We start from the raw sequence: 56,397 nt of genomic DNA, 5'->3' as shown, positions 1-56,397 counted from the left end.
AAATGGGATGATTTTACTTCCTATGTATACCCCAGCCCTAAAATGGATTGGCAGTTGATTCTAGAGAAATTGGATGGTTCAGAGAAGCCCACCGCTCAAGCATTAAAATTGGAACCAGATTTAAAATATGGATATGTGCTTTCATTAGAACCAATTGGCGCGGATGAACTTGGCTACAAAATGCTAGAAGACTCAATACAATCTATAGCAAACAAATGTGGTGTAGCTATAATTGAAGGGCCAGCAGGTACGAATAAAGTTGACTCGAAATAGTAAACTAAAAAGCCAATTAAAAGGACGCAAAACGCTGGCTTGTATTCCTTTTTTTCGCTAATTTTAGCCAAGCATCATTGCGTCTATAAGTAAGGTGTTATGTATGCCGGGGGTATCGAGCGTGATTAAAAAAACAGTAATAACGATCATGTTACTCTCATTAATAGCTGTGTTTATATTAGCAATGCCATCATACACGTTGTGGAGCAACTCTTTACAAGCTCATAAAAACCTAAAAAGAGGTGAAGTTCATAAAGTTTTAGGTTTGCCTAATCAAGAGTGGGCTAAAGCTTCAAGTATGGATATTTGGATTAAAGAGTTCCTCTTTGGTGGTGTACGCATTGATGTTATGTACAGTGGTAAAGATTGCAATAGGGATAATCGTTCAAGATCTTCAAGCTCTTGCCGTGTGCGAAACGTATATAGAACTTATTATACCGTCTGGGGTAATAGCTGGTTTTTATCATTTCAAAGGCATTCACAACAAAGCAAATCAAACGGGGCGGACAAAAAGCAGTTGGCTTTGTTCGTGCCGCACAAATTTTAGCCAAGCATTTTTCGCCTTCGACGAGCGTTATGTGTAGGGAAACATGGGACCTAAAACTAAAGAATTGGTAGCCGTTCTAGATGAAATGATTTCTTATCTAAAAGATGATGGAAACGAGAATTGGTTAATTTGGATGCAGGAAGCTAGAAAAAGGATCATACAATCCGATTTCAGTGGTGTAGAAAAAGTATTGGGTGCCTATGGCGGTATGGGTTCATTTAATGATTACTACTTATCCCGTACAACTCGTAAAAATGAAAATTTCAGCTCATTACAATCTAAAGCTTGGTCGCTAGCGACTGAGATTAAACATGAATATCAAAGCAGAACATAACAAGTTGCTCAAATACATTCCGGCCACAAAAAACGTGGCCTCCATGGGAAAGCCTACACTGTGTTTTGGTTGCCCCTTAACAAAACGTTATAGCCTATGAAATATTTAGCAATTCTACTTTTCGTTGTTTCACTTAACGCATGTGCAAGCGATACAATTGAAGACGATAGTAAGTGGGCAAAAGAATATATGTTGCAGTTCCAGAAAGGGAAGATGCTGGCCGACGTATATAAGGTTTTAAGTCAAAAGAAAGGAACGGTGCAGTTTTATAACAACTGTACCGAAGAGTTTGAGTATCCGATGTCTTCGTGTGAAAAAGGTTATGGCTTGGTTACTACAATTAAGCTGCCAGGTCATGATACATCGTTAGGAAAAGGTGATTTACAAATGTATTTCACTTTCAATAATCAACAGCAATTAGTTTTTATCATGCATGAACTTTATTATCCTGCGCACCACTGATGCTGTCACAAGCGGCTCCACCAGGAAAATTTAGGTGTCAATTGAGGTGAGCGTGAAAATAAAAAACAATAGAAGTTTGTATTTCTTGAAAGGCGCTTTAATCCTACTTGTTTTATTTTGGGAAAAATCAATGATGGATTAGCGTGTTTAGCTTATTATGAACAATGTACTGCCGATAGGGTAAATGGATTCACAAGAGAGGAATGCTTGGAAAGAAACAATGCAGTGGCTTTTTTGTATGAAGGAAATGTTTGTCTTACTAGGCCTGTAAAATAAAACACCAAAAAAAATGTTTAACCAATGGACCCAAAATAGTAGGCTTTGTTCGTGCTTTACAAGTTTCTTAGCCAGCTATTTTTATCCGGTTAAAACGGCGTTATAAAACTATGGAACATAAATGATAAATTCAGATTTAGCGAGACATAACTCAAAGCTTGTTGAAAAGTCAGTTTGGATTACCGCGTTTGGCTTATCTGCATTGATTGCTCTTCTTGCTAATTATGATAGAGCCGATTTTGCAATCTTAACTGGTATTCTTATAGGGCTAATTATTGGCGTTGTTAGTCCTTATTTATGGCGAAAAGATTACAAGTTTCTGAATATAATTATCCCAAATTTTTTGTTGGTTTTTCCTGGGATTCATTTCATAAATTCAACAGACAGCGTTAATGTCGCATTCCAGTTCTATTCGAGTGTTATTTGCATTGCTGGTTGTTATTGGTTGGTTTTTAAAGAAAAACTAGTTAGGTATTTGAAGTAGGTTTATAACAAGTAATGCAATTCGGATGCAAAATCCTGTCGCTTTTTTCAAAAACATGCGCCAAAATTTTTTATCGCTTAGGCGGGCGCTGGGCATACATCACGGAAGTATATGTCAAATTTAAAAATAGCTAAAAAGCTTTGTAACTTTTTAATCGAAGATGCAAAAGAAGATCTATCTCTGGTCGGAAATCTGGCAGACCTGTCAGGCTTCGATTTTCACGAACTGGTAGTTGAATCAGTCCTGAGTCAGTTCAAGGAAGCATATGGTGGCCTTTGGGTTGGGGGAGCAGTCACCCTTACTCAAGATCATATTAATTTTACCCCAAACACCTTGAACGAAATATTCCATAAGGGCGACAATGCCCTTAGCATTCCTTTAGCGCATATCTTTAATATTGACCTTGAATTTGGCTTCTTGACGAAAATCATCGCTGTCACAACACCGTACGGGATCTTTAAATTTAGGTGCTTTGGCGCACAGAACTTCATGCAGAAGATTGAAAGCCAAATACAGCGCAGAAATACCTAACAAACGCATTAAAATCAGCCCGTTGCACGCTTGCTGGATCGGCACCAGGCCCCAAAATACCAGCAAGCGTGCATGGGGCCTTATGTGAGCGTTATATTTACAAATGACCCACCTTTACATAAATCAATGCGCCATCCTCTTTCGTAAAAGGCGTGTGCTGGCTCATGTGGGGATTACGAAGCCAGGTGCCTTTGGGATATTGGCCATGCTCATCGTAAAATGTGCCTTCTAATACAAAGATTTCTTCCCCTCCCCAATGGGTGTGCGATTGAAATTGAGTATGAGGTGACCATTTAACTAAGGCGACCTTCTCACCTTTAAACTCATGCAACGGCATCACCGTTAGCCCATCTACAAGCCCTTGGTGCCACGGGTGGTTCTGAGTGTCTATCATTTTTTGTTTTGTGTCGTCCTGAGCAAATTGATGTAGCTTTACCAATATAGTTGCTCCTTCTTTACCTATTTTTGGTGTGTGAGATGTACCTATTGGGTTGCGCACATAGCTCCCGTTTGCGTAGTTTTGATGCTCGTCCGAAAACACACCATCAAGTACTAAGAATTCTTCTCCACCACTATGAGTGTGTGATGAAAACGTTGAGTATGGTGCGTAACGAACGATAGAGGTCGCTCGTGCGACTTCATCTCCAACGCGGTCAAGCATCATGCGCTCAACGCCAGGCATCGGAGAGTCAACCCATTTATAGTCGGCGGGTTGAATGACGACACGTTGCTTGAAATCTGCATTGATTAAAGTAGTCATATTGACCTCCAATAAAGATTGTTGCCTAATTTCTGCCAGCAATAACACCGCCGTCAACATCCCAAATTGCGCCTGTTATCCAGCTTGCACTTTCGTTCAATAGAAACATGATAGCGTTGGCAACGTCATCTGGTGTGCCAATACGACCAATGGGGTGGAAACTGTCAAAACCTGCAAGGGCATCATCCACTTCTGCCGGATCGATAAAAGTTTCGTAAATTGGCGTTTTCACTACAGCAGGTGACACAGCATTTACCCTAATGTTATGGTCGGCCAGTTCCATTGCCATATGCTGCGTTAACGCGTGTAATCCTGCTTTTGCCATGGAATAAGCAGAAGAGGGGGTTGCTTTGATCGCCTGCTTAGCCCACATTGAACCAATATGAACAATGGAGCCGCCTCCATTGTTACGCATATTTTGGGATACAGCTTGGCTAATAAAGAAGGTAGCCCGATTCAGTAGAGCATAAGCATCATAATCTTCTATTCCGTGTTCCAAATATGGCTTAGGGTTGAAGTAACCTGCCGAATTAACAAGGTATTGGATATGCCTTTCGTCCGAGTTTATCGCTTGAATGACTCTGTCAACATCTTGTTGTTCATAGAGATTGGCTTGTAATGTCTCAATACTAATGTCATTGCTCGCGATTGCGGTTAACTGAGACCTGGCCGACTCCAGTTTGTCAGCATTGTTGCCTAAGATAATCACACTGCTCCCTTGAGCGACGAGTTGTTTTGCTGTTGCAAAGCCCATTCCGCTCGAACCACCGACGATTAATGCAATGTTTGAAGTTGTCATAGATATTCTCCGATATATGTTAAGGTACGGAGATAATTTATCGAATCACCTTAGCGTTAAAAAGTAAGTACAAATTGGTAAGGTAGGTACTTTTTGGTACATCTTTATGAAAGATAGAGAAAAAAAATATTTGAGAAAAACAGCACCGACTGAAAGTGCAAAGATGGTGGAGACTATTTATGGCTGCAAATGGTCTCTTACGGTTTATCAGCTCTTGGCTGATGGAATCAATCGGCCTGGTGAAATGGTGCGCAGCATTGAAGGCTTAACCACCAAAGTTCTGAACCAGTGTCTGCGTAAAAATACGGAGTTTGGGATCCTGGAGCGAGTTTCTTACAATGAGGTGCCACCTAGGGTGGAGTATAAAGTTACTGATTTCGGGGCCAAATTTATGAAAGTCCTTGATGAGCTTGAAAAACTACAAGATGAAATCGAAAATAAAATATAACAAGCGTGTCAATTAGGACGCTCGCGAGTCCGTGCCAATACGCGTGCGCTATCGCTATATAGACAAGGAGGCTTATGAGAAATCTGCTAATAGGGTTAACTACTATTCTGGCTTGGGTTCCATCAACGTTACTTACGATCCTTGCTCTTTTCGCTTTAATTGGCGCAGTTGGTAATATTTTTGACTTGCCTATTGTTTTTAGCCTTAAGTGGATTGTAACCTCAGTATTTGGAATATTTGGCTACATTGCTTTAACTTCAGTAAGTTGGGGGTTAAAGCTTAAACATGAAACTCGGTTGGTATTTCTCATTTTGGGCTTGTTGGCTCTGGTGTTTGCTTATTGGTCAGGTGTTAATTTTGACGGTGAAATGTTTGAAATTGGTAGTGGCTGGTTTGAGTTCTATTTGTTTATATGCCCAGCTATTTTCTTAATAATTCATATAGTTTTACATCTTTTTTGGGTGAGAAAGGCTATGTAACAAGCTAATAAATAAGGGAAAAGTTTTCTTTTTTTGTTCTTCAACAGCTAGTAAGCAACTTATTTCCCCTGTGGTGACGTTATATTTCATTATGAATATTAAACTTATCGAAATTGAAGACCCAATTGAGCGACATAAAAGCGGAGCTATTGAAGTAGCTATAACGACTACTTCTGGAGAAAAAAGGTGGTGTTTCTTTTTCACCCCTGAAGGTATGTCAGCATGTGGTGATTGGGTAGAAGGGACGAAAGTCCGATTCCATTATGGAGCTTCGCACATGATTTTGGTCTCAGAAATATCTGAATCAATAATTGAGGCTGCGTTACGGGATATAGATAAACAAGGTAAAATAGAACTTTGTACCATTCCATACGTGTAGGCGAAATATAACAAGCCACTTCACCAGGCAGCGTAAAGCTGTCATAATTTTGTGAACAAAAATTCCGCCAGGTAAGAGACGCGTTATACGCTTAAACAGTTATGAAGTTATTTCGAACTATTGATGAATTGGAAATTTCAGGCTCTATTAGAGAATTAGCTGAAATTCAGCGTTCTCTTGAAAACGCCAATGATGCCTATAATCGTACATTTACGTTTGATAACTCGGGTTCACCTGAACCTTATGAATTTCTAGAAGCACAGTTAAAAGTGTGTATTAGTTCTGGTGCCGCGTGTGCAACATTTAGTGATAATGAAGGAGTTAAGATTAGCGGTAATCTGGAAAGTCTTAGAGTGTTAGCGTCATTTTTTAATTTCGAATTAGACGCGGTGCCAGGTGAACACAATCACTGGGACGAAGCATGTGATTCTAGTTATTTTGCATCTGGAAGTTTGCCTTTGGTTGTATCGGTATCTTAACGGCATAAGAAAGCCATAAAGTAGCGGATAAGTAAAGTTGGCTCGGTTCTGCTTTGCTTCACACTTTAGTCAACAATTACTTAGCCGTTTAAGACGGCGTTAGGTGGTCGAATGCCTGATCCTATTCGTAGATATTACATATCATCTTTTTTCCTGCCACCGGTTGAAAAACTCATAAGATTGGTAGAGCGAGAGAGACATTTAGTACTGGCATTTCCCTCCTGGATGTCCTATTCAAAAAGGGAGAAATTGATAGTCAGATTAAGGCGTGAATTACCTGAGAATTACAGTGTTTTTGCTGCCGGAAGCCGAAAGTACTGGAGTTACGTAACAATAATGCAGGTCATCTCCAAATCGGAAATTTATCGAATAACTCCAGAGATTAAGCATGCAGCTAGCGAGTTTAGAAAGCAATCAGAGTGGTTAGCAAGACAAATCACCGAATTGAATGACATTCCGCTAACTGAATTGTGGGATAAGTCTGACGAAATACAGCTCTTTCCTGATGGCTGGCGGTGTTATCATCATGGTGCGCATTTTTATTGCGAAAATATCGATTCGGGTCAGGTTATTGAGGTACCAATCTGGTATGGCGAGGAGTTTGGTGTACTTGACCCATATTTCTTTGCCGAGTTTATTGATACAACACAGTCTTTAACTATGCCCGAGGGTATAATTGACTGGTACCATGATATGTCTCGGGTTATGGATGTTATGGTGGAAATGGGTTTGTTTAAAAAAATAACGGGCACTAAATTTGGTGCAATCGGTATTGTCGTCAACTAAGCATGCCATCAAATGCGACGCGCCTTATGGCAACGTTATACGTAATCGGAGGCTCTGCACTTGTGACAACTAAAAAGTTAATTATGCGTTTGCTTGGCGTTGTTGTTGGTATAGTATTTATTTTGATTGGGTTTTTGGCTTTAATTAACCCGATATACGGCGGCTTAACTGAAGTACTTAACCAAATATTTCAAATACTATTAGGTTTGATGTTTTTGTTATATGGAGTAACTGGTTATGATTCCATTTATAAATACATGAATCGCAAAAAACGTTAATTCCGTAAAACAAGCCAATTTAGTGCTAGGCTGCTAAAGCTGGGTTTGGTTCATGCCTAACCAATTGTAGCGGAGTTTTACTAGCCTTTTGTGCGGGCTTTCGCTTTCAGGAGTCAAGTTGCAAGAACAGTGGAAACCACAAATGGAAGAAATTCGAGCATGGGCTTTTGAATCGGACTCACCTTGGCCAGGTCAAGATTTTGATTTGTCTGTAGCTGAACTTCACTTTGCAGATTTAATTATTGAGTTATCCTGTGACGCAAGTTGTCCTAAAAAAGATTTCTTCTTAAGCTGTGCTTACATCATTGTTGGTGATGCTGTGATGACAGAGTATGAAACTCGCTCAAAAGCAGGAGTTGAACAGTTTTTGCAACAAATAAAAGCAACTAACAATGAACGGCTATTAACCTTATATAAACTTGGTACAAAGTTAGTTGCTACACCTTCTTCGTTTGATTATGATTTTTGGTGTGGTGAAGGTTGCTTAGCTCAATATAAAGTAAGCTAACAAGTTACTCAAAAGGGCGCAATATGCTTGGCTTGCGCTCCTTCGTCGTTAATTTTAGCCAGGCATGTATGCGCGTATTAGTAAGGCATTAGGATAAGGGTGGAAATGGAAACTAAGGATGAAATTGTTTTTCCAAACATGCAGTTGAGTCATATTGAATTATACGTTCAAGACTTAACAAAGATGGAAAATTTTTATACGAGTAAATTAGGGTTTGTTGTCACTGATAGGGGTGAAGGTCAAAATGGTATGGTTTTTTTAAGCCGCAGCCTAGAAGAGCACCATCAAATTGTTTTAAGTCCAGTGCAATCGCGCAGGAGTGTTGAAAGTCCAGTAGATCATATTTCTTTTAGAGTGAAAGGTATTGATGAGTTGAAGCGTTTCAATTCATCATTAAAGTCAATTTCAGGGATCAGTGTACAAACCGTATCTCACGGCACTACGTGGTCCATATATTTTCGTGATCCTGAAAACAATCGATTTGAGATTTTCACAGATACACCATGGCATGTTAATCAACCTTGTAAGTTTGCTGTAAATTTAGAATTATCTGAACAAGAGCTGATTAAATTCACAGAGAATGAGATCAGAAATATGCAAGGTTTTACCCAAAAAAGTGAATGGAAAATAGTGCATAAAAATAGTTTAGGTACGCTTGATTAGCTATATCGTAACAAGTCAATCAACTACGCACCTTCAACGCCAGACGCAAAGCTGAGCCCGTTATTGAAGTTTTAATGTGACCGGAGGTCAAAATGTCTTCTGTACCAAGAGATAAGGACGAACTGGAGCTAGCGATAAACTCGATATTTCAGAAGCTTATGGCCGACTATCGTTTAACTCCAGAAAGTAACGCTCGTAAATTAGGCATTGAAGGAAACATTAAAGGCACACTCATCAGCGTCAGTGATACGGTGGCTTATTTGATTGGTTGGGGAAAGCTCGTACTTAAATGGTATCGCTTGAAATCTCAAAATCAACACGTAGATTTTCCCGAAACAGGCTACAAATGGAATCAATTGGGCTTGCTCGCTGACAGCTTCCATGATGAGTATCGTAACTGGAAATACGATGATTTACTGATTGAGCTTGAGTCTACGGTTAATGAAATACTTTTACTTATTTCAAGCTTAAGTGACCATGAGTTGTATGGTGTTGCCTGGTATGAGCAATGGACTCTGGGGCGCATGATTCAGTTTAATACGTCGTCACCTATGAAAAATATGCGTACAAAAGTTAGACGCTTCAATCGATCATTCACATAACAAAGCTTTAATGCAGTTCCCCAACGCTCAACGTTTTTGGTTTGAGTCGACGTTTGTGAACACTGCACAATAATTTGGTTAAGGCGGTGGCGCTGCTCATGACTTAACGCAGCGATGGGGGAGCCCTTCATCATTGAGTTCTTTTTAGCTCTCGAAAGTTTTCTTCTATTTGCATGCGCAAAGCAGGCGGGTATTAAAGCGTTAAATAACAAGCCGATTGTAAGCATGGCGGTATTGCTAAGCGAGCGAACCACACGTTTTAATATGTTTTTGTCAGTGACAGGCCTATTAATATTCCGGCCAAATTCAATAAGTGAAAGTTGATTGCTATTGAGCAAATTTCGGTTGCCAGCATTAGTGAATCAAGACGCCGACCATGAATTTGAGGGCAGTTTTTTCTGAGCACATCGTGTAGGATAGTGATGTCACGCATGGTGATATTATCTTGTTAGCTTTGGGCGAAATAAATTTGTTCAAAGGGTGGCGTGAGCATCCATTGTATTGATTTTATTGCGAATGTCTGGGGGATCCTCAGAGCATGGCGTTATGTTTTCAGGAGAGTACGCACTTGTCGATCAATTGGAATGAAGCTGACTATTCAGGTTATGAATGGGTTTTGGATAAGCCAGAAGAGCAGTTTTATATTGAAGAAGGCTTTGATAATGACAAGCTTATTTTGTGCGGTCCTTCTAATAAGTTAGGCTTAAGTGCATACCAAGAAAAGAAAGTGCGGGATGGTTGGGTTAAAATATTGCCAACCTTAGAGCGTGTTGAAATGTTATGGGTAGCGCCAAAAGTTAATCAAAACCTTTTTGATGCCATTTGTGACATGCCTAATTTGAGAGGCCTTTCGATAAAACACTCTAGTATAAAGCACATCAATTTTAAAAAGTTATCTAACTTAGTGTACTTCAACTTGGGGAGCTCTACTCAGTTAGGTAATTTAAATGGAATTGAACAACTAACTAATATTAAGTGGCTGGCATTTGAAAATATAAAAAATATTTCAGATATCCGGGAGCTCGCTCATTTAATGAATCTAAAAGTTCTTAGCCTAAACGGAAGTACGTGGACAACTCAAAAGTTAGATACGCTATCTCCTATAAGGAGCTTAAAGAATTTAGAGCGTCTACGTCTTGTAAATACGAGAGTACTTGATAAAAGCCTTGAGCCATTGCATAACTTACCCAATCTGAAAAGTGTTGACTTAGCCCAGTGGTGGCCTGATGAACAAGTGAATGCGTTGCAGCAAGCTAATTCCAGGCTTCTTAAGAACTGGAAGGAGTGGCGAGATTGGTAGCTAAGAAAACATAACAAACACATCAAAAATGACGTCAAATGCTTGGCTGGCATTCATACTTCGCTAGTTTTGGCCAAGTATTCTCCGTATTTTAATCGGGCATAATACGCATATGAAAACTCAGATTTTTTTTACAGCTCTTGTGTTTTTTAACTTAGCGCATGCAGAATGCACTAAAGAACAGAATCAGCTAAAAATTCAAATAGATGTCATTGGAAGTATTTCTGATCGTTTATATAAAAACGATAACCACCCCCAGATGAATAGAGTCGTTGTGTCAGCTCCTGTAGAAGTTGAAGGCCTTAAAATTCAACGCATGGATTTAACAAAAGGAGAAGTTGCAGAGTTTTGGTTTCCAATCTCCTACGAAGTTAAGAACAATAACGCAGAAACAGTATTGCAGGGTTACCCATCAAATCTAGAAAACTTAGAAATGGCAATTACCTATTCAAACGAGGGTTGTACCAGAGTAATACAAAAACTACTGTAAGTGCGTATAGCAAGCTGTTCAAGCAGGACTGTTAGAGTTTGGTTCGGTTCCGCTTCATTTCACATCTTAGTCAATTGAGGCCTCCCAAGTTGATGTATCAAGCGCACGTATTCACGTATAGCCTGGCGCGGTTGCTTTCCTGTCATAACACAATCATTTCGTCGCCTAATCTCTTTGCCAAGACTGACAGTCGTTGCTAATTTGAGTGCTGAGCATATTGGCCGATCCACCAGAGGATAATCGTCGCTAGTAAAGAGAGCAACAACAGCATATCGAGCCGATGGTGCATCGGCTTATACTATGTCTCGAAGCCTATTTTCGATTTGCATGCGCTTGGCGTAAAGCGAGACAATACGTTTAATATTGTGCTTAGTGACGACAAAGATGTTCATACTTCGGCCCAGCTCAGTGAGTGAAAGTGGATTGCTATCGCGCAAAGTGTCGATGCCAGGATTAATGAACCTAGATGCTGAACATGAATCTGGGGCAGTTTTTTCTGAGCACATCGTGTAGGATGGTGGTATTACCTATGGTATTGCTACTTGATTGCTTTTTAGAGAAATAAAATAGGTAAAACAAAAGCTTGCGTTAAATGAAATAGGAGAGTTATGGAAAGCTGGCCAATCTATCTAGTATTGCTACTGGTTCATTTATTAGTGTTTGCCTCTGCCGCTTATGCGGTTTTGAGTTGTCCAATTAGAACTGCATTTGAAAAAATGAATTTAGTGTTATTGGCACTATTGGTTCCTATATTTGGCTCGATTATGGTGCATAATATTTTGCAGAAATACGTAAAACTTAAAGGTCAATGGGTGAATGTGAGTGGCGGTACGTATATAGAGCCCACAGGTTCGAAAGACGGTTCAGCAATTTCTGACACTGATGGCGATTCAGGAGGAGCAGCTGATTAAGCAGTTAAACTACTCACATAACAAAGTTGTAAAGGCGGACAAAGAAAGGTGGTTTTGTTTGTGTCTCACAAAACGATAGCCAACAGTTTTTTGGCCAGTTCTATCGGCGTCAACTATCTCCAGGGAAAGTATGAAGAATACCGAAAGAGTTTTTTCTAATAATTCTGAAAGTGCATGGCAGGGGCAGGTAGTTTGGAGTCCAGCTAAATCAATTTGGTTTTTATCAAATTTGTTCGTTTCGTTGTTTGCTGCACCATTGTTTTTTTCACTTTCCGGCTTTCTCGTTTTTATCGCCTTAACAGGCATCACGCTCTGTTTAGGCCATTCATTGGGTATGCACAGGTTGCTTATTCATCGGTCTTATGAGTGCCCCCTATGGATGGAATATCTTTTTGTCTATCTAGGTGTCTTAGTTGGTATGGCTGGCCCAATTGGTATGCTTAGACAGCATGACCTTCGCGATTGGGCGCAACGTCAATCAAAGTGTCACGACTACCTGCTCCACGGTTCAAATATGATTAAAGACGGTTGGTGGCAATTAAATTGCGATTTAAAGCTAAAGCACCCTCCGACGTTTAATCTAGAGCCGCGGGTTTCTAGAAGTCGCTTCTATCAATTTCTCGAATCAACCTGGTTGCTTCAGTCCTTTATCTTAGCCTTTGTCTTATATATGTTAGGTGGTGTGAGTTGGGCCATATGGGGTGTCTCAGTCCGTGTGGTTGTTTCAATTGGAGGGCATTGGCTAATAGGATATTTCGCCCATAATCAGGGAGAGCGCAACTGGTCTGTAGATGGTGCTGCTGTGCAAGGTCATAACGTAAGAATTGCAGGATTTCTTTCTATGGGTGAGGCTTGGCATAACAATCATCACGCATTTCCTGGCTCCGCGATGCTGGGGTTATACAAAGATGAGCCAGATCCTGGTTGGTGGGTTTTAAATGCTTTACATAACCTTGGTATAGTCACCAATATTAGACTACCCGAACACTTACCTAGTCGCTCAGAGTTGATAGTTGAAGCTAAAGATTTAAACAGCAGAGATAAGCGTGAACCTGAAAAGTGTGAAATCGCTAATTTTATCAGGAGATGAAGTTAGTAAGGCAATTTGGGGAATATTGTCAATACGACATAAAAGAGGCGTTTCAAGTATATGGAGCTTAACAAATTGCAGCTTGGGCAAAACCTATGCAGCGCTTCGGTTTGCCTCAGATCATGGCGTTATAAGCTTTGGGAGTATCCTTGAATAATGGGAGTTGTTTTTTATCTGCTATATTGCATATTCTGTTTCGGAGTTATGCCTTATCATGCTCGAGTGGTTTCTAAAAGTAAAAAACTCATGTGGTGGCAGCTTGCGGTATCAGCTATATGGATATGGTTAGTACTCTATGAGTACTTTACTGTAATTCCTGATGGTGAAAGTGGTTCAGTAATAGTAGGCATGTTTGTGTTCATTCCATTTATTTGTTTACTTTCACAGGTAGTTTTTTTATTTTGCATTACTTAAGCTGCGGGATAATTAAACGGCTTAAATAGGCGTGCATTAAGAGTGTCGAAACCCAAGGACGTGAACAACAGGCTGTGCCTGTTGACCCCTTCTCGCTAAGTTTAGCCTGCTATTTTGCGCCGGTTAGTTAAGCGCACGGGGATGACCTCATAATTGAGGTCATCCAAGCTGAAGTATCTGCATACGCTTGGCGTTCAGAGAGACGACAGGTTTGGTTTGAATAAGTCTGCAGGAAGAATAGTAGCTAACGCCATCAGTTAGATAACTTTTTTGCGCGGTATGATGTCTGTCAGCCTGTGATGATGAGCGTCTGTCCGTTTGGTCACTAGGACTAAAACACAGCGTTCCTTTGCATTATAGAGCCATGATTTTCCCGTTGGCTTAGCATTATGAGTAATATAAAACCATGAAGTACTACAAAGAAATGCTATTTAGTAAGCTAGTCCAAAGTGGCTGGGAAATAATACACGAAAGCGTAAATACTGAGTGGTGGTTAGAGTCCTCCTGGAAAATCCGTTCAATTAAGCAAAACTATGGTTTAGAGTGCTTTATTTTGTTTTTAGTTGACCCCCAGTATGAAGGAAATGATAAAAGTTCAGCTGTATGGGCTATTGAAGCTTTCAAAAATTTACCTAGTGCTCGTCCATTAAATACAGGTGTTGCAGCCATGAATATGATTAAAGGACAATTTGATGTGAAGTTATCAGTCTTTGTAAACGAATTAAATGAGTACCGTGCAAGCGTTTGTTCATAACAAACCAGTGATGCTATGAATACACTTTGGCCTAACAACTTGAACACGCCTAGCTGAACAGAGATTTATACAAAACCAACGGTATAGCTACTAGCGTTTGGTACAATGCGCCTTTTGGCCGGCCTTGGAAAAAGGTGGAACTTTAAAAGTACCTTTTTATTTTAATCGTAACGGCCGGTTATCTGATTAGTAAGCTCGTTTAAATAAAGGCGTTATTCAGTTCCACTTTAATGATTCAGCCAATCTATCAAAGGCATACTTTACATAACGTCGTAATCCGGTTTAATTTACGAATTGGGGCACAACAAATGCCTTAAGGTAATCGGGCACATAAAGGTTGGTTTGTGCTCGTGCCTCGAAAAGTATGACCAACCGTTGGGTGTATATGCGTAAGAGTCTTAAGGCTGTCGATTTGGTCGTGAGATATATGGCAATTGTTGGCTTAGCTTTGTTTGGAGGTATGGGGGGGATCTTTGCGTTCACGGCATTAGTTTCCCCAAGCGTCAGCGATACACCTCAACTTTTGATTGTGCTACAGATATTGGTCTGTGGTGTAGCGATATGGCTTGTGATGTCTATGGCTTATTCGCCGAAGTCGCTGGCTAAGTTTGCGCCGCTGTCGGAACCGCAGGCAGTTATAGTCGCTAGGGTTATCGTTTACCCTATTGGAGCTGCTCTTGGGTTATTACTGATCAGGCAAGTTCTGCTGGTAGCAATACCTGATTTATTTGGGGTGTTTCAGTGAAACAATGCCTAACATTTATTGGACCTGCTAACGTTTGGTTCGTTTCGTTTTGCTATACCTTTTATCTAAACATTATCAGTCCCTTAACAGGGCATTATAGGTGTTATGTTTAAATTCTATAACTTTTTCCTCTTTGCTATTTGTATGTCAGCCAATGCAATTGAAATACCTAAAAAATACTATGGTGAATATTGTATTAGCGAAGTCTTTAAGTACCGTGGCGGTCTAACAACCGAGGCAGAAGCTAAGTCCTGGTTAGGGAAAAATGTTTCTTTATCTAATACTCAATATGTTGGAATCTCAAAAACTATCGAATCTCCCACATATAAATATTCCAAGTCTCCAAACAAAGTTGTTGAGGGACAAGTACCTGGAAGGACTCGCCTGTTTTGGGGGGTATTTCCGGCAAGAACTCATTTGACTCAAATAGATGTATTTGAGCCGGAAGATCTCGTTTATCCATACACAACGTTTGAAATTGTGAATGACAATAAGTTTTTTGAACTATACGATGGTTACGTATACGTACTGTCGAAGTCGTGTCTATAGCAAGGTCTAAAAAAGGGCGTATCATGCTTGGCTTATGCTCCTTTTTCGCAAAGCTTAGCCAAGGTTTTTGTGCTAATTAGCAGTGGCGTTATGCATATTTGAGTAAGTTGATACAAGGAAATAATAACCACTATGAAATATTTGATTTTTGCTCTATTAACCTTTGGTTCTTTACCCTGTTTTTCACTGAGTGAAGCCGATCGTCTGGAAATTTCCAGAGCCAGTGAAGGGGCTCCATCCCATGTTACTAAAGATGCTACTTTTCTGAAATTTAAAGGTGGAAAATTCATTCCTATAAAACAAGGGAAAAACAAGTTTACATGTGCTGTAGTACACGATCCGAATGGAAGGTATGAACCGTCCTGCTTTAATGAGCCAGCTATGCGAACAATCCTGCCAGCATATGAATTACATATGAAATCACTGTATGAGGGTAAGTCTTACGATGAAACATACAAAATTGTGGATGAGGCTTTTCGAGCAGGTAAGTTGCCAACTGCCGAGACCGCTGCTTTGGTCTATATGATGTCACCAAATAATAAAATGTTTTACAATGGCAAGTTATATCCTACCCCTGTACACCATATGTACTTTTATCCAAAACTAAAAAGTGACGTTTTTTCTTTGGGAGAAGGGTCCGTTTCTCTTTGGCAGGGATTTCCACATTTATCAGCCGTGATAGTAACGATAGATAAGCCAGAATAGGATAACAAAGCAAACCATGGGGCGCATTAAGTGCGCCCCTGTTTGCGATGTGTCTGATGAAACGCAATTCCTTTGTGAGAACATCAATGTTGCCATTAGCGCCTAAAGCAGAGGAGTGTGATGGATCGAAGAGCGTTTATTAAAATGTGTGGGTTACTAGGGATATCTGTACCACTTACTTCGTGCAAAAGCGACAGTGGTTCGCTCTCCACACCGTCAGATTTTTCTGGTTCTGTGCTCATTGTTGGTGCGGGTGCGGCTGGGTTGACTGCTGGATATTTGCTTCATCAGAGCGGCGTAAGCGTCCAGATGTTGGAGGCATCCTCCACATATGGTGGCAGAATGAAACGCACGACCACATTTGCTGATTTTCCTATCCCGCTGGGGGCGGAATGGCTACATGCCTCAGAAAACGAATTAACGAAGGTATTAAAAGCATCGTCATGGGAAAACTCTATTGAGCTTCAAGGTTATGAAAGTCAGGATCGAGTTGGGTATTTTGAAAATGGCGCACTAAACCTTTCACCAATTTTTGACGCATTTGGCAGTGATTTTGAAGATAAAAAATTTATAAACTCCACCTGGTTTGATTTTTTTGAAGAGTATGTTGTCCCGGGCATCCAGTCACAAATAACTTTTAACACTCAGGTAGTGTCAATTGACTATACCGGAGATAAAGTTATTGTTACCGACCATAATGGATTGCTTTACGAAGCCGACAAAGTCATTGTCACGGTGCCGTTGAAAATACTACAAAATGAGGTTATTAGTTTCAGCCCGTCCCTGCCATATAGCAAACTGAATGCTATCCGGGAGGCTCCGGTTTGGGGTGGTATTAAAGTATTTATACGCTTCGCTGAAAGATTTTATCCGACTTACCTAACCTTTCCCGATAGTGAAACAAGTGCTGGTCAACGTGCCTATTTTGATGCGGCATACGGCCAGAATACATCACTTAATGTACTGGGGCTTTTCGCCGTGGGTCAGCAAGCCAGGCAGTATCAATTGGTTTCGCAAGAAGCGCAACTCGAGTACATTCTTAACGAGTTAAATCAAGTTTTCGATGGTAAAGCCTCCCAAAACTATATAAATCATGTGGTGCAGAATTGGGATGATGAGCCATATATTCAATCGGCATACCTGGCAGATCTAGCACCGTCGAGTATTTCGAGTATTCTTTCCAGTACTATCGACCATAAATTGTATTTTGCGGGAGACTCGTACACGCAAGAAGAGGATTGGGGTGCAGTACACAACGCGACTCAAAGTGCCAAGCGTATTATAGAGGAAATTTTGAATACTTAGGCTCTTAATGAAAAGGCAGCCTTTAGATCACGAAACACGTATCAATCACATGCACTCTGATAGCAAAAGGGGCCTCTTGTTTCTCTGGGGGATGTGACGCGTTATGCAGATAAATACGGTGTAATATTGGAGCGGGCTTTCGGAGTTACAACTTGGTGAAGTATAATTTGAACTGAGTTCGCCGGTAAGGGTCACGCTCTTCGTAAAGTAGAAGAGTATGAGGAAATAAGGCTTTCTTCCTGATACCACTCAGGTATGTCGGACTCAAAAGAAATATCTAAAGAAGAATTTGAAGTTGTGTGGCAAAAATCCGCATAACAAGTGTCTCAAAGGGGGGCAAAACACTTGGATTGCCCCTCTTTGCTAAAGTTTAGCCAGTATTTATGCGTCCACTAAAGGCATCGGGTGTACGGTCAGAGTTTCGAATGTTGCATTCATTATTTTTGTTTCTAGCATTAAAAGAACTGAAAAAGGGTGGAACACGTTCCTATTCGATTATTTCAGCTACTTCCATATTATCTTTTTTTGTTCTACTTAACATTTGGTCACTCCTGATGATTGGCGAGCTCTTAATAGGAGGGGCTTTTTCGCAGGTCAACGATGTTTTATTCGCTTAGGACAGCTTTCACCTTGTTGCGATTATTACATACTTATTGGTGGTGGCTGTTGTCTACTTTCGTTTTCGAAATATTAATTTGGCATCATATGAAAATGCGAAAAAACCAAACTTAGGTAAATTTTTGACTTATTCCATCACAAGCGGACTTTTTTATGTAGGTGTTCTATTTTTGAGTATTTAAGTACGCCTAACAAGTCGGTAAAGAATGGACAGTAAGCAATTGGTTTGTTGGCAACAAGTTGCTACGGAATAACCTATTAGTATTTGCACCTTATCAGGGGCAGGGGCTCCTTCTAATAATTCCAGCCTCCTGAGCTGATGTATCTGGCGCACATGTTCGTCTATAACCCTGCATAACTCGTTTAATATCGTGTTTGGTCCGGCCCTGCTCGGTAAACAAAAGTTGATTGTCATCGAGCAAAGTGTCACTTCCGGCATTCATGAATCAAGGCGCCAGGTATGAATATTGAGCTTTTTTCTCTGTATACATCGTGTAGGATGGAGCTATCAAGCATGGCACTGTTATCTAGCTAGTTTTTACCGAAAAGTTAGAACAAGCAATGTGGTGTGTGCTCGCTACATTGATTTTATATATGGATATCTGGGGGATACTCAGATCCGGGTGTTATATGCCTTTAGCAACACTAAATCATAAAGGGAAATTTACATTTTGAAAATTTGCATTGCAGTACTCCTATTTTTTATTTCGACTTTAGTTAATGCTTCGAATTTCACAGCAGTTAAACTACCGAATTCAAAATATTTAACCGAAACACCAAGTATTACCGTTGCGCTGCCTTCATCGTATGCGACAAATTCAACAAAAAGATATCCAGTGCTCTATGTGCTTGATGGTGAACTTAATGGTGAGCTAGTAAAAGGGATGCTTCATAGATTACATCTTTCAAACGGGTCATATGAACATATTATTGTTGGAATAACCACTAACAATCGTCTTAGAGATTTTGCTCCGACGGTGAACAAGGATCCCCGGGGGCCAGTTGGCGAAGGTGGAGGCGGGGATCACTTCTTAGATTTTATGGAAGAAGAGCTGATCCCAAAGATAAATAGCGATTATCGCACCAGTAATTTTAATGTGTTAGCAGGCCATTCAGTAGCTGGTTTATTGGTTATTCATAGTTTTCAATCTCGGCCCAAACTTTTTCAAAGTCATTTAGCATTTAGCCCTGCTGTTTGGTGGGGCGCCCGGGAAACATCTGAAGCGACAAAGAAATACGTCAAATCCAAAAAAACGATTCAAAACTATCTCTATATGGGTATAGGCGATGAAGGTGGGGAGATGCGCGAAGTTTATGATTCGCTGGCGCAAACCATTATGAGGAATCGTCATTTAGACTTAAAATTGCAATTAGATGAATTTGATAATGATTCGCATGATTTCACAATGGCCGTTGGGCTTTACAATGCCTTAAGGGGCCTGTTTCATTATCAACAACAGCAGGGCATATAACAAGCGCAGTCAAAGCAGACACTTACTTGCTGCAAGCATTTGTGTGAAATAGAGACTCAGATGACATTTATTTCAAAGATAATGGTTGGGTTACTGGCTATCCCCATTGGCCTTCTGATTTTCCAGGGGATAGTACTTTCAACGCTCCATCTACTAGCGTTTGACCAAAAAGGTATTTCTGTATTGCTAATTGGTCTTTGTGCGTATCTGGGCTTGATTGGCTTCGTTGCGTTAGTTCGACTTACCTACTCAAAGAGTCATAGTAAGATAGGAAATGGCTATATTGCTTTTTCAGTGGCATCAGGGCTCTGTTCTCTGGTGCTGTTTCTGTACATCTTTTCCTTTTCGCCCCAGATAGTGGCTTTCAGCGCACTTGTTGTGACCTTGGCAATGTATCAAGTTCATCGCTGGTATATTAACAAGCCAAAGTAGCCGGGCGGTGAAAACGCCACTGGTGCTTGAGGCGTTAGCAGTATAAACAGCTAACCTTTTACATCGACGCAAATATCTTGCTCCATGCCTTGGTGCCCAACACACTGATTTAAATTGGCTATTTCTTATGTGGATTGGCTTGACTGAATAGTGGTCCAAAGTTAATTGATTGGCGTCTTAATCCGAGGATTGCAAATCCAAAGTATTTTGATAAAAGGCTTTAAGTTTATTCACATCCCCCTCTAACCATTGAATAAGCCAGTTGTTATAGATCTCGGCAGCCACTGAGTCATTAATCTTTTGTTTGTAGACTTGTGCGACCAAATTAGCAGCATAAATACCTGACATTAAAGCTTTAAGCACGCCGTGTGACGAAGTTGGATCCAGTACAAATGCGGCATCTCCTACAATGTAATAACCCGGCTCTGCCGGCACCTTGGCTTTTCGCCAGCTAACGTCGGCCCCTTTAATACTGCCTAGTTTAGGCAAGTGTGCTAACTCTTTTGGTGGCGTATTGATTTTTCGCTGTGCTTTGGTGTGTTTATTAGCACAGGAGTGCTTTGTTGGCTTTTCACCTTCAATGAACGTATTTTCATCAAAATACAAACGTGTCCAGTGAATGGTGCGCTCAGAGACCTGAGCTAACCATTGCCATTCATTGGCTAAGACTTTAAATCTCGGTTGTTCAATACAATCAGACGCCTGATCAATACTGACATAACCATAACGTGCATAAAGCGGACGACTTAAATATGTCAGGCCCGTATTCAGTTGTTCTGCCAACCAATGTCTGCCGCCGGATGCATCAATAATGCACTGCGCCAAGATCTCACCTTGAGTTGTAGACAGGCCCATAACCTTGCCATTATCCCTCACCACCTCCACAGCACGGCAAGGTTGGCGAATATCTACACCCAATAAACGTGCGTGTTCAAGTAAACACAGATCTAATTGTTCTCTTGGGATCTGAAAACCTTGCCAGCTGCCGTAGTCATCTTCTCCAAACGCTTGAAAGGTGGCGTTGTTTCCTTGTTCAGTCCATTGGCCTTTATAACGCAGAGGGGCTTCTGCCAGTATTTTGTCTTCAATACCCAGTTGACGAAATAGCGACTGTATACCCGGGTGTAAAGATTCCCCCGGCCGATGCCGGGGGAACCTTTGCCGTTCAATTAAAGTAACATTAAGCCCGTTCTGGCGTGCGACAATAGCGGCCGCACAACCAGCCGGGCCGCCACCTATTACTAATAAATCAGTACTGGACATTAAACAACTCCGAACAGGTTGAACAGCCTAAAACGGGTTTATACATCACGGATAACCCAGCTACTGCGGCGAGCCGAACCATCACCCAGATTTAAACGCATTAGTACATTGTCGCCTGAGCCAACAAATACCACCCAACTTACCTTAACCTGGTATTGGGCATAGTGCTTGGTTTCATCTGTTGGGGTTGGTGACGAAACGTTTTGCTGACCGGAAAATTCATTATCAAACCCTTCAACCCGATAAATAGGACCGGTTAGATCTGCATTGGTACGCTCTTCTGCTTGCTCTAATTCACTATCTCCCGGATTAACTTGTTTAAATGACACTATATGAGCATCGTTTTTGTTATCCAGCTTATCTATTGCTCGGTAAACCCTAAGCATGGCGACTATCCGACGTTTATATTCTTCGAGCGAGACCTTACTGGTTTGTGCAATCGAAAACAGGCCGTTCAACGCATTGCGAGTATAATCAGCACGAGGATAATCCGGGAATTGCACCACGCTACGTTCTGCATTACGGTCAACAAAGTGAGGGCCGGTTAAGCCGTCCCAAGAAACCTCACCACCCACGCCGCTTTCGGCATCAGTTAACGGCACAACACTGCCAGCACTAAAAGGCACTTCAAAAAAGGTGCGGGTGGTATCAGGCGCTGCCGCAGGCCAAAAGGTGCTCAGTGCAGCACATAGCTTGGCATCCTCAGGGAAAGGGCTACCTAAACCATATGCGGCCAAATGATCCACATTACCTTCCGGGGTACTTAAAGTATCAAAACTGGTATCCCAGCCCGGGGCAAAAATACCCGCAGCACCATCCGGCAAAAAGGTATTTCGCTTAGGGTGAGCCATTTTTATGATTTCAGCTGTTGTGCCATCCGTTGTCACTTCGGTCTGGGGTAAAGCCACTATTGCGCTAGCGGTGATATCATTTTTAGTGAAAGGTGAGTCAGGTAGCTGAATGTTTGCCGCCACCCTGAGGTCTGATAATGGAGTTGGATCAGCGCGCCACAAGTTTTGCCAATGATTATTTTCGACTAACCAGCTCCACCAGGCCGGAAGGGTGCCCGCGCGTGCCTGCTTGGGAACATCATTTTTCCACCAGCTATAAACAAAACGCTGACGTACTTTAGGGAAGAAATCAGGCGCAGAAACCAAACTATATGCACTAATGTTTTCCAACGGCTTGCCATTGTGTGATAAACCAGTATTACTTTCAGCCAACTTAACGCGAGGCGTAACAGACCCATCGGCGGCAAAATCCAGGTAATGGAGTGCATTAAAGCCACCTTGTTTGGTGATATCGATCACTTCAGGATTGTCTGTCAAACTGGTCTGGCTGCCATCGTCATTGACCTTTTCCCGAATATGGGCATATTCGGGCCAAGGGCGTGCACCGCTTCTTTCGGCTTGCATCGCTAAAGTGGGTGCAAACGCATTATAAAATAGGCCACTGTCTGTCATCTCAGGAGTCTTAAAAGCTAACGGAGCCTCATCCAAAGCTGCGCCCGCAACTAAAGAGTGTGCAACTGGCACCAAAGCACCAGCCCCAAATATTGTGGTATCCCCCCACTCAGCCAATAACTCAGTTAGCCGGAAGGGAGATTGATGCAACTTGGATTCTGGCACTTCGCTAAGGCCTTCCCGGTTAAGTAACTCGGCAAACTTTTCCAATTTTTGATTATACAAATTGGCTTGTTGATCAACTTCAAGTTTAAGGCCGGAAATACATTCTTCACCGGTAAATAGTTTGTGTAAGGGCACCCAAAATTCATTAGCAGAATCATCTACGTTTTCACTTAATACCGCGACCGGGCCAAAACGGTCTTTACGACCCTTCAACTTAGCCGCAATATAAGGTGAGAAGTGACAGGGTAAAACACGAATTTGATGGATATCATCGTTCTCTAAAAACACGCTGTAGCCTCTTAATTCAGGGGAGTAAAAGGCTTCATCTGTTCCTACCCGGGCAATACCGGTACGCGAAAAACACATATCGGCATGGGTGCCATGCACGGTTGACTGAGCAACACGGTATTCGGTACTAAAACTACACACAGCCAGTTCCAGCTCAACATTGTCCGGAAAGCCCATAATGGTGCGAGCTTGTTGCTCAATGTCGCTCAGGGTGGCTTGTCTGGCGGCAAAAACAAAGTTCTCGACAACTTCTATCTCTGCTCTGGTTGGAAACGCCTGAAGTTCAAATCCATCCGGTTTGGTTATTACATTCGGTGACGCAAAAGCATGATACAACAAACTTTTAGCTGGCTCACCGGCACTAATTAAATGGCTTGCTGATATATGAAAATCAGTAAAGCCGTTCAGGCTTCTGTCTACAGTTAAGGGCTCGGTCAATAACGCTTCTTTAAAATCATCATCACTTAATTGCCGCAATGTCGCCAAGTCGATTTGCCAACCATGGTGGTTCAGTAACTCTAGCCAGCCATCGTCTGAGTCAATTAATCTGTTAAGTGCCTGTTTAACTTGTTGTATTAATGCCATCACCATCACTCCTTTACGTCGTGAATTTAGTTTTTAGGGGGAGAACAATGCCAAACCTTGCTAATCATTTGCTAGATTCAAAAGTTCACATTTTGATTTACTCAACATAACCGGGCAGCAAAATTGCTGCACAGGAAAACGCAAGCACAAAATTTTTTCCTAGATTTAATATATGTAGTGAAAGTGTTGCGCGCAAATGAACTAACCCATAAATTCTTCTGGAGAGTATAAAAAGAAGTTTTTATTAGGACGTTAGCCGTGTGCTGACAAAGATTGAGTAATTGCCTGATAGCAGGTCTGTCATTGACTTAGGGTTGCCAGGACAACCATTTTATCTAACTTTACTTCTTGAAGAAAAAGTTTGGCACATTGACGCCGATGCAGAAACGTTCATCTCATCACCTACCTAAAAATGACACACCTAATTTAGAACATACCTATTTTTGATGAGTATGACCGTGATGGATGTTGATTAGTTGGCTCCTCATAACTGAGGTTTCCCATGGTTGCTTATGCGCTTGAGCGCAACAAAAACAAGTTCACTACTTGTGAGTGTTTCTTCATTGCTCGGTGGTCGTCTGGATAAAAATGCATCACAAATTATTACAATACTCTTAGTTACTTAAAAAGGGCCATTGGTTATCTTCTAACTGTACCTATCGCATCGATTGGGCTCCAAAATCATTAAAAACATAAATGTTTTTTGGCGAGTATGCGGGGCATGCCAGTCAGCAATAGTAATTGAGCAACAAGCTCCATTAGATGAGAAGAAGAGACTCAATTAACAAGGAACACGTGCTTTAGTTATTTGGGCTTATCAACATATACCCGTTCTAATTATTGGTCCGACTTTAATTGAACAGATAAATTAATAAAGAGAAATTGGATGCTAAAAAAGTGCTTAATAGGTATCGCGGTCCTGATCTTACCGCCGGCTGTTTTTGTCATGGACACTGTTATTGATAGCGGAGCATATAAAACAATCGAACCGCATTTTGCAGGCTCCTGCAGTACAGTAGAAGGTGTGGTAGGCGCAGAGGATATAACGATAGACCCAACAAGTGGCCTGGCTTATATCTCTGCACACGACAGGCGTAATTGGTCTAAGGGTGGCGGTATTTATATTTATCAAACAGGTTCGTATTCAAAGCCAACGCTTATGTCTCATGATCTTAGCGACACTTTTTACCCGCATGGGGTTTCTTTATGGAAGAACCCTCATGGAGCAGACCGGCTTTTTGTCGTGAATCACCCTCCATCAGCCCCCGGCAGTGAGCAACGCTCTGATAGTGAAGTAATCATTTTTGATATTATCGATGGGGCGCTTAAACGTGCAAAAACACTTAAAACAGATTTACCGTATAGCCTAAATGATGTTGCGGCAATTGACAGTGACAGTTTTTATGCAACCATCGACAAGGGCAGCCTCACTCGCTTTGGTCGCCTTTTGGAATCCTTCGGCCGTCTAGCACGCGGTGGAATAGCATATGGAAATAACGGTAGTATTACTAAATTAACTGGTGATCTTATCTACCCAAACGGTATTCAAGTCAGCCGTGATTCGTCAAAAGTGTATGTTTCTGAGTCCACTGGTGAGAGGCTGTTAACCTATGCGCGAGATAAGCAAACAGGAACGTTGCAACTCATTGACGAAATGACAATTGATAGCGGGCTAGACAACCTTGAGTGGGATTCTGAGGGTAACTTGTGGGTTGCAGGCCACCCACAAATGCTCAAGTATCTGGAGCACAGTAAAAATCATGCAAACCTCTCAGCGTCACAAGTGCTTCGGATAAATGTAAACGAGGGTATGTCAGTGGATGAAGTATACCTGAATAACGGCGAGGCTATCTCAGGGTCAAGTGTCGGTGCGCCCTATGAAGACCACCTGTTGATTGGCAGTGTTTATGAACCATTCATACTTGACTGTAAACGGGATTCAAGTAAGAAACCACAATAACAAACTGTTTAACAGCGACCAAAATTTGGTTGGCTGATTTTTTTTCATATTGCAGCTAACCAAATAGTGAGTTTTTACATAAGCGAGAGCTGTTGTTTGCTTCAGGTTGTGAAGTGGTTTTTTGTGGTGGTGACAGTATATTAGCGAAAGCTTCTTCGGACTTTATTGTTAGTCAAGAGCTGCTTAGCAAAAATGGTATAACCTGGTCTGTAGGAGTTGGAGAAAAGGCCTGTGATGCGGCACTTGCGCTAAAAAAGTGAAAGCTCTCGGGCGAAATAGAGTTTAAATCTTTGGAGTGGAATAATGATGCACATATGTATGGCTGCCAGGGTTCTTGGTTAAGTGAAGCCTAGATGAAATGCAAACTGTACTCATAAAGTGAATCTAATAGGTATGATACTATTCTGGGGTTACGAGTTGCTGTGTATGTACTTCAGGAGGGCAGGTGGAAACGATTTATCAGAAGTTTAAAGGGCATAAAGTTAAGTACGTATTTAATGACAAAGCGTTGTCATATGAGTATAGCGACTCAGAAGATTCTATCGCGTTTGAGGCCCAGTATGATGAAATTGATGTGGAAAATGTCATTCGTTCTACATCAAAAAATGCGATATGGAAATTTATCGCGTTACCTTTTATTTTTCTGGCACTATTTGCTGTTGGTAAGGCTTCGCTGAGTGTTGATTCTATTGAGAAGCTATTAGCAGGGCTGGTGGTCACTTTGATTTGGGTGTTATTAGCGGTGGGATGCTGGATAAAATACAAACGCTCTGAAGTTACCTTTACTATGTTTGATAGTGTGAGAGGCCGTTTGATTGTCGTTCACGATGGACAAGAAGATAAAATTATTAATCTCCTGAAAAAGTCAGTATCCAATTATCAGAGTATGCTTTCACACTTAACGAGTAATGCAGTGCATTAAAGTCAGTTCTTGAGATACAAGTATTAACTTTGCTTTTGGGGTTTTTGTTACCCAGGAAAAGGTATGGGCAATACACATAACATGCCAATAATGAAGCGGATGTAACGTCAGGCTAGCGCTCTGTCGTTATGAAGCTTAGTCTGTATTTGACGCTTAATATTGGAGCATTGACTTGTTTGTTAATTCTATGCGGAAATTATTACTCTTAGATATTGTTTTGGTATTGATCCCGGCAACGATCTTAGCCGTTGGAGGGCTGATGTTAGGCTACTTCATAGTACTGGATTCGTTAGCAAAAACAGTGAAACTATACGAGTTCTTAGTGTTGGCAATACTTGTAATGTGTACTTTGGCTATTGTTTCTTTGTGGCTTTTGTTAGTTGAGTTATATAAAGCGAGAGAGCACCTCTCTAAAAAAACAAAAAGCTACTGTAACTTTTTTGCTCTCTTTGGCGGTATTATTGCTATTTGGGCCTCAATTTCAGTGCTTATAAACTCAATATTTGGCTTTGGGTCACCTGAAGTGTTTCAAGTTGGGGGGTTATTTAGTCCTGGTGTTCCCATGCTAATACCCTTAATACATTACTGTTATCTTGTTCAGAAATGTCATTCTAATCAGAGTCTTACCTAAAAACCGTGTAACAGTGGACTTGTACGGCTTAGGCGCTGATTTCAGAATGGATTTAGGTGCACATTTTTAAGGGTTTATAACTAAGATGAAAATCGTAACCTCTTTACCCTATGATGTAATATTCGAAGGCGAGTCCTTCGTCGACAGATATAAAATAAATATGCTCGGGTGTGTCGCACCTGCATTTAGTTTTTTCTTGTTGCCAGAGAAGCTCGATTTTGTAGCCGTATTTTTACTTTCGGTGTTCTATTTTTATGTCATTTTTCTATCTGGGCTCAGTAGAATTTTATGGAAATTTGATAAAGTACTTTGGTGTCAGCTTTTTTTATCTTTACTGTTTGGTTTAGCTGCGGTCGTTTTTTTCAGGTTTTTCGACATACAACATTGGCTAATCCATGATGTTGGTTACTTTCCTGATGGAGAAGTAAAGCACTACTATGCGGCTGTATTTTTTGCGCCGCTAGCAGCAGCTTACCTTGATTCGTTTAAAAAAGTAGAGTTAGCTTTCTACAAATCTAAAGGGTTTGACTATCGCGGTATGATAGTTGATTTAAATGGCTTGTGACTAGCTAATCAATAGAGCCTGTAAGTAGGTTGGGGAAATACATGTGTTGTGCTTTTTATAAAAAGCTAAAGGGCCTAAAAGGCACCTCATATATTACCTTGCATTGGAGTGGTAAGCGCCGATGAGGTACATCCATTTACCTGGTGAGCAAGAACTGCCACATCATGAACCTCTAAATCCTTACCGCTGTGTCGTCGTCATTGAGGATGAAGTTAGCTGTGCAAGACAACAAACTATAAGCAAATGGCTGGTGGACTCAGGATGTCTTTACATGATGGCCTGGGGAAAGGATTGCGGTTCATGGGATACCTCTGTAGACATGGCAAACCTTCAACAGTTCAATTTCAACGAAGTGCCAGAAAAATCGTTCGTATACACTACCTGGCATCAAGATGAGAGTCTGGAAGACGTTTTTTGGTTTTCCAGGAATTGTGCATTTCACCCTTTAGTTGAACTAAAAAATACAGTCGTTTTACACCTTTCTCCAAACGATAATGAAGATGTAATTCGGCATCAATACTATGGCGTTTAACGGATACACTGAAGCAGGTGCATTGCGCGTCGCCGAGTGGTATACCGCATCTGAACGCGCCTGGTGTTTAAGTGGCGTTTTATGCAGGTGTAAATGCCGAAGGAAATATGTGAATGAGCCAACCTACAGCGCTATCGGTCTAGAAGATTATACAGCAAGGTCAACAGGTTTCCGCCCTGAGGAGATGTGCAAGATTGTGGGAGAAATAAAAACAGATACTCGAAAGGTACAGAGTTTTATTTCTCTGCTGCGAGAGTTTTGTATTGGTATGAGTCTGGAGACAATGCTCATTGCAAATGGTTAGTCATTGCAATGAGTTTGGGATAGTTACAAAGCACGTCAGGTGAATGATTAAGTGCGGCGTTTTGGTAAGAGGTTAGGCGAGTTCTGTCACCTCAGTGTGAACACTTAATTACAGGCGTTAGATACATTGATATTTCATTGTTAACCTATATAAAGGAGTACTTATTTTGAAAGGATATTTAATTCTAGACTTTTCTATTACCGACTTTCCTCGTTTTAAAGAATATATTAAAGAAATTCCCGAGTTCATTAGAAAGCATGGCGGAAGATACGTTGTCCAGGGGGTTGAGCCCGAGGTCATGGAAGGGGACTGGCACCCGGAAAGAGTTGTTGTACTGGAGTTCCCAAGCAAGGATATCGCTAAGGGGTTTTTAGCTGATCCCGAGGCACAACCTTTGTTTGCGATACGCCATAGCACAACTAAGAGTAAGCTGATCTTAGCTGAAGGTTGCTTTTAATTCAGCAGCCTTTTTAGTTATCGCTTGTGTTCCTGTGTCTTATGAGAGTATTCAAAATATGGTTTTTATTGCATCAATATTGAAAAAACAGGCCCTAATCTTTAAGTAGTAAGCTCAGAGCAATCAAGTTTGGGTGTTAAAGTGCAATTAGCGATGGCTTTGAACATAGAGGGCGCAAAGCAATAACAGCGTTTCGAGGAAATACTTTGAAATCACAAATAACCAGAAAGTCACTACTGGAGCTGTCTCGGGAATATCCAATCGATACAGGGATTGATGATTGGCGTTTTCGTTGCAGAGAAGTAGGTCCATCTCAATATTCAGCAGAAGGAGAGGATACGCTGGGACGTAAAGTCGGTTGTTCGGGTGTTGATTTTAGGGAAACTCTAAATAACTGTATTCAACAGGCAAAATCATTAGTCAAATGATGAAGAAATTAAAGGTGCACTATCAGTTAAGCTACGAGAGCGAAATCAAATTTGGCCCCGCATATTACTCATTAGAGATTGAAGGACATAAAGTGCCGGGTTTCTACTATGGGTTTGATCGCAGTGAATTGCTAAATGGTCGTTATTTGGCCATTCAAGAATGGCTTACAACAGACTATAAAAAGGGACCTAAAACAAGAGTCGCAATTTTTGATTTAGATAATAAATTAGTATCTCGCCTGGAGGTTGTGGAGAAAGGTTTTGTTAGTGATTTCAGGCTAACAGACAACATATTTTCTTATCGAAAAACTTATCATGCAAATGCGAGGGTAGTAGATCTGGAAGTAGGCTGGGATGCCATCGAAGAATGGAGTGATATTTACGAGTCATGAGCTTTTTAGCAACAGCAATGTTGATGCTCTTATAATGTTTTTTGTTCTATTTTAGGTAAGGCGTGGGTGGCACATTGTATAGAGGAGTGTGAAGTATGGAAGGGAATAGTGCTTTTTTTGTCATTTATTCTGTTTCTCAAGCGGTTGAGGCTCTGATTGGTTTAGTAAGTACCATAATTGTCTGTATTGCTGCTTATAAATTCAGTCGGGTTAAAGGGCTACCCTGGAGGAATGTTCTGTTTTACTCGATATTAGGAATTGTAGCTGTTTCAATTGCACAGTGGGTAACAATGGACATTTTGATGGGAACGGCGGCAGAAAGTGAGATATTAGTCGAAAGTATTTTTTTTGTGATATTGAGTATTCCATTTTTGTTAGCTTGTATAGCTCTTTATAAGATAGCTAGCCATATTGGTGATGATGTGTAGCTACGCCTCATAAAAAACTGGGAAACCATGTCGTGCCTTCTTCTGTTGGGTAGTGAGTATGCATTTGGGTTTTTATTGGCTCTATATGTTATAAGGTGAATTAATCCTGCCTGGGGTGGTTCTTAATGTGCTGAAGGCACTGGTTTTTCACTCCTGGATATTATAGCTATTTGGAACTAATTTCCCTGATGAGTAGTTAGAGAACAGTAATGGTAATTTTTAGTTCAAAAAGTGCATATTCCATAATTTTTACGCTGGGCATGTCAATTTTCCTGGTTATCTCATTTTGGGGCATTATGCATTGGGTCAACAATGCAGAAACAGTTGAAAGAGTAGAAAGACAGAGCATGCAATGGAAAGGCTTTGAATTAACGGAATACTCATTTATTGCGACTGACGCCTGCATGTTTGTGGACTACAGCAAAGTGCAAGTGGTTGAAGGAAAGCCTCAATTATTAGAAGGGAAGCAAAAGGTGACTATTGAAGGGCGCTTCGATTTGGCAAAAGAGGCAATTCTGAATGCAGATGCCCTGCGAATTGAATACCACCCATTATACGGCTTTCCAGTGAACATTGAGGTTGACTGGGATGATCAGGTTGTTGATGATGAGTGTAGTTATTCAATTAAGGAGTTTAAGGTGCCCTAACAAGGCTTGTCAGCTTCATCGCTTTGTTTACTTTCTCCCCAGATTTGACTGCGTTTGGAGATGGCGCATAAAAGGACATGAACTATGGAACAGTTAAAAGTTGCTTTAGCCCTTATGGGCTTTTTTACCGGAACCTGTCTGATTTTGGGTGTGTTGACCGGCCACTTTCATTGGGCCTGTTTGCTAGTTGGTGGCTTTTTGTATTTTATATCATACGTGCTCTGGCCAAGTAAAAAACGCGGGAAACGCGAGACAGAAAGCGCAACAATGGATTTCCTCGAAGAGATGATTGAGTTTCCAATCGATGTAATCAGTTGGTTTTTGCGGGGTCTGGGTCGTTTATTTCGTTATTTGCTCAGTACTAAAGGCAATGGTGGGGACATTGATTTCTAACACTCACACTGGGTGAGAGTTAATCAATTGCACAGAGAATTCGTATCTAGTATACGAGCCTGAGCTGAAAAGCCTTTTTGATGGTGTTGTGTCCTGTATCAGGTGCTTTTTATGGTTGCGGAGTAATGAATGCATGCAGGCTAAATATTAGGCCGTCACTCAATCTCAACTCTGCTTCAGACCTGCCTAACATAACAATCTAACAGTTGGCTCAAATTTTGATACATACAGATAGGTATCAGAAATGTATCAAGGAGTTACCATGTTAATGTACAAAACGGCCGGTGCTGGCCCATTGGCTGCTGAAATCAAAGTCGACACTGGCAGTAAATTGCCGGGGAGTGGAAATACAGACTCTGGCTTCAGCCAGGAACTTGCTATGGAAATGCCCGAGCCTCAACCCTCTGAGGTTAGTTTGCAATATCAGCGAAAAGAGTTGCAGACGACGATCCGCAACGACAACTTTTTGGGCGAGATGCAAGAAGCCATTATAATGCAGCGCCTGGGTGTCAATCTTGAAAAGATCAAACAGCTGCAAGAGAAGCTGGACGAGCTTGAGGATCTATTTGAAGCTGGCTATTTATCAGAAAAAGACTTCAATGAGAAAGCGTCAGTGATAGAAGAAATGATCGCGCAAGAGTATCAAAAAGGCCTAGAGCGGGCACAGGAGAACGGGCAAAAGCAAGAGCACGTATTGGTTGACCTTTGAGCAGGTTTGCCATGGTTAAGCGGTTTTTAGTTTGCGGTGCTCTAACTTGGGTAGTGCAGGTTAACCCGTATCACAGAACATGGTAATTGAGAAAGGCAGAGGAAGTTGCAGCCAGCCAAAGTAATCAGTGAGCAGCGCTAGCCTAGCTTCTTGTCTGGCGAGTTATGACATGGCATTTAATGTCCCGTGACTATTTCATTTATCTAAAAATGCTGACATGAACCAAAGAAAGCGGCCCGGCTAGTCTCCCCTTAATTTTTGATTTCCTTATTTCATGGTTGGAACTTTTGGTATTGCCCAACTGGAATATCTAAATATATAGCAGCAAGTGACGGAGCTCGTGCCACGATGCGACGGCAGGTTATTATATGCTATGAGTACAATGGTCCCTCACTTAGAGGAGCCTGCTTAGTTAAAATCGGTAAAGGGATGATAGCTTTTATGAGATATCAAAAAGTGGCATCGACTTTCTGTTGTTAAATAACACATCATCCGCCAGATGATAGCTAAATCACCGCGCAAGTATAGTGACATAAAGCCTTCAAAATTACCTTTGATACACAGCAATGCAGGTCTGTACAATATGGGATATTACAGAGCTAAAAATCAGCGTGTTCTGTGTAAAGTTTAATGTTAAGTACTACATCAAAAGGAAAGGTGTATGAGTGACTCGATAAAGTCAAAAGTCCCAGTGATATTTCTGCTATGTATTTCAATCTGGTGGGGGGTCTATTACCAATCAGATAGCTGGCTAAATGATTATGGTCATGCAAATTTTGAGTGGCTATATCTTTTAGATGCGTTGCTTGTACTACCCGTCTTGTGCTTCTTATGTGTCAAGAATAATAAGCAAGCTTTGCTAAAAGCGGCTGTCCTGGTGTGTTTGGCTATTTTGGTGGGGAGTTATATTATTCCCGAACACAGCAAATTGCTTTGGCATTACCTTGAAAGCGGCCGTTACTTTGTTATAGCGGCAATTTTGTTGCTCGAACTGGTGGCGGCCATCACCGTGTATTTTTCAATTAAGGTTGCCATCGGTCAGCTCGAAGACCCGGATAGAGCGATAGAAACACCAGTTAATCGGTATTTGGGTGACAGCACTTTGGCGAGGTTATTTACCTTCGAAATACGCATGTGGACTTTTGCGCTCTTTGCAAAGCGAGTAAAAGCAGAGCACTTTTGTGGTGAGCAGCACTTTACATATCACCAAAAAGATGGCGCAAAGAGTAACTTACTTGGGTTCATTTTCTTGATTGTCCTCGAAATGCCGATCATGCATCTATTTTTACATTTTGTGTGGTCACCGTTGGCTGCGAATATTGTGACTTTTCTTACCTTTGCAAGCTTGGTCTTCTTTGTTGCAGAGTATCGCGCGGTGTCCCGCAGGCCGGTCTCTTTGGTTGGTAATGAGCTAGTTATTCGTTATGGCCTGTTTCATTCGTTTGTTATCCCTTTAAGAAACATCGCCAAAATACAATCGCATGACGAATATGTGGTAAGAGCCCAGTGCGTAAAGCGTTACAATTACGCTGGTAACCCGAATGTCAAAATTGAGTTGGCTGAGCCGCAAGGCGCGGTAGGGTACATTTTTATCGGTCTTGATAATCCAGAACAGTTTATTTCAGCCGTGATAAAGCGCACTGGTGCGAACAAGCATTGAAGTGTTAAGCATGCACTGCGAGTGCTTGTTCATTGACTCATGCGAAAGTTAAAATGCAGTTTGTTCAATAAACAGTGACAAGGATAATCATGCAATTGCTTAACTATGTACTCGCAACCGGCTTGTGCTTTACTGCTTCAACATATGGTCAGACTATAAACTTGCAAGATTATGGTGCGATCCCCAATGACAATATAGACGATACGCAAGCTATCAATCAGGCACTGACCGATCTTGGAGTGCTTGCTGAGTCCTTTAAAAATCAAGGTATTTTTGATTCACGAGCAACGCTCTATTTCCCCTCGGGCGTTTATGACTACAACTATATCGATGCCCAGTCAGGTCAGCCACAGCCTTTACCTGTGCCCAATAACTCAACGTTACGGCTGGAAGCTGACACCAAATTAAAGTTTAAGCATTATTCATATATGTTGCTGGAAAAAAACTCAATGCATATTCGCATTATTGGTGGGATCTTTGATGCATCTGATGCAGAAAGCTCGGGTGCTGCGGCCAATGGTGGAGGCTTTTTATTTGAACATGGTCATAACATCGAGATAGATGGGGTCACAGTGCAGCACACTGGCGGCATTGGTATTGAGTTTAATAATGTTGTCAACTCTGTTGTTAAGAATGCCAAGTTAAACAACAATGCCTATTATGGAGGACAGGATAAGTTAGGTAAAAACAACCAATGGCTTAACTCCCAGTTTAATTTTAATGGGCTTGATAACCACTTTAAAGGCCGAGGTTTGACAATCTGGGGTGGGAACAGCCTGGTTGCCGGTAATGAGTTTATTGGTAACTCAGAGTATGGGATACGTATTTATGCATCGTGCGTGAGCCAGGACAACTGTGAGCTAAGTCGCAATGCCAACATTTTGATCAAAGATAATTATATTGCGAGAAACTGGCTTCAGGATATATACCTGTACGCGCAAGATGACCTGCTGTCTGATGTTTTCATCACCAACAATGTTGTTGATTTTCATTATAACATGGGCCAACTCGATGATCCCATTAAAGTCCACTCTGATCCTGCAAACCACCCAAAAGTGCCCGTAACCATAGCCGGTCGAAAAATCACTTTTACCGGGAATAAGATTACCAATATTGGCAATGATCCAGAATATCGTGCAATCCATGTCGTCAATGCGCACCAAGCTATCATAAAAGATAATGAGATCACTCAGTTTCAACGTGGGATCAGCTTTGGCATGAATACCACGTTGGGTTCAACTGTAAATGGCGATCACTTGATAGAAGGAAATAGGTTTAATGGAGTACGAACACTGATCCATCGTAATGACATTGGCGCCGTTACAAATGCAACGTTCCGGAACAACACAGTGATCAGCCTGGAAGGGTCATCTTTATACGCCGGCATTGAATTTTCGATCTCGAATGGGTTTTTACTCGATAACAATACATTCGACGGCTTTTATAAGGGGATTATTGTGAATGCAGGGACGGATGCCGTAATTAGCCGCAATAAAACAGTAAACTCCTTGCTCACAGGCTTCCAGGCATACGGCAATACGCCAAACGTACTGCTACACAATAATTCATTCAATTAGTGAGAAACCGCTTTCAGGCAAGGTACGTCAGGTTTGAAGGCGGTGACGAATAAGGTTGAGCTTTTCACTTCCCAGCTCACATTAAAAGTGTGCTGCCAAAACCTAATGAATAAGCTGCTGGTGTTTGTGGCTGATTGGCAGGCTGTTAGTTCGTTATCAGCCTGTATCTTAAACAAGTTAGTAAGTCTCTTCAGCTCTCTCATACCACTGCTGCATTAACATGCCCAGGTGTCGACACAGTCTCATAACTATTAATGTGATAGCGCCATATCGATCTGTGTATCGTTTATCTCAAATCATAATTTCCAAAAAATTACCGGACTGTAAGTTTCAAGAAAGTTTGTTCCCTTAAGTTTTACTTAACCCCGGACAAATGAGTTGTCCGATACAGTAAGTTTGACTAACGGAGCACGGTAATGAACAAAACATTTTCTTTGGTTTCTCTGGCATTTATGAGCTTTTCTACTCTGGCTGACGATCAGGACCAAGGCACCCAATGGGGGGTTGGCGCAGCAATTGTCTCTCAGGATCAGGGCTATACAGATATTGGCAATGAGACCATTCTGGTGCCAGCTTTGGCCATTCAGTCTGGCAATTTTTCATTATTAGGACCACGTGGCAGTTATAAAATCTGGCAGCAAGAAAATATAGAGTTTTCGGTTGTGGGTCAGTTACGGCTGGATGGTTACGAAGAAGCCGATGGTGACATTTTCCTGGGAATGGAAGACAGGGACATGAGTTTCGACTTTGGGTTTGAAGGGGAGCTGGACACTGAGTTTGGCGAGTTTGGCTTTTCTTTTATGCACGATGTGACCAGCACCCATAAAGGGTATGAGGCTAGTGTAAGTTATGGCGTACCATTTAATGTAGGGGATGGCCGCATCATGCCCTATGTGTCTGCCAGTTATCTGAGTGAAGATCTGGTTGACTATTACTATGGTGTTCTACCCAACGAGCAACGCGCCGGACGCATGGCTTATGTGGGCGAAGCAACCATGAATGTTGAGGTGGGTGTCTCCAGTGATTGGTTTTTTGGCAAAAACCATATGATTAAGGCTGACCTGAGCTATACCGCATACGGCAGCGAGATCGAAGACTCTCCATTGCTAGAAAAATCTGGTGCTGCGCAACTATTGCTGGGGTATGTATATGTCTTCTAAACCTCTTGTTCTGCTGAGTCTGATAGCTCTGCTTGGCTGTCAGGATCAGCAGCGTGACGCTTATGTAGAGGCTGATCCTAATCAGCCAGCTAACAGTCAGTTAGCCACTGTGCTGCCTGAGCGGGTTATAGACGTACCAAAGAAAGTATTTTATGGCCAGATTGAAGGCGCAGAAGACACTCAGCTGGCTGCATTGAAATCGGGTCGGGTAGAAAAGCTCTGGGTGCGTGCCGGGCAGTTTGTGACTCAGGGCACAGCCTTGATGGAGCTTTACGATCCCGTGGCTTATGCGCTACTGGATCAGGCTCGGGCTGAGCTCCAGCGGGCAAATGCAGCGTTTACCAATTCCCGAGCCGAATTCGAGCGCGCTGAGGCTTTGGTAAAACGTAACCTGCAAACTCAGTCTCAGCTGGACAAGCTGCGTCGTGACCTGGATATGGCCTATCAGCAGATAAATAAGGCGCAGGCCGAAGTGAATGCCGCGCGCAATCAACTTGCGGAGTTGACCATCAGCGCACCATTTGATGGGGTGGTAAGCGATCTGCTGGTACGTAAAAAAGAGTACGCCGAGGCTGGGCAAACGGTAATGAACTTTCAGGCGGCCGATGCGTTACATGCCCGCTTTGCAATCCCCGAAGAAGTAGCCTTAAAGGTCGATGCACAACAGCAGGTAGAGGTATTTGTGCCTGCGTTAAATGAATCAATTACGGGGGTAATTGTAGAGCGTGTACTGCCGCTGGGGTCTCGCTCTCCTTTCTTTTTCTTGAAAGTCCAACTGGCAGCACATGAGCAAAGCTGGATGGGCTTGAATGTACAATTACAAATTCCGCTTTCGGATCAGCGTTTATATCAGCTGCCTGGTGGGGTCCTGCATTATGACGAAACAGGTCAGTCTTATGTCGTGCTGCAATCGAGCCCTGAACGACGCCAGTACGTGCAGGTCGTAACGGGGCGAGCCAATCATATATTGGTAACGAGTACAGAAGCGCTTGAATCACCGGCATTGGTATTTGCAGATAGTCGGACGCTGCAAACCCCCTCGCTTTATAAGGAGTAAGTTGTGAATAAAACGCCCTGGTTTGTCAACCCACGCCTGATCCTGGGTTTGATGTGTATTGTGTGCCTTGCTGGTGTGGGAGGCTGGTTTAGTGCCCCTGAGCAGGAAGACCCCACCTTTCCATATCGCAATGGCCTGATTGTGCTCAATGCCAGTGGTCTCGAAGCCGAGTCTTTGGCGCAGCGTTACATTCGCCCGCTGGAGCGCGTGTTAGCACAAATAGATGAGATTCAGGCCTACAGTGCTCAGGTAAAACATGGCGCTGCGTCGTTGGATATTGAGTTAAAAGAAACCGTGTACAACACAGATCAGGTCTGGCAACGGATCAAAGAAAGTATTGCGCCAATACGCCAGAGTAACCCGACGTTGTCGATGACCATTATGGATCGCGTGCAGGACACCCAGGGGATTTTTTTGTCAGTGCGCAGTCGGGGAGATTTGTTACAGGAGCGCCAACTTGCCATCGCGCTGCGCGACCAGCTATTGGCACTTAGTACGGTACGTAATGCACAGCTGGTGGGCGATCCGGGGCAACAGATAGCGGTGGCTTTTTCACAGCAGACTATGCAGCAATCGGGTATTACCCCCTTGCAGATTGCACAGCGTATAGCAGCTGCTAATAATACAGATTCGGTGGCCAGCATCACCGACGACCGAGCTAACCTGATCTTATCTCCTGTTGCTCAACTAGACTCTACCGATGAATTGAAAAATACCCTGATCGCAACGGCTCAAGATCAGCAGTTACCCCTATCCACATTGGCAGATGTCCACTATCGTACCGACCCCAAAGCCCGAGAGTCTTTCTGGGTTGACGGTCAGCAGCAACTGGGCGTGGCGGTAACTCTGGTACCTAACCGGATCCGCATTGCTCAGGCAGGAGAGCAGATCACCCAGCTGGTTGAGCGGTTTAATCAGACCCATGGCGCAGAGGCCGTGAGCATTGAGTTATTCCAGCCTAAGTGGGCCAAAAAGCGTAAAGATGCCCTGATGCAATCTTTAATGATTAGCCTGATCGCCATTGCCGCCATTTTGTTTATTTTCCTGTCCGCAAGTGGGGCTGCCAGCGTGTGTATTGCAGTGGTGGCTATCACGCTATCTGCCATCGCGGCATTCAGTGCAATGGATGGGGTGTTACACCAGATGACGATTGCAGGACTTATTTTGTCCCTTGGCCTGATGGTTGATAATTGTATTGTGGTTGCTGAACGTTTTAATCGCCATATATCGTCTGGTACCGCTCCTTTGCACAGCGCCATCCAAAGTATCCATGAGCTATGGCGTCCTTTATGCGCGGCCACCGTGACAACGATAGCGGCATTTTTACCTATGCTCATGGCCAAGGGCAGTGTGGCAGATTTTATTGCCAGTATTCCGGTGATGGTTATTTTGTGTATTGTTGCCAGCTACGCGATTGCATTGACATTAGTGCCTTTACTTAACCGTTATTTGCCTGCTCGCACACTGGGGGCGTCACGCTGGCAGCAGCAGTTGCAACAGCACTTAGAGCGGGGGGCATTGGCTTTATCGCAGTTTACGTTGCAACATAAAGCGCTGACTTTGGTTGCGGCTTTTGGTTTATGCGCCGGATTAATGTCATTGCCACAAGCTGATGGCGAGTTTTTTCCAAAAACCAACCGTAACCAGGCCATTGTGGATGTAGAGCTGCCGATGGGCAGTCATAAACTACATACAGCCAGCATATTGAACCAGATTGCTGAGGACATTAGCGCCCGAGCTGACGTCCAGCGTACCTTAGTGTTCAATGGCTTTTCTGGTCCGAGGTTTTACTACAATTTGGCGCAAAAGCCGGATGAAAGTCATATTGGCCGTGTGGTGCTGACTGCACAAGCCAATACAGATATGGCTCAGCTGGTTGAACAGCTTAACACCAGCTTGCAAAAAGCGTATCCAGAGGCCGTGTTGCGTGCCCGTGAACTGGGTCAGGGACCGCCATTAGAAAGTACTGTGGTGATGTGGCTAAGTGGTGAAGATTACGATGTACTTCGCCGTGCCGGTGAAGAGGTCTTTGCCATGCTCAAAGCAGATGCGCGCTTCGAAGCGCCGGGGAAAGACTACGCAGTCCCCGTCCCACAGCTGACGATGACGTTTGATCCGCAACGCCTTAGTCAGTTTGGTCTGACGGAAAGCCAGCTCAACGACTATCTGGCCTGGCGCAGTGCAGGGTTGACGATGACGCAAGTGAGTTTTAATGATGAGCCAACAGCGGTGGTATTGTACGACCCGAATTCCAGCCATGACAGCATGGACATGATGAATACTGGTGTACTTACGTCTTTGATAGACAAACCCGTACCAGTGCATGCGCTGGCAGATATTCAGGTGCTTGGTCAGCCGGCGCTTCTGGAACGCAGAAACGGTGTGCCCGTGGTTAAACTGATCAGTGAAGTGGCGCCCGGTGTGGATGAGACTGAACTACTCACTGAGCTGACACCAGCACTAACAGCCATTGCACAGCGCTATGGCCTTAAACTGGAGTTTGGCGGCGAAATGGCTGAGTCTGGTGAGGCCAATAATGCGCTGGTGAAAACGCTGCCGGTTGGTGCATTGCTACTTTTTATAGCCCTGATACTCCAGTTTAACTCACTGCGTTTAACCTTACTGGTGATGCTGAGTATTCCATTTGCCGTTATAGGTGCACCTGCCATGCTGAGTCTGGCACAGGTTCCGTTCGGGTTTATGTCAGTATTGGGTATTCTGGCATTAGCAGGGATCGTGGTAAATAATGCTATCTTGTTGATCGACGGTACTTTGCTTTACGTACAAGGCGGTCAGAATACTCAGGCAGCCATCATGTTATCGGTACAAAATAGAGTGCGCCCTGTTATAGTCACTACAGTTACAACCATAGTGGGCATGCTGCCGCTAACGTCAGCCAGCAGCCCGTTATGGCCACCGCTGGCATGGGCCGTTATTGGTGGGCTGGTGACCTCTACAATATTGGTGCTGGTGGTCATCCCGGTATTGCTGCAATTGCTGTTACCCAAATGTAGTCAGCACTCATCGGCAGATGTGCCACGCCTGGTTAATATATGTACGGAATAACGAGTAAAAGCACTACAAAGTCAGACAATGGAGAACCTAGTATGCGCATTTTGATCACTGAGGATAACCTGCAACTGGCCAGTTTTATCCAGCAGGCCATGACTAAGGAAGGCTATGCTGCCGATATTGCCACCAGTGCTGGTGCATTACATGATCAAATGGCCCTGTGGCACTACGACGCCATTATTCTGGATCTGGGTCTGCCTGACAAAGATGGACTGGATGTGATTGCAGCACTACGTGGAGCTGAAAACCCGGTGCCTGTCTTGATCTTAACAGCGCGTGGCAGTGTAGATGACCGCATTGCCGGGCTGGATTTGGGCGCAGATGACTATATTAACAAGCCCTTCGACATTGGCGAATTACTGGCGCGTATGCGTGCTTTGCTGCGTCGACCGAGCCAGTATACAGGCACTTTGTTGTCTCATGGCAATCTCGCTCTTGACCCTAAATCTCGCAGAGTGACAGTGAGTGGTGAAAACCTGTCTATGGGTAAAACCGAAGTGGCCATTTTAGAGTATCTGTTGCGTCATGTCGGGCTGACAGTTGGCAAGGATGCTCTATACGATGCCATTTATGCGATGGGGTTCGAAGTAACTGACAATGCTTTGCAAGTCGCGGTTCACCGAATACGCAAAAAGCTCGATGGCACAGAAGCTGGCGTGACCATTAAAACGCTTCGCGGCATAGGATACATACTGGCATGAAGATCATTAAAAATTCGCTTGCGCGCAAGATTTACCTGCACTTTATACTAATTGGCTCTGTCGTATTTACCGGCATTGGTGTGATTTTACATTTGTTTTCGATGAATTATGCCAACCTGGCGTTGGAAGTCAGTATGAAGGGGATGAGCGAAGATGTCGCAGACGCACTGCGTTTTGAACAGCAGCAGCTGATATATGCCCCCGATAGCGTGATTGAAAAATGGGGCTATGATGCCCTGTATAATAACTTTGCGTTTCGTGTTATCCGTGCTGCGAATAACGAGGTGTTGCTTCAGTCTGTGAGCAATGAGCAAGGCTCGGCTGCGCTTGAGGCACTGACTTCGAGCATTCCGGTTGGATATTCCCATCTGGCGGGTGTCGATCGTTTTCGCACCGAACTCACTCTGAATGGCCAGGCACTGCTGCTGGATATGGCACGCAATGATCTGATCACCGAACTGGCGAACGAAGCTGTGATTCCGGCACTAAACCGGGTGACTGCTATTACCATTTTTGCCGCATTTGGGGTGTTTATGCTGGTCGGGTATTTGTCTGTGCGCTCAGTGGTGCAACCGGTAAAAACCGTGGCAGGCCAGTTAAAGCAGATCAAACCAGAGCAACTGAGCTTCAGACTTAGCAATGAGGGCCTGCCTTATGAAATTCAACCCATAGTGAATTCACTAAACCAGGCAATGGAGCGGGTAGAAGCCGGCTTTGATGAGCAAAAGCGGTTCGTGGCAAACGCGGCTCACGAACTTAAAACGCCACTGGCTGTGTTAAACACCCGGGTTCAGCTGGCTGATATTGCGCCCCAGATCCGCGAAGAAATCGTCAACGATGTCGCGTACATGACCCGGGTGGTGCAGCAGCTACTGGATCTGTCTCGTGCGCAAAACTTTGTAGTGTATAACAAAGTACCGGTGAGTTTGTCGGCACTGGCGCAGGAAGTGTGTATGATGCTTGCCCCATTGGCACTGCAGTTTGATAAAGAATTAAGCCTCGATGCAGACCCTGACACAGATCAGATCCTCGCTGATAAAGCCGCCGTCCACATTATGATCAAAAACCTGGTCGAAAACGCCCTGAAACACTCGCAGGATAACGCCAAAATTCAGGTAAGAGTGACCACTACTGAGCTGGAAGTCAGTGACAACGGTCCTGGGATCCAATCACAGTACTACGATCGTCTGTTTGAGCGCTTCTGGCGACAAGAGCAATCTACCCTGACTGGCAGCGGACTGGGCCTGTCTATCGTCAAAGAAGTGGTTGATTTTCACAACGCCAAACTCAGCGTTACCTGTAAAAATGAGCAGGGTGGTGCGAGCTTTAAAGTGGTGTTTACTGAGCGAAATGTTTAGTGCGATAGGTTGGTAATGGTGAGCTGAGCAAAAGAATTGCTGTCACTTCCTTTGCTTTGTGGCTCCTGCAATCTGAGAGTTGTTTAACCACAACATAGCAGCTTCCAATAAATACAGCTTTGACTGCTAAGTTGCTAATGACAACGGTAAGGCAAATTTAGCATCGCAATGGCTAGATTTTTGTGTGTTGTTAAACAAACATAAAGTAAGTCTGATAAGAGTACAGTTACACTTTGTTCTGGCTGCGGTGAACCGTGCTTTGCAAAAGGTAGGCAGTTTTGTTAAACACAAATCTAGGTGTACTGCGTTTGTAAATCTAGTTATCAATGGAGTTGATTAGCATGTCGAAAGTGATGAGTTTGGTGTTATTTTGTTTGGCTTTTCAATGTACGGCCCAGGAGAAGGCATGTAATACGTTGAATGCATTAAATTGGCTGACAGGCAATTGGCACTCTGAAAACAGCAAATTGAAATTCAGTGAATCATGGAGTCGTATCAGTGAGAAAACATTTGAGGGCTATGGTCAAACGTATTCAATTGTTAAAAACAAAGTTGTGAGCGCCGAATCGCTTCGACTGGTTGAAATGTCGGGAGAGGTTTTTTATTTGGCCAAAGTTGCCAGTAATACATTACCAACAGCTTTCAAATTAACACGTTGCGATGCTGATTCCGCGGTATTCGAAAATTCAAGGCATGATTTTCCCAACAAAATTAGGTATCAATTGAATAAAGACAAGAATATTTCAGTGTTTGTCTCTGGTGAAGACGGTAAGGGCTTCTCAATAGAGTTCATTGGCAAAAATGGTAACGCTGGTGATGAGTGAGGAACACGGGTAACCAGTGAAAAGACAGCTGAAGAATTATGGAATGCTAGATACTGCGTTGAGTTCAGGATATATTGACTGAGATAATTCAATTATCAGACCGCTAATGTGATTTCACTCCATGGCTTGAATAATACATACTTCTGCCAGTCAATTATTGCAAAGTAGGGTTGGGCCAGTAGTAGAATACAAATATGGTATTTGCATACGCTCTGTCTAGATAATTGAGCACTTTGACTCACATTGGATTCCACTTGCATCATTTGTCAAATCTACCAATGCTAAGCATTGAACATTTATTCAATGCCATCTAATTTTCTATGAAATGGGGAAATTATACCAAAGCTGCGCTTGGAAGGAACGTCTGAATTTCTCCCGCAAGCGCAGTAGGCTGGGCTTTAACCTGTGTTATAGACAGCTAGTATTATTTAGTCACACAGCCGTGCCAGCCACCATTTGTCCAGCAAATAACTGGGTTTGATGGGTTGCATTGTGGGTAGACAGAGATCTCTGCACCACCTGCAACTTGTGGTGTTGCTTGGTTAGCAAGCTGATTGCCTTCATTAAGTGTTTTTAGCTTTTTCTTTTTTAGTTGTACTTTCATTTTATATTTCCTTATTTTAGATTGTTTATTTTTAATTTATAAAATGAACCCTAACCACTATGCTAGAGCTGACTTTTGCTCAGCAATATGTCCAGAGCCTGTTTGTACAATAACCAAGTTTTTTGGTAATGAAAAGTTATATCTTATTTAATTTTTTGGAGTGTGCAGCTTTCCCTTTTTGGGAAAAATTGTTGCCTCGGTCCTTTATTGGGTATTTGGGGTGTATTTTAATTTAAGTAAGATGAAAAGCATATATATCCAGAGAGAGGCTGTAGATATGCTCACAAAGCAACAATTGAATTCGTCAAAGTTTGTATTGATTGCGCTAATAATTGGTACGCTATTCTTTCGATGAGAACTTCCTGTGCTCGTCTTCTGGTTATGCATGATTGAACCAGTTAAAATATTTAGGAAATGATTTGATTTTTGGTATGCTAATGTTGTTTTTCTCGCTAATACTCTACAAGATCCACTTTAATTTATAATCAAGGGCTGAACGCGATAATCTTGTCTAAGATATTATCATACCTGTTCTAAAAAACCGCGCAAAGCGATGTGGCCAAGAGCAAGACAAAGGAGTGATCAAGTTATAGCCTGAATAACTTTGTGTTTTTTAGAAAGTCGCCCTGTTGATAATCTTCCTAATGTAACAAGTCTATAGGATTATATATTTCATCTTGATGGTTCTCAGTCAACTGTTACACAATGCAATCAACTAATTTCGACATTTAACTAATTGAAATCTAAGGTTTTTTCTGGGAGGGTCAATATGCTTCATTTGAATACGGAGAAGTCGCTTAATGTTTCAGTCGACCCTAATAAAAGTTAAGTAGAACGAAACGCTGATACGGACTACGGTTTGAGATAATAGCTTTCACATTAGAAAGGCAGACACGGAAAGTTAACTGAAATCAGCTCATTTGCGGGTGAGTCTTTCAAGGCGTTCGACAGTAGCTTAATGCAATAAACGATTGTATGATAAATAACCTAAAAATGTAGGCGTGATGTGTTTTCCAGAAATTATAAGGGGTTCTTATGAAAAGAGTAAAAGCATTTTTTTTAATACTCAGTATGACAACAATGGGTAGTGTACATGCTACAGATTATTTTAGAGAAAGAACAATCATTGGTGCTGGTGTTTACTCCAGTGGCTCAAATAGTATCTTGTTCGTTAATGTAGACGGTGATAAATCTGGTATGTCTCCATGCGCCACAACGCGACGTTTCGCAATCGATGATAGTATGCCAAATTTTAATGAGATGGTAAGTATAGCAATGACAGCGTACGCGACAGGTGAGAAGTCAGTAGATCTGGCTGCGAGTGAAACGTGCAACCACTGGGGCAATGCTCAAGATTTACTGGGTATTAAAATTGGCTCAATGGTATGGTGACCGAAAACAACGGTCGACCTCAATTTTTGGCATGTAACCCCAACTCAACGGCCTTTCACCAGAAACGGTTAAATTGAATAGCTTGGTTTAAACCACGGTTTTGCCTTTCGTGTAATACCGAGGTTCATTGCTAGAGTAAGTCCACTGACTTTGCTTAGGTTTGCCAGTTGATGCCCTTATCTTTGGCATTGATAAAGTATGGTCGGCGGAGGTATGAGTGAGTAGCTTTGGGGTGGAAAATTGACGAGTCAAGAGAATCATATTGGGATGTTCAGCTAAATCTGTCCTTAAATAGGTTGCTCGTCTTATGCTTTAACAATAAGTTAGCTATAATAGGGAAATACCGTGTCGATAACTTTGTTAAGTGTCGCACTTAAATCACATGAACTATATATATGTACTGCTTGGAGTCGCAGCTTTTATAGTGATTTTGTCAGCTATTGAGCATATGCGCCTGAAGAAAATTGCACTGATGCGTGGCAAACCCAATATATATGCATATGCCCGTTCGTTCGATTGTCATAATGTGGATTCAATGATAGTTTGTGAGGTTTATAATCTAGTGCAAGAGTGGGCTGGCGAGTATAATGGTGCTCCATTTCCTGTTCAGGCGGATGACACTTTTGATGGGGTGTATCGTATGGACACAGATGATTTAGGTGATATTTACTGTGAAGCTGCCCACAGACTGGGGATCAGTAAAGAAAATGCCGAAGCCAATGCGTATTACGACAAGGTTGAGACGGTTAAAGACTTGGTACTGTTTTTAAATGAACAGCCCAAAATAATATATTTTTGAGGCATCACTCATAGAGGTGTTAAATATTATTTTTGTTGGCCCCTAGTGCCAATATTTAAAAAGCCTTTATTGATTAGTATTATGCCATGTGCCAGATAGAAGAGCGATGAAAGAAAAAATTAACTGGATTGATCCCTGGTGGCTGCTAGAGGAATGTGCCACTAAGGTTGCTATACAAAGAGAACTTGCGTGTGAAATTGGACCTGAACATCCATTGTGGCAATGTGATTTAGCAGTAATTGCTAAATCCGGGGCAAATGATGATGTGATCGTTCAACTAAATAATGGTAGGTTTGCCTGTGTTCACTTAACCTGGAACGGAAAAATAGACGCTCAACCTGAGCAATTTCCATCAAGCAGGATTTTCGACAGCATTGAAGGTCTCCAAACTTACATCAATGAAGTAGCGGAACAATACGCCTAAAAACTGGTTAAATTGGAATGTGAAAAGTTGACTGGCGAGCATGATGCCCGCAAGCTGCTAAACAGTTTTAAGGATAACATGACTTTATGAAGTGCCTGGTTATTGCGCTCTCTACACTATTTTTAAGCCTCAGTGCGAAGGCGAGCGAATGTGAGAAAATCTACTCAAACGAATCTTTTTATTTATGCGCCAAGAAAAGTGACGACGATGAGTTATTTCCTTTCCCTGTCTATGATGTTTTTGCCGTACACATTGGAACAGGTAGAAAAAGCTTCATCGCTAATGAGCGCTTTATTAACGACGTATCTAATGTAATTAAAGTCAGTGATACAGAGTTTTTCTATAAAGCTTACATGGGTGGAAATAGTCCACCATCAGAGCATCGGCATGTATTAATTGTCATTCATGACAGCGAAGTCAGCAATGCAGGTGTTTTCTCTGGATACGCAGACATAGATGACGATAGTGCGCTAGATTACTTTTTACTGTCATTATCAGAAATGGGCTCAGCCAGGGCTTTTGATAAATATACTAAAGTAAAGCTAGTACTACGGAATAATAGGTTAGTACGTGATAAGTAGTTGTAATCCTCTTACATAGAAAGGAGTTTAGCAAGTGTTGAGATATGTTTTATTGATTTGGTTGTGTATGAGTTTCAATGCAGTGAGTAATGAGATCGACGAACCAGAAATCGTGGTTGCGAATTTCCTTTCCCAAATGAAAGTAAAGGACTACATTGAGGCCAGTAAGTATATCTCTGACACAGAATTAAACTGGCTGTTTCAAGTTTCGGTCCCGCTATTGCGAAATCCTGAGTTTTTGGGTATTTACGATCTTGAAGCATTGTCACAGAGCGAGGTTAAGGCGCTTGGAAAAAGTGGAGTCTTTGAACTTTGGTCTCTCCTTGCCTGGGATGCACGAGATAAGAGCTTTGGAAGCTATCAGCCTCAGAATATACTGGGCACTGTCCGGGAGGGAAGTGCCAGCGCATACGTGGTTGTCAGAGATATTACTCATCCCCACCATGAGGCCATGGTATACACGTTAGTTTTAGAATCAAACGTATGGCGGATAATGCTGCCAAGAATTATCAAGGGTTCTGTAACACTCTATGAAAGAATGATTGACAGTAAATAGAGTTGGCACGGTGTAGTGTCATATAAGTCTTAAGCTAAGTTCGTTCCTGTTGGATGTTTTTATACCAATTTCACTTAATACCTGGTCTATTTGAAGGAGCAAATAGGGCGCTAACAGCGTTAAAAATTTCTCATTTAGAACAACTAAATAGCAAAATTTTTTCCTTGTTATCGACCCTATTTTCTCGCCTCAAAATAGATCACTTAATTAAGCAAATTGGTATTACTTTCTACTTGTGCTCTACATTTTTTGAACTGTAAATATCAAAGTTTTCATAGTTGAGGGTATTGATAAGGATTTTATTATTGTACCAGTCAAAGTCGCTACTATCTGATGTCGCGATGAGGCGTTTGGTTTGTTGTTGCTCATCATACTGATATAACGGATAGCGGCGTGCTGCTGCTTGTTGCCATAGCCAGGTATTTGCCTGCTTACGTAAGTTGAAGCGGTACTGAACAATCAACGGAACTTGCTTAATGGTGTCTGAGGTTACCGGTATGTGAGTCAGGCCAGTGAAATAGTCACCATTATTATCCTGCCACACTGTATCTTCAGGGGTTTTAGCGAACGATACAAATTGCCATTTATGTTGGGCGCTTTGCAGTTCATCTGTGCGAACGTTGTAGTAGTGCACTTGCCACTTATCCGCGCTTTTTATGCTGAAGGCAATACTGTCGTTGTCTTTAACTGAAAGCGCGGCAATCTGTCCATACGGCACTTTCAGTGTTTTGCTTAGACCCGTTTGGGTGTCTATCTGGAGAAGCTCATTATGGGCTAGAGCGAAGATAAAGCGGTTATCAAGAGACCATTTTAAGTCAATAATATGTTTGGCGTTGTCGAATTTTGAGCGCATACTTGCCATTTTTTCTGCCAGATCGTAAATCCATATTTGTTCGAGCCCGGAGGCCAGGCTTATATAGGCTACCTTTTGGCCATCTCCGGAAAAACGCGCTAAACGCTCATCGACGGACGTTACCCCAAGTGCTGTTTGCTCACTGCCATCTGCAGATAAATAAAGGATATTCTGATCACGACTACCTGCACTGAACAGGTAGTCTTGCCCATTCGGGTGGCGTGTAGGAGTAGAAATAGAGTGGGTGCCTGTATAAATCACAGTCGGGGATTGCCCGTTTAAATCGTAGCTGACAAGTTGGTGAGCGGGGTAGTCGCTGACTGTAATGACTCTGTCTCCTGCATGGTTCCAGATTGCACAGCACGCATGTTGATCGAGTGTGAATAAGTGGGACAACTGGTTATGTGTTATATCGAGTACAGACAGAGCTGGCCAGAGTTGGGCATTCGGAGTTGAAATAAGCAGTAAGTTCCGGGTCGGGTGCAGATCAAACTGACTATTGCCACCTGGCGTGGGGAGGGGTTGCGCCAGCCGCGTTTTTTCTCCGTTAGAGAGCCTTAAGCTGAATAAACTAAAAGGACCACCCCGGTAAGCAGCTTCGCTGTATATCAGCAGATCATGATCGTGGGTAAAGATAATTTTGCCATAGCTACCGGTTGGGCAATTATGGATAAGCTGCGGTTGGCCTAATTTTCCCGCATCAAATGTTCTTAAATAGTACCGACAGCTGTTTGCTGTCGTCGCAAGATAGACCAGCGCTTTACCATCTTTTCGCCAATCCGCAGGCCCTTCCCATGAATCCGGTCCATGATCCAGGTTTAACACCTCGCCTTTTAAGAATGATTTGAGTTTTAACGCAATGCTGCCGTCGTAAGCTTCAGTAAACAGTAAATACTGCTCATTGGGAGAAAGCTGGGGGTATAGCTCCAGTCCGGGTTCCCGGGTTAGTGCGCTCACCTCGTTTAGACTCTTTGGGTCAGCAGTATGCATAGACTGGTGTAGGAAATAAGCAGCACCCAGAATGCATATAGCTGTCGTTAAAATTAGTATCACGTAGGTAAGCTTAATGCGCGTCTCTTTTTCCTTACTCGATACTTTCGTTGCGTCACTACTGGATTGCAGGTTGCTCGTAATGGCGCTGATACTGGCAATAAACTGATAGCCTTTTTTTGGATAGGTAACAATGAATGCAGGGCTGCGGGGATCGTCATTCAGCGCCTTTCTGAGCTTAGTGATCACACGATTGACGGCGTTGTCAGTTACTATTCTCCCTTGCCACACATGTTCGATCAGATCGTCTCTGGAAATAAGTGTGTGGGGGTTTTGGCAAAAGAAACGTAGTACCTCAGACACCATAGGCTCAAGTGAGGTTTTTTGTTCTTCCATGGATAAAGTCAGGGTTTGGTCGCAATAGGTAAATTGTTCAATCTGCCAGCGCATGCTTTCTCATTATTGTTTTTAAGCTATTGATATTTCTGTTAAAAATTTACAGGCAGTAAAAGTCATAAAAAGTTTCACGTTCATCACTACTTTATTGCCCGTCAAAAATACACTGCCTGTGATTTATTAAATAGGAAATCAGGAATGCACATTTTATCGAAATTAGCTGCGAAAGTAATTGTTCTTACGACAGTTTTAGCTGTATTGGGCATAGCTACTGTGTCATATGCGGCGGAGCGTACTCTATATCCAACACCGGAAATACTCAAAAGCGTGAAGCCATCGGGTGAGCCTAATGAGATATTGCTCTCAGATCCCGACAAGGTAATAGCAACACTGTTAAAACTGGTCAACTTATTGCCTGAAAAAACGATGGCCTCCTTGTCTGCTGAAGAGCAGTTAAAGCTCAGCTTTGTCACCGGTGATACACTGGGCCTGGCTAAGCTGTTTAGAGCTCAGAAAGCACAGACTAACCTGGTCCATTTTCAACTATATCATGAGGCAAAGGCGCAATCTGGGCAGGCATTGAATGAGGCGCTGATGGCCATTATTAGCGCAACGCTGGCTTCTTTCGACAACAAGGCGTTATATCAATTTGATCAGGTTCTAAGTGCATCAAATAGCAGGGCACAAAAGCAGCTTTTACACATGTTGATGAAGGTGAAAGAAAAGACGTTGCTCTCTGAGCAGGAGCTTATCAAACTTGCTGCTGACATCGCGGACTACCAGGTTAGTCAGCTGGTATTTTCGGCTGCACAGCCGCTGATAAATGCCCGATGGCAAAAGGAGTATATTATTGAACCTGCGTTACTTGTGACAACGGCAGAAGGAATTGAGCATACTGTGACAGTGGTACGCCCTAAAAACACCTCTAAAGCATTACCAGCAGCATTTCAGTACACAATTTATGCGAACGAAAAACGGCATATCCGCACTGCGATTTATGCTGCTATGCACGGGTATGTCGGCATAGTCGCAAATTCACGAGGTAAGCGTTTAAGTACCAGTAAAATTGAGCCCTGGGAGCATGAAGGGCGTGATGCACATCGTCTCATCGACTGGATAAGTAAACAAGCCTGGAGCGATGGTCGGGTAGTCATGTATGGTGGCAGTTATAACGGGTTTACCCAATGGGCTGCGGCTAAATATCATCATAAGGCACTTAAAGCCATTGCTCCTTATGCCGCAGCGCATCCTGCATTGGGGCTGCCGATGGAAAACAATGTCTTTCTAACGGCCAATTATCAGTGGGCATTCCATGTAACAAATAACAAAACTATGGATAACAGAGAATATGCGGATGGCGCTCACTGGCACAGAGTAAATCAGACTTTATTCAAAAGTGGCCGGCCATTTAAGGACATAGATAAGATAGAAGGACGGTCTAACCCCTTGTTCCAAACTTTGTTACGTCATCCCGCGTTTGATGAGTACTACAAAGCTATGGTGCCTTTCGGGCAAGACTTCGCCAATATCACCATTCCGGTTTTATCTGTTACGGGTTATTTTGATGGCGGGCAGATCTCGGCTATACACTACCTGACAGAGCACTATAAGTATAATCCTGATGCTGACCACAGTTTGCTGATCGGGCCCTATGACCATTGGACGGCCCAGACAGTGCCTGATACTCATGTAACGAACTATAAACTAGACCCTGTTGCGGGCCTCAAAAACACCGAAAAAGTTGTCTTTGAATGGTTTGATCACGTGCTGAATAACCGCCCAGCCCCTGAGCTTGTGCAAGATCGGGTAAACTATCAACTTATGGGTGATAACAGCTGGCACCATGTGAAAAGCTATGCGTCACTTAATCAGCAGGGGATCGCTTTTTACCTAGGGCGGCCCGGGTTGCAAGAGTTAGTAACGCAGCCACCAGAAGTGCTGGAAAAACACACTCAGCTAGTCGATCTTGCTGACAGGAAAGTGCAGCACAATATTGATTTCATGAATATTATTCAGCCAGCTCTTCCCAGTGAAACCGGGCTGGTGTTTATATCCGAGGCGTTCGAACAAGATATGAAATACGCTGGCGCACCGACGGGCTATTTCTCTATTTCGATCAATAAGCGCGATGTGGATATTGGGTTTAACCTGTATCAGATACAGTCAGATGGCCGCGCATTTCATCTATCCCACTACCGTAGCAGAGCTAGTTTCGCACGCGACAGTTCAAAGCGTCAGTTATTAGTGCCGTATCAAAAAACTAAAATCCCTTTGGTTAATACACGTATGAGTGCCCGAAAATTGACCAAAGGTAGCAGAATAGCGTTGGTTCTGGATGTGAATAAGAACGAGCAGGCACAGGTTAATATGGGAACAGGCATGAACGTCAGTGACGAAACGATTGCTGATGCAAAAGAAAAGTTGCAACTGAATTGGTATACGGACAGCAAAATTCACTTACCCATCACGGTAATGGAAAAGGTGATTACAACTGAATGATATTTTATATTTGTTCTGGAACCAGGGAAAAGGTGCTGGATATAACGGGGATTTTTATCGACAGTCCAGAAGCACTTTAACTTGTGAATAGGGGCCTTAAAACTTCACTTTGACTCGTATAGCCGGGGTGTCTGCGTTTATCCAGTAGCTATTTAGACGCGCTACTCAACTGGCCAGGATAGAGAACACGTATAGACTATTTGGTTCGGTCCTTCTGGGCCAAATAGCAGTGGCTTGAGGTGATAGTAAATTCTTGTTATATAGAGCACCTGGGTTAGTGTTCTGTTAAAAAGAGCTTTGCAAAATAAAGAGATTAATGCACTCATTGATACATTTTTAAAATGTCTAAGGAACGAGCTATGGAAATGAATTACGGGTATGCTTTTATCGCTGTCAGTTTTAACACTGAACGTGTTGGTATCAGTCTTTATTGGCAGAAGACATGACCTGGAAAGGTTTCAAAAAGCCGCGCAAATAATAATCATTTGGTTGATCCCAGTCGTGGCCGCCATTGGTTTGTGGGCTTTTTATAAAAGTCAGGACGATGAGGTTAAGCCTGATAGTAATAACTTTGGTGGGGGAGCCCAGGGTTGTGGTGTTTCTTTAGATGATTAATGAGTAGAAAAGATGTGCTTGTTGCTCTTAACTTTCTTTTTATATTACTGTTTTCTAATTTTCTTATAAAGGCGATGTAACATGAAGTGTCTTATGGTCTTTTTGGGGGGGATGAGCTTTTTTTGTATTGCCGGTAAGCCAATTACCCCGTCTAAAGCATATCAAAATGCTCTGTCGCCAGAAGAAAAATCGATAGCTCTGGAATATGAAGTTCTATTGAAAAAAGAGTTTTTCGAGCATTTAGATGTCTTATCTGCTGAAAAGCTAGAGTTGTTGCTGAAGTTAAGAGACTCAATCATATCGGACGGCGCTGCACGTTCACAGGCCCTGATTGACGTCAGGATCGCTCACGAAGCGCTAACGGTTTTTCGTTATATTGGTGTACGTGAACTGACAGAGTATCAAAGATCTGTACTTAAAAAGCTGGAGAGTTCAATGTCGGAAAACAGGTTGGAGCTTTCAGATAAACGACTAGAAAAGAAAATAGACAGGTTAAAGGAAGCAATGTAGCTCTATATCTTTAAGTGCAAATCTCGAAGATGTCATGCGAAGATTTCATGGACATCCATTCAAATGCGCCTCAGGAAAGTAAACTCGGAAAAGGGGCTGACAGACTCCCTGTTTAAACAGCATCGAAAGGCTGGTACTCAATAGTCGACCAGGAAAGCAAATAGCATGCTGCAGAGAGTTCAGGGTACCTGGTCCACATTAGTATGTGAAGTCATCACTAAAAACGCCAAGTGGTAAACTTATTTTGTGAGTCTTTTGATATGGGCAATATGCCTGTGTTACTGGGCGTTTTTATCGGTATTATGCTTTATTGTGGCAACGTGTCCACTTTTCTGCTGACAGCCATTAATCGGGCTAATGAGGTGGTTGAGTTTAATTTCGTTTTTGATAAGCACAGTCGTTTGTGCTTGAGGCAATCTGTCTTACCAGCTCTGACTATGGTCCAATACCAAAGTGGCCACAGCTGGATAAAAGGCTTGTTGATAAATTAGCCCTAAATTGTGTAGTTGAGGCAAACTTGCATACTTATTTTGAAAGTCATTTTGATACAAGTGCCGACGTCTTTGTTTGGCTGTTTCCTTATATTCTTGTTTTAGTCTTACTATACAAAGTCCCTTTCTTTTTGAATATCTTTAGTGAGTTACTGCGTATCTCTAACAGAAGGCTGCTTGGGTCATGCTGCTTATTCGGGCTTTTGCTATTTTGGGTTCAGTTAACAGCTTATCGTGAAGTTGCAGGTTACAGAGATATCGTAGAGGAGGGCAGTTTTACTGTCTTAGAAGGATGCATTGAAAACCTCCGGGTGATTGATGCCAAAAGCAGGGGGGAGTCTTTTAGTTTAAAAAACGTGACGTTTAGCTACAGCGATGCTGCGACCAGTCCGCTGTTTTTTGCGAACCGGCAGTTTGAAGATGGTGTCGTGAGAGAAGGGCGCTGCGTCAAGGTCTCCTACATTGGTGAGGGTCGCAATAATAAGATTTTCAAGATCCAGTTGCTCGACTAAGATGCTCATATTGTGTCACGATAGTGACCGTCAAACGGCGTTATGTTCTGTAAACCTACTAACAACTCACATCCTCTGCTAGCCAGGTAAACTAACTATGGTTATGCAGATTATAATTTTCACGGACCGCCATTCAAGTTTGCAAGCATAATGCTCTAGATAGTGAACTTATACCAATTTCACTTAATACCTGTTCCCTGTTTAAACAGCATCGAAAGGCTGGTACTCAATAGTCGACCAGGAAAGCAAATAGCATGCTGCAGAGAGTTCAGGGTACCTGGTCCACATTAGTATGTGAAGTCATCACTAAAAACGCCAAGTGGTAAACTTATTTTGTGAGTCTTTTGATATGGGCAATATGCCTGTGTTACTGGGCGTTTTTATCGGTATTATGCTTTATTGTGGCAACGTGTCCACTTTTCTGCTGACAGCCATTAATCGGGCTAATGAGGTGGTTGAGTTTAATTTCGTTTTTGATAAGCACAGTCGTTTGTGCTTGAGGCAATCTGTCTTACCAGCTCTGACTATGGTCCAATACCAAAGTGGCCACAGCTGGATAAAAGGCTTGTTGATAAATTAGCCCTAAATTGTGTAGTTGAGGCAAACTTGCATACTTATTTTGAAAGTCATTTTGATACAAGTGCCGACGTCTTTGTTTGGCTGTTTCCTTATATTCTTGTTTTAGTCTTACTATACAAAGTCCCTTTCTTTTTGAATATCTTTAGTGAGTTACTGCGTATCTCTAACAGAAGGCTGCTTGGGTCATGCTGCTTATTCGGGCTTTTGCTATTTTGGGTTCAGTTAACAGCTTATCGTGAAGTTGCAGGTTACAGAGATATCGTAGAGGAGGGCAGTTTTACTGTCTTAGAAGGATGCATTGAAAACCTCCGGGTGATTGATGCCAAAAGCAGGGGGGAGTCTTTTAGTTTAAAAAACGTGACGTTTAGCTACAGCGATGCTGCGACCAGTCCGCTGTTTTTTGCGAACCGGCAGTTTGAAGATGGTGTCGTGAGAGAAGGGCGCTGCGTCAAGGTCTCCTACATTGGTGAGGGTCGCAATAATAAGATTTTCAAGATCCAGTTGCTCGACTAAGATGCTCATATTGTGTCACGATAGTGACCGTCAAACGGCGTTATGTTCTGTAAACCTACTAACAACTCACATCCTCTGCTAGCCAGGTAAACTAACTATGGTTATGCAGATTATAATTTTCACGGACCGCCATTCAAGTTTGCAAGCATAATGCTCTAGATAGTGAACTTATACCAATTTCACTTAATACCTGTTCTATTTGAAGGAGCAAATATGACGCTAACGGCGTTAAAAATTTCTCATTTAGAACAACTAAATAGCAAAATTTTGCCTGGTTATCGACCATATTTTCTCGCCTCAAAATAGAACACTTAATTAAGCAAATTGGTATTAATCAGGTAACGCATTTAGGTAGAGTCGAATGGAAAGAACACGTAGGCTTTATCAATGATCACCAGCAAAATTTGAAATGTATCGTCAGGGTACTACGCAGATAAGTCTCCGGTTCAACCTGCGGCACACTAAATCAAAGGTCAAAGTGAAATACCTAATAAAATGACAGGGAAACAGCTAAAAACAATTTGATAATCTGACCGGAAGTCAATTCCGGCTTCGCCGGTAAACCGCGCCAGAGCAAAAAAGTTGGCACGGGCGCGGCTCTTTTTGATAGCAGGACATATCACTCAATAGTTTTTGTATCCTGCATTGATGTCGTTTTGTTAAGTTACT

At 42.5% G+C, this 56,397-nt stretch carries 64 protein-coding genes and 1 pseudogene (2 of these 65 cut by a window edge); 57 read left to right on the top strand and 8 right to left on the bottom strand.

Features of this window, described 5'->3' with window-relative positions:
- The 6 genes from PRUB_RS13610 to PRUB_RS13585 form a co-directional block, all read left to right on the top strand.
- Positions 1-273, top strand: partial view of a hypothetical protein gene (locus PRUB_RS13610; protein WP_010386321.1) — the 3' portion only. The gene continues 84 nt to the left of window position 1, outside the view; only the last 273 of its 357 coding nucleotides appear in the window; its start codon lies beyond the left edge, outside the window; the stop codon is at positions 271-273.
- A gap of 121 nt (positions 274-394) precedes the next feature.
- Positions 395-820 carry a hypothetical protein gene (locus PRUB_RS13605; RefSeq protein ID WP_198452354.1) on the top strand — a complete coding sequence of 142 codons (426 nt, stop codon included), beginning with the start codon at positions 395-397 and terminating at the stop codon, positions 818-820.
- A gap of 43 nt (positions 821-863) precedes the next feature.
- Positions 864-1,154 (top strand): DUF6966 domain-containing protein, encoded by a 291-nt coding sequence (locus tag PRUB_RS13600; RefSeq protein WP_010386325.1) that lies wholly within the window; start codon positions 864-866, stop codon positions 1,152-1,154.
- 96 nt (positions 1,155-1,250) lie between these two features.
- Complete coding sequence (locus PRUB_RS13595) at positions 1,251-1,616, top strand: hypothetical protein (protein WP_010386327.1); 366 nt, start codon at positions 1,251-1,253, stop codon at positions 1,614-1,616.
- A 397-nt stretch (positions 1,617-2,013) separates the two neighbouring features.
- A complete protein-coding gene (locus tag PRUB_RS13590; RefSeq protein ID WP_010386329.1) occupies positions 2,014-2,376 on the top strand; it encodes a hypothetical protein in 363 nt (120 codons plus the stop codon).
- Between the two features lie 111 nt (positions 2,377-2,487).
- Entirely contained in the window at positions 2,488-2,907 is a 420-nt protein-coding gene (locus PRUB_RS13585) for a hypothetical protein (RefSeq protein WP_010386331.1), read from the top strand.
- A 97-nt stretch (positions 2,908-3,004) separates the two neighbouring features.
- Here the strand turns inward: PRUB_RS13585 and PRUB_RS13580 are convergent, their stop codons facing one another.
- Both PRUB_RS13580 and PRUB_RS13575 read right to left on the bottom strand, forming a co-directional pair.
- Positions 3,005-3,667 (bottom strand): cupin domain-containing protein, encoded by a 663-nt coding sequence (locus PRUB_RS13580; RefSeq protein ID WP_040644912.1) that lies wholly within the window; start codon positions 3,665-3,667, stop codon positions 3,005-3,007.
- Positions 3,668-3,692: 25 nt separating this feature from the next.
- Positions 3,693-4,472: an SDR family NAD(P)-dependent oxidoreductase gene (locus PRUB_RS13575; protein WP_040644891.1), complete on the bottom strand. Its 780-nt coding sequence runs from the start codon at positions 4,470-4,472 to the stop codon at positions 3,693-3,695.
- Between the two features lie 100 nt (positions 4,473-4,572).
- On the opposite strand from PRUB_RS13575, the gene PRUB_RS13570 reads away from it, so the two are divergent.
- From PRUB_RS13570 to PRUB_RS13530, 9 genes are all read left to right on the top strand, one after another.
- A complete protein-coding gene (locus PRUB_RS13570) occupies positions 4,573-4,914 on the top strand; it encodes a winged helix-turn-helix transcriptional regulator (protein WP_010386338.1) in 342 nt (113 codons plus the stop codon).
- A gap of 74 nt (positions 4,915-4,988) precedes the next feature.
- Positions 4,989-5,393, top strand: a complete 405-nt coding sequence (locus tag PRUB_RS13565) for a hypothetical protein (RefSeq protein WP_010386340.1) — start codon at positions 4,989-4,991, stop codon at positions 5,391-5,393.
- 91 nt (positions 5,394-5,484) lie between these two features.
- Positions 5,485-5,772 (top strand): hypothetical protein, encoded by a 288-nt coding sequence (locus PRUB_RS13560; RefSeq protein ID WP_040644892.1) that lies wholly within the window; start codon positions 5,485-5,487, stop codon positions 5,770-5,772.
- Between the two features lie 101 nt (positions 5,773-5,873).
- Positions 5,874-6,251, top strand: a complete 378-nt coding sequence (locus tag PRUB_RS13555) for an Imm32 family immunity protein (RefSeq protein ID WP_010386343.1) — start codon at positions 5,874-5,876, stop codon at positions 6,249-6,251.
- Between the two features lie 111 nt (positions 6,252-6,362).
- Entirely contained in the window at positions 6,363-7,037 is a 675-nt protein-coding gene (locus PRUB_RS13550; protein ID WP_010386345.1) for a DUF6896 domain-containing protein, read from the top strand.
- A 26-nt stretch (positions 7,038-7,063) separates the two neighbouring features.
- Positions 7,064-7,315, top strand: a complete 252-nt coding sequence (locus PRUB_RS13545) for a DUF2892 domain-containing protein (protein WP_010386346.1) — start codon at positions 7,064-7,066, stop codon at positions 7,313-7,315.
- 118 nt (positions 7,316-7,433) lie between these two features.
- Positions 7,434-7,823 carry a hypothetical protein gene (locus tag PRUB_RS13540; protein WP_052026436.1) on the top strand — a complete coding sequence of 130 codons (390 nt, stop codon included), beginning with the start codon at positions 7,434-7,436 and terminating at the stop codon, positions 7,821-7,823.
- A gap of 105 nt (positions 7,824-7,928) precedes the next feature.
- Positions 7,929-8,486 (top strand): VOC family protein, encoded by a 558-nt coding sequence (locus PRUB_RS13535; RefSeq protein WP_010386348.1) that lies wholly within the window; start codon positions 7,929-7,931, stop codon positions 8,484-8,486.
- A gap of 92 nt (positions 8,487-8,578) precedes the next feature.
- On the top strand, positions 8,579-9,088 hold the full coding sequence (locus PRUB_RS13530; protein ID WP_010386349.1) for a ClbS/DfsB family four-helix bundle protein: 510 nt from the start codon (positions 8,579-8,581) through the stop codon (positions 9,086-9,088).
- Between the two features lie 233 nt (positions 9,089-9,321).
- Here PRUB_RS13530 and PRUB_RS26760 read toward each other — a convergent pair.
- Positions 9,322-9,521, bottom strand: a pseudogene (locus tag PRUB_RS26760) (IS4 family transposase); the annotation flags it as partial.
- Positions 9,522-9,656: 135 nt separating this feature from the next.
- Between PRUB_RS26760 and PRUB_RS13525 the strand changes: the two are divergent.
- The 11 genes from PRUB_RS13525 (at position 9,657) to PRUB_RS13475 (ending at position 19,873) form a co-directional block, all read left to right on the top strand.
- Positions 9,657-10,388 carry a leucine-rich repeat domain-containing protein gene (locus PRUB_RS13525; protein ID WP_040644895.1) on the top strand — a complete coding sequence of 244 codons (732 nt, stop codon included), beginning with the start codon at positions 9,657-9,659 and terminating at the stop codon, positions 10,386-10,388.
- 112 nt (positions 10,389-10,500) lie between these two features.
- Positions 10,501-10,878 (top strand): hypothetical protein, encoded by a 378-nt coding sequence (locus tag PRUB_RS13520; protein WP_010386351.1) that lies wholly within the window; start codon positions 10,501-10,503, stop codon positions 10,876-10,878.
- A gap of 608 nt (positions 10,879-11,486) precedes the next feature.
- Positions 11,487-11,789 (top strand): hypothetical protein, encoded by a 303-nt coding sequence (locus tag PRUB_RS13515; RefSeq protein ID WP_010386353.1) that lies wholly within the window; start codon positions 11,487-11,489, stop codon positions 11,787-11,789.
- A 130-nt stretch (positions 11,790-11,919) separates the two neighbouring features.
- On the top strand, positions 11,920-12,879 hold the full coding sequence (locus tag PRUB_RS13510; RefSeq protein ID WP_040644897.1) for an acyl-CoA desaturase: 960 nt from the start codon (positions 11,920-11,922) through the stop codon (positions 12,877-12,879).
- An 820-nt stretch (positions 12,880-13,699) separates the two neighbouring features.
- The gene (locus PRUB_RS13505; protein WP_010386356.1) at positions 13,700-14,047 is read left to right on the top strand and encodes a hypothetical protein; all 348 of its coding nucleotides are present in this window, start codon (positions 13,700-13,702) and stop codon (positions 14,045-14,047) included.
- 364 nt (positions 14,048-14,411) lie between these two features.
- Complete coding sequence (locus PRUB_RS13500; protein WP_040644899.1) at positions 14,412-14,792, top strand: hypothetical protein; 381 nt, start codon at positions 14,412-14,414, stop codon at positions 14,790-14,792.
- A 105-nt stretch (positions 14,793-14,897) separates the two neighbouring features.
- The gene (locus PRUB_RS13495) at positions 14,898-15,341 is read left to right on the top strand and encodes a hypothetical protein (protein WP_010386358.1); all 444 of its coding nucleotides are present in this window, start codon (positions 14,898-14,900) and stop codon (positions 15,339-15,341) included.
- A gap of 132 nt (positions 15,342-15,473) precedes the next feature.
- Positions 15,474-16,046 (top strand): hypothetical protein, encoded by a 573-nt coding sequence (locus PRUB_RS13490; protein ID WP_010386359.1) that lies wholly within the window; start codon positions 15,474-15,476, stop codon positions 16,044-16,046.
- Between the two features lie 120 nt (positions 16,047-16,166).
- On the top strand, positions 16,167-17,351 hold the full coding sequence (locus tag PRUB_RS13485; RefSeq protein ID WP_040644901.1) for a flavin monoamine oxidase family protein: 1,185 nt from the start codon (positions 16,167-16,169) through the stop codon (positions 17,349-17,351).
- Between the two features lie 1,289 nt (positions 17,352-18,640).
- Positions 18,641-19,441 (top strand): alpha/beta hydrolase, encoded by an 801-nt coding sequence (locus PRUB_RS13480; RefSeq protein ID WP_040644903.1) that lies wholly within the window; start codon positions 18,641-18,643, stop codon positions 19,439-19,441.
- A gap of 60 nt (positions 19,442-19,501) precedes the next feature.
- Complete coding sequence (locus PRUB_RS13475) at positions 19,502-19,873, top strand: hypothetical protein (RefSeq protein WP_010386362.1); 372 nt, start codon at positions 19,502-19,504, stop codon at positions 19,871-19,873.
- 177 nt (positions 19,874-20,050) lie between these two features.
- Here PRUB_RS13475 and PRUB_RS13470 read toward each other — a convergent pair whose 3' ends face one another.
- Together PRUB_RS13470 and PRUB_RS13465 are read right to left on the bottom strand one after the other, a co-directional pair.
- Positions 20,051-21,136 (bottom strand): NAD(P)/FAD-dependent oxidoreductase, encoded by a 1,086-nt coding sequence (locus tag PRUB_RS13470; protein WP_010386364.1) that lies wholly within the window; start codon positions 21,134-21,136, stop codon positions 20,051-20,053.
- Between the two features lie 38 nt (positions 21,137-21,174).
- Entirely contained in the window at positions 21,175-23,637 is a 2,463-nt protein-coding gene (locus tag PRUB_RS13465) for a hypothetical protein (RefSeq protein WP_010386366.1), read from the bottom strand.
- 886 nt (positions 23,638-24,523) lie between these two features.
- Between PRUB_RS13465 and PRUB_RS13460 the strand changes: the two genes are divergently transcribed.
- The 21 genes from PRUB_RS13460 to PRUB_RS13360 all read left to right on the top strand — a co-directional run bounded on the left by PRUB_RS13460 (position 24,524) and on the right by PRUB_RS13360 (position 43,414).
- Positions 24,524-25,597: an SMP-30/gluconolactonase/LRE family protein gene (locus PRUB_RS13460; RefSeq protein ID WP_010386367.1), complete on the top strand. Its 1,074-nt coding sequence runs from the start codon at positions 24,524-24,526 to the stop codon at positions 25,595-25,597.
- A gap of 92 nt (positions 25,598-25,689) precedes the next feature.
- Positions 25,690-25,857, top strand: coding sequence for a hypothetical protein (locus tag PRUB_RS26755; protein ID WP_010386368.1), 168 nt, complete (start codon positions 25,690-25,692; stop codon positions 25,855-25,857).
- Between the two features lie 185 nt (positions 25,858-26,042).
- Entirely contained in the window at positions 26,043-26,519 is a 477-nt protein-coding gene (locus PRUB_RS13450) for a hypothetical protein (RefSeq protein ID WP_010386369.1), read from the top strand.
- 716 nt (positions 26,520-27,235) lie between these two features.
- On the top strand, positions 27,236-27,715 hold the full coding sequence (locus PRUB_RS13445; RefSeq protein ID WP_010386371.1) for a hypothetical protein: 480 nt from the start codon (positions 27,236-27,238) through the stop codon (positions 27,713-27,715).
- Positions 27,716-27,836: 121 nt separating this feature from the next.
- Complete coding sequence (locus PRUB_RS13440) at positions 27,837-28,247, top strand: DUF7684 family protein (protein ID WP_155946311.1); 411 nt, start codon at positions 27,837-27,839, stop codon at positions 28,245-28,247.
- Positions 28,248-28,356: 109 nt separating this feature from the next.
- On the top strand, positions 28,357-28,551 hold the full coding sequence (locus PRUB_RS13435) for a hypothetical protein (protein WP_010386373.1): 195 nt from the start codon (positions 28,357-28,359) through the stop codon (positions 28,549-28,551).
- 166 nt (positions 28,552-28,717) lie between these two features.
- Positions 28,718-29,008, top strand: coding sequence for a DUF1330 domain-containing protein (locus tag PRUB_RS13430; protein WP_010386375.1), 291 nt, complete (start codon positions 28,718-28,720; stop codon positions 29,006-29,008).
- 206 nt (positions 29,009-29,214) lie between these two features.
- On the top strand, positions 29,215-29,436 hold the full coding sequence (locus PRUB_RS13425; RefSeq protein WP_155946312.1) for a hypothetical protein: 222 nt from the start codon (positions 29,215-29,217) through the stop codon (positions 29,434-29,436).
- Complete coding sequence (locus tag PRUB_RS13420; RefSeq protein WP_240654977.1) at positions 29,433-29,828, top strand: hypothetical protein; 396 nt, start codon at positions 29,433-29,435, stop codon at positions 29,826-29,828. The genes PRUB_RS13425 and PRUB_RS13420 overlap by 4 nt, the downstream gene beginning before the upstream one ends.
- A 95-nt stretch (positions 29,829-29,923) precedes the next feature.
- Positions 29,924-30,256 (top strand): hypothetical protein, encoded by a 333-nt coding sequence (locus PRUB_RS13415; protein WP_010386377.1) that lies wholly within the window; start codon positions 29,924-29,926, stop codon positions 30,254-30,256.
- 347 nt (positions 30,257-30,603) lie between these two features.
- The gene (locus PRUB_RS13410) at positions 30,604-30,903 is read left to right on the top strand and encodes a DUF6174 domain-containing protein (RefSeq protein ID WP_155946313.1); all 300 of its coding nucleotides are present in this window, start codon (positions 30,604-30,606) and stop codon (positions 30,901-30,903) included.
- 84 nt (positions 30,904-30,987) lie between these two features.
- Complete coding sequence (locus PRUB_RS13405) at positions 30,988-31,296, top strand: hypothetical protein (protein ID WP_010386379.1); 309 nt, start codon at positions 30,988-30,990, stop codon at positions 31,294-31,296.
- Positions 31,297-31,558: 262 nt separating this feature from the next.
- Entirely contained in the window at positions 31,559-32,005 is a 447-nt protein-coding gene (locus tag PRUB_RS13400; RefSeq protein WP_010386380.1) for a hypothetical protein, read from the top strand.
- A 661-nt stretch (positions 32,006-32,666) separates the two neighbouring features.
- A complete protein-coding gene (locus PRUB_RS13395) occupies positions 32,667-33,665 on the top strand; it encodes a hypothetical protein (RefSeq protein ID WP_010386381.1) in 999 nt (332 codons plus the stop codon).
- Between the two features lie 89 nt (positions 33,666-33,754).
- Positions 33,755-35,242, top strand: coding sequence for a right-handed parallel beta-helix repeat-containing protein (locus PRUB_RS13390; protein WP_010386382.1), 1,488 nt, complete (start codon positions 33,755-33,757; stop codon positions 35,240-35,242).
- 416 nt (positions 35,243-35,658) lie between these two features.
- Positions 35,659-36,402, top strand: coding sequence for a MipA/OmpV family protein (locus PRUB_RS13385; protein ID WP_010386386.1), 744 nt, complete (start codon positions 35,659-35,661; stop codon positions 36,400-36,402).
- The gene (locus PRUB_RS13380; protein WP_010386388.1) at positions 36,392-37,459 is read left to right on the top strand and encodes an efflux RND transporter periplasmic adaptor subunit; all 1,068 of its coding nucleotides are present in this window, start codon (positions 36,392-36,394) and stop codon (positions 37,457-37,459) included. The genes PRUB_RS13385 and PRUB_RS13380 overlap by 11 nt, the downstream gene beginning before the upstream one ends.
- A 3-nt stretch (positions 37,460-37,462) precedes the next feature.
- Positions 37,463-40,525, top strand: a complete 3,063-nt coding sequence (locus tag PRUB_RS13375; protein WP_010386391.1) for an efflux RND transporter permease subunit — start codon at positions 37,463-37,465, stop codon at positions 40,523-40,525.
- Positions 40,526-40,566: 41 nt separating this feature from the next.
- Positions 40,567-41,232 (top strand): response regulator, encoded by a 666-nt coding sequence (locus PRUB_RS13370; protein ID WP_010386392.1) that lies wholly within the window; start codon positions 40,567-40,569, stop codon positions 41,230-41,232.
- Entirely contained in the window at positions 41,229-42,590 is a 1,362-nt protein-coding gene (locus PRUB_RS13365; protein WP_010386393.1) for a sensor histidine kinase, read from the top strand. Before PRUB_RS13370 ends, PRUB_RS13365 begins: the two co-directional genes overlap by 4 nt.
- 341 nt (positions 42,591-42,931) lie before the next feature.
- A complete protein-coding gene (locus tag PRUB_RS13360; RefSeq protein ID WP_010386394.1) occupies positions 42,932-43,414 on the top strand; it encodes a DUF6265 family protein in 483 nt (160 codons plus the stop codon).
- Between the two features lie 424 nt (positions 43,415-43,838).
- Here PRUB_RS13360 and PRUB_RS13355 read toward each other — a convergent pair whose 3' ends face one another.
- Positions 43,839-44,018, bottom strand: coding sequence for a hypothetical protein (locus tag PRUB_RS13355; RefSeq protein WP_040644905.1), 180 nt, complete (start codon positions 44,016-44,018; stop codon positions 43,839-43,841).
- 1,035 nt (positions 44,019-45,053) lie between these two features.
- Here PRUB_RS13355 and PRUB_RS13350 point away from each other — a divergent pair.
- The 5 genes from PRUB_RS13350 to PRUB_RS13330 all read left to right on the top strand — a co-directional run bounded on the left by PRUB_RS13350 (position 45,054) and on the right by PRUB_RS13330 (position 47,770).
- The gene (locus tag PRUB_RS13350) at positions 45,054-45,410 is read left to right on the top strand and encodes a hypothetical protein (protein WP_010386395.1); all 357 of its coding nucleotides are present in this window, start codon (positions 45,054-45,056) and stop codon (positions 45,408-45,410) included.
- A 382-nt stretch (positions 45,411-45,792) separates the two neighbouring features.
- Complete coding sequence (locus tag PRUB_RS13345; RefSeq protein WP_010386396.1) at positions 45,793-46,209, top strand: hypothetical protein; 417 nt, start codon at positions 45,793-45,795, stop codon at positions 46,207-46,209.
- A 106-nt stretch (positions 46,210-46,315) separates the two neighbouring features.
- A complete protein-coding gene (locus PRUB_RS13340; protein WP_010386397.1) occupies positions 46,316-46,633 on the top strand; it encodes a hypothetical protein in 318 nt (105 codons plus the stop codon).
- 86 nt (positions 46,634-46,719) lie between these two features.
- Entirely contained in the window at positions 46,720-47,214 is a 495-nt protein-coding gene (locus tag PRUB_RS13335) for a hypothetical protein (RefSeq protein ID WP_010386398.1), read from the top strand.
- Between the two features lie 67 nt (positions 47,215-47,281).
- On the top strand, positions 47,282-47,770 hold the full coding sequence (locus PRUB_RS13330) for a hypothetical protein (protein WP_155946314.1): 489 nt from the start codon (positions 47,282-47,284) through the stop codon (positions 47,768-47,770).
- 229 nt (positions 47,771-47,999) lie between these two features.
- Here the strand turns inward: PRUB_RS13330 and PRUB_RS13325 are convergent, their stop codons facing one another.
- Positions 48,000-50,063 (bottom strand): winged helix-turn-helix domain-containing protein, encoded by a 2,064-nt coding sequence (locus PRUB_RS13325; RefSeq protein WP_010386400.1) that lies wholly within the window; start codon positions 50,061-50,063, stop codon positions 48,000-48,002.
- Positions 50,064-50,207: 144 nt separating this feature from the next.
- Here PRUB_RS13325 and PRUB_RS13320 point away from each other — a divergent pair, with 144 nt between their 5' ends.
- The 5 genes from PRUB_RS13320 (at position 50,208) to PRUB_RS13300 (ending at position 55,728) form a co-directional block, all read left to right on the top strand.
- Positions 50,208-52,508, top strand: a complete 2,301-nt coding sequence (locus PRUB_RS13320) for a CocE/NonD family hydrolase (RefSeq protein ID WP_010386401.1) — start codon at positions 50,208-50,210, stop codon at positions 52,506-52,508.
- 378 nt (positions 52,509-52,886) lie between these two features.
- Positions 52,887-53,123, top strand: a complete 237-nt coding sequence (locus tag PRUB_RS13315; protein ID WP_010386402.1) for a hypothetical protein — start codon at positions 52,887-52,889, stop codon at positions 53,121-53,123.
- Between the two features lie 81 nt (positions 53,124-53,204).
- Positions 53,205-53,633 (top strand): hypothetical protein, encoded by a 429-nt coding sequence (locus PRUB_RS13310; protein ID WP_010386404.1) that lies wholly within the window; start codon positions 53,205-53,207, stop codon positions 53,631-53,633.
- Positions 53,634-54,036: 403 nt separating this feature from the next.
- The gene (locus PRUB_RS13305) at positions 54,037-54,636 is read left to right on the top strand and encodes a hypothetical protein (RefSeq protein ID WP_010386405.1); all 600 of its coding nucleotides are present in this window, start codon (positions 54,037-54,039) and stop codon (positions 54,634-54,636) included.
- Positions 54,637-55,128: 492 nt separating this feature from the next.
- On the top strand, positions 55,129-55,728 hold the full coding sequence (locus tag PRUB_RS13300) for a hypothetical protein (RefSeq protein ID WP_010386405.1): 600 nt from the start codon (positions 55,129-55,131) through the stop codon (positions 55,726-55,728).
- A 664-nt stretch (positions 55,729-56,392) separates the two neighbouring features.
- On the opposite strand, the gene PRUB_RS13295 is transcribed toward PRUB_RS13300, so the two are convergent.
- Positions 56,393-56,397, bottom strand: the 3' portion of a protein-coding gene (locus PRUB_RS13295; RefSeq protein WP_010386406.1) for a peptide-N-glycosidase F-related protein. Its footprint extends 1,828 nt past the window's final position; only the last 5 of its 1,833 coding nucleotides appear in the window; the start codon falls outside the window, past its right edge — the gene reads right to left on this strand; its stop codon occupies positions 56,393-56,395.

This window comes from Pseudoalteromonas rubra (assembly GCF_000238295.3).
GTDB lineage: Bacteria > Pseudomonadota > Gammaproteobacteria > Enterobacterales > Alteromonadaceae > Pseudoalteromonas > Pseudoalteromonas rubra.
Note: the sequence above shows the minus strand (reverse complement) of the source record. Positions and strands in the feature narration are given on the sequence as shown.

What these genes read in the sequence shown, in the direction of transcription:
- PRUB_RS13380 (WP_010386388.1), top strand. Translation starts at nt 36,392, where the DNA reads ATGTCTTCTAAACCTCTTGTTCTGCTGAGTCTGATAGCTCTGCTTGGC.
- PRUB_RS13395 (WP_010386381.1), top strand. Translation starts at nt 32,667, where the DNA reads ATGAGTGACTCGATAAAGTCAAAAGTCCCAGTGATATTTCTGCTATGT.
- PRUB_RS13400 (WP_010386380.1), top strand. Translation starts at nt 31,559, where the DNA reads ATGTTAATGTACAAAACGGCCGGTGCTGGCCCATTGGCTGCTGAAATC.
- PRUB_RS13320 (WP_010386401.1), top strand. Translation starts at nt 50,208, where the DNA reads ATGCACATTTTATCGAAATTAGCTGCGAAAGTAATTGTTCTTACGACA.
- PRUB_RS13590 (WP_010386329.1), top strand. Translation starts at nt 2,014, where the DNA reads ATGATAAATTCAGATTTAGCGAGACATAACTCAAAGCTTGTTGAAAAG.
- PRUB_RS13315 (WP_010386402.1), top strand. Translation starts at nt 52,887, where the DNA reads ATGCTTTTATCGCTGTCAGTTTTAACACTGAACGTGTTGGTATCAGTC.
- PRUB_RS13560 (WP_040644892.1), top strand. Translation starts at nt 5,485, where the DNA reads ATGAATATTAAACTTATCGAAATTGAAGACCCAATTGAGCGACATAAA.
- PRUB_RS13485 (WP_040644901.1), top strand. Translation starts at nt 16,167, where the DNA reads ATGGATCGAAGAGCGTTTATTAAAATGTGTGGGTTACTAGGGATATCT.
- PRUB_RS13330 (WP_155946314.1), top strand. Translation starts at nt 47,282, where the DNA reads ATGAGTTTCAATGCAGTGAGTAATGAGATCGACGAACCAGAAATCGTG.
- PRUB_RS13465 (WP_010386366.1), bottom strand. Translation starts at nt 23,637, where the DNA reads ATGGCATTAATACAACAAGTTAAACAGGCACTTAACAGATTAATTGAC.
- PRUB_RS13500 (WP_040644899.1), top strand. Translation starts at nt 14,412, where the DNA reads ATGACCAACCGTTGGGTGTATATGCGTAAGAGTCTTAAGGCTGTCGAT.
- PRUB_RS13420 (WP_240654977.1), top strand. Translation starts at nt 29,433, where the DNA reads ATGATGAAGAAATTAAAGGTGCACTATCAGTTAAGCTACGAGAGCGAA.
- PRUB_RS13585 (WP_010386331.1), top strand. Translation starts at nt 2,488, where the DNA reads ATGTCAAATTTAAAAATAGCTAAAAAGCTTTGTAACTTTTTAATCGAA.
- PRUB_RS13360 (WP_010386394.1), top strand. Translation starts at nt 42,932, where the DNA reads ATGTCGAAAGTGATGAGTTTGGTGTTATTTTGTTTGGCTTTTCAATGT.
- PRUB_RS13595 (WP_010386327.1), top strand. Translation starts at nt 1,251, where the DNA reads ATGAAATATTTAGCAATTCTACTTTTCGTTGTTTCACTTAACGCATGT.
- PRUB_RS13580 (WP_040644912.1), bottom strand. Translation starts at nt 3,667, where the DNA reads ATGACTACTTTAATCAATGCAGATTTCAAGCAACGTGTCGTCATTCAA.
- PRUB_RS13495 (WP_010386358.1), top strand. Translation starts at nt 14,898, where the DNA reads ATGTTTAAATTCTATAACTTTTTCCTCTTTGCTATTTGTATGTCAGCC.
- PRUB_RS13565 (WP_010386340.1), top strand. Translation starts at nt 4,989, where the DNA reads ATGAGAAATCTGCTAATAGGGTTAACTACTATTCTGGCTTGGGTTCCA.
- PRUB_RS13325 (WP_010386400.1), bottom strand. Translation starts at nt 50,063, where the DNA reads ATGCGCTGGCAGATTGAACAATTTACCTATTGCGACCAAACCCTGACT.
- PRUB_RS13365 (WP_010386393.1), top strand. Translation starts at nt 41,229, where the DNA reads ATGAAGATCATTAAAAATTCGCTTGCGCGCAAGATTTACCTGCACTTT.
- PRUB_RS13555 (WP_010386343.1), top strand. Translation starts at nt 5,874, where the DNA reads ATGAAGTTATTTCGAACTATTGATGAATTGGAAATTTCAGGCTCTATT.
- PRUB_RS13475 (WP_010386362.1), top strand. Translation starts at nt 19,502, where the DNA reads ATGACATTTATTTCAAAGATAATGGTTGGGTTACTGGCTATCCCCATT.
- PRUB_RS13415 (WP_010386377.1), top strand. Translation starts at nt 29,924, where the DNA reads ATGGAAGGGAATAGTGCTTTTTTTGTCATTTATTCTGTTTCTCAAGCG.
- PRUB_RS13350 (WP_010386395.1), top strand. Translation starts at nt 45,054, where the DNA reads ATGAAAAGAGTAAAAGCATTTTTTTTAATACTCAGTATGACAACAATG.
- PRUB_RS13445 (WP_010386371.1), top strand. Translation starts at nt 27,236, where the DNA reads ATGAAAATCGTAACCTCTTTACCCTATGATGTAATATTCGAAGGCGAG.
- PRUB_RS13405 (WP_010386379.1), top strand. Translation starts at nt 30,988, where the DNA reads ATGGAACAGTTAAAAGTTGCTTTAGCCCTTATGGGCTTTTTTACCGGA.
- PRUB_RS13600 (WP_010386325.1), top strand. Translation starts at nt 864, where the DNA reads ATGGGACCTAAAACTAAAGAATTGGTAGCCGTTCTAGATGAAATGATT.
- PRUB_RS13370 (WP_010386392.1), top strand. Translation starts at nt 40,567, where the DNA reads ATGCGCATTTTGATCACTGAGGATAACCTGCAACTGGCCAGTTTTATC.
- PRUB_RS13310 (WP_010386404.1), top strand. Translation starts at nt 53,205, where the DNA reads ATGAAGTGTCTTATGGTCTTTTTGGGGGGGATGAGCTTTTTTTGTATT.
- PRUB_RS13535 (WP_010386348.1), top strand. Translation starts at nt 7,929, where the DNA reads ATGGAAACTAAGGATGAAATTGTTTTTCCAAACATGCAGTTGAGTCAT.
- PRUB_RS13345 (WP_010386396.1), top strand. Translation starts at nt 45,793, where the DNA reads ATGAACTATATATATGTACTGCTTGGAGTCGCAGCTTTTATAGTGATT.
- PRUB_RS13530 (WP_010386349.1), top strand. Translation starts at nt 8,579, where the DNA reads ATGTCTTCTGTACCAAGAGATAAGGACGAACTGGAGCTAGCGATAAAC.
- PRUB_RS13440 (WP_155946311.1), top strand. Translation starts at nt 27,837, where the DNA reads ATGAGGTACATCCATTTACCTGGTGAGCAAGAACTGCCACATCATGAA.
- PRUB_RS13460 (WP_010386367.1), top strand. Translation starts at nt 24,524, where the DNA reads ATGCTAAAAAAGTGCTTAATAGGTATCGCGGTCCTGATCTTACCGCCG.
- PRUB_RS13490 (WP_010386359.1), top strand. Translation starts at nt 15,474, where the DNA reads ATGAAATATTTGATTTTTGCTCTATTAACCTTTGGTTCTTTACCCTGT.
- PRUB_RS13410 (WP_155946313.1), top strand. Translation starts at nt 30,604, where the DNA reads ATGCAATGGAAAGGCTTTGAATTAACGGAATACTCATTTATTGCGACT.
- PRUB_RS13545 (WP_010386346.1), top strand. Translation starts at nt 7,064, where the DNA reads ATGGCAACGTTATACGTAATCGGAGGCTCTGCACTTGTGACAACTAAA.
- PRUB_RS13470 (WP_010386364.1), bottom strand. Translation starts at nt 21,136, where the DNA reads ATGTCCAGTACTGATTTATTAGTAATAGGTGGCGGCCCGGCTGGTTGT.
- PRUB_RS13570 (WP_010386338.1), top strand. Translation starts at nt 4,573, where the DNA reads ATGAAAGATAGAGAAAAAAAATATTTGAGAAAAACAGCACCGACTGAA.
- PRUB_RS13520 (WP_010386351.1), top strand. Translation starts at nt 10,501, where the DNA reads ATGAAAACTCAGATTTTTTTTACAGCTCTTGTGTTTTTTAACTTAGCG.
- PRUB_RS13390 (WP_010386382.1), top strand. Translation starts at nt 33,755, where the DNA reads ATGCAATTGCTTAACTATGTACTCGCAACCGGCTTGTGCTTTACTGCT.
- PRUB_RS13510 (WP_040644897.1), top strand. Translation starts at nt 11,920, where the DNA reads ATGAAGAATACCGAAAGAGTTTTTTCTAATAATTCTGAAAGTGCATGG.
- PRUB_RS13515 (WP_010386353.1), top strand. Translation starts at nt 11,487, where the DNA reads ATGGAAAGCTGGCCAATCTATCTAGTATTGCTACTGGTTCATTTATTA.
- PRUB_RS13550 (WP_010386345.1), top strand. Translation starts at nt 6,363, where the DNA reads ATGCCTGATCCTATTCGTAGATATTACATATCATCTTTTTTCCTGCCA.
- PRUB_RS13505 (WP_010386356.1), top strand. Translation starts at nt 13,700, where the DNA reads ATGAAGTACTACAAAGAAATGCTATTTAGTAAGCTAGTCCAAAGTGGC.
- PRUB_RS13335 (WP_010386398.1), top strand. Translation starts at nt 46,720, where the DNA reads ATGAAGTGCCTGGTTATTGCGCTCTCTACACTATTTTTAAGCCTCAGT.
- PRUB_RS13355 (WP_040644905.1), bottom strand. Translation starts at nt 44,018, where the DNA reads ATGAAAGTACAACTAAAAAAGAAAAAGCTAAAAACACTTAATGAAGGC.
- PRUB_RS13340 (WP_010386397.1), top strand. Translation starts at nt 46,316, where the DNA reads ATGAAAGAAAAAATTAACTGGATTGATCCCTGGTGGCTGCTAGAGGAA.
- PRUB_RS13385 (WP_010386386.1), top strand. Translation starts at nt 35,659, where the DNA reads ATGAACAAAACATTTTCTTTGGTTTCTCTGGCATTTATGAGCTTTTCT.